The organism is Pseudomonas sp. LP_7_YM (assembly GCF_004364435.1).
Taxonomy (GTDB): domain Bacteria; phylum Pseudomonadota; class Gammaproteobacteria; order Pseudomonadales; family Pseudomonadaceae; genus Aquipseudomonas.
Genome location: NZ_SOCT01000020.1, coordinates 1 through 46,248, shown reverse-complemented (window position 1 = coordinate 46,248; position 46,248 = coordinate 1). Strand labels below are relative to the sequence as shown.

Sequence of the window (46,248 nt, the reverse complement as noted above, 5' to 3'; positions counted from 1 at the left end):
CCTGAAGATAAGGTCGATGGTGTCCACGTATTTTTTAAGTGGAGAACATCGCCCTTATTGCAGGGATCGGGTAGGTGACTTCGCCGGACGGTTACGGCTCATCTTCACCTTGCTCAATAACACTACCGAGAAGGAACCCGTCCACCCGTGTGTGCTGCCTGATGTATCCCTTAGCTTTCAGCTCCTTCACATACTTCCAAACTTGATCCTTTTCACGGGAGCCTAGCGGCAGCTCAGTAGTTTTGAGATCCACGATCACCACGTGCGCTACTCCATTCTCATTGAAGTCGTCATCGTAAGACGACCTGGCGTAGAAACTGACGCTGCAATCTGGAAGGGCCACAAAATCGGGTCGCTTGCGACTGCCTCTGCCCTGACTATCACCGAAGAGTTGGCGAATAACAGTCGTCATACCTTTGTTGGACGTGAACTCAATGGACTCGAATTGCGCACCAAACATCCACAAGCCACGTTCAAATAGCGGCTGCAACTCATGCACCTCGTCGATCCCAGCCACCTGAATCTTGGTACGAAGCTCCGCGATGAGTTTCAGTCGATTTTGAATCTCATCGAGTACAAGCTTGGCCATGCCGACCGTCCACTCGGACAGGATCGTATGGAGGGTGTCGTAATCGTGAGGCTCGCATTTGTGCAAAAGATCAAGAAGCCCATAACGTGACTTTGCCTTTTCCAGCTTGGCCAAGATCGTGGACAGCTGAACAATCTCCTGCTCACCAAAGTTGGGGCAGTTATCCACAACTTCATCTATAAAAGCCTCGACCCTATCCTTGCTGCTTGGCGACAGGGCATTAACAGTCGTGCCTACACGCTCGACAACTGCCGCGCGCTTAGCTTCACGCTCGCTTTCGCCGCTGCTATGAATGATCCGTCGGATGCGGTCTTGGACCGCTTCGTGTGTCGTTTGCCACGCCAAGTTATCGTCCTTAAACGCACTCCAGTCAGGTGCAACGGCGTCATGCTGGTTTAGGAAATCAGCTTGAACGATAAAGGTGAAGCGCTTGGCCTCGGAAGTACGGCCATCGAGTACTCGCTCGTAGTCGCTGCGACTCCATTTACAGTCGCCAACGGCTCGGCTCTGTACCCACCATGCGATGCCATGTTGCTTGGTGGTCCGGTCGGCCTTTTTTGTATCGATATGAAGGATCGTTACTTTCCCTAACCCTGGGACTTCAATCTCCTCTCTGGATAGCAATTCAGGGATATCACTGAAAGTAATCGGATCTCCGTTGATCGACACCGTAAACGCTGGATTTGCCAGGAAGCGACTGCCGATAAGCTCACGGGCTTGCTCTTCAGTAAATCGCAGGGATGGAATACTGCCGTTGCCGATGATCTCGGTCCCGTGTCCTTCGACGCCCTCGGCCTTGAATGATATTTCTTCCAAAACAAGTGGTTCGGTCAAGGTCCGATGAACGCGGCACACGAACTCCTGACCGTTCTTGCGGGACGTAATCAGGTACTCATCGGCAAAACAGAAGCTTGCAAAACGGCCTTTACCGTTCTTGCCAAAGACTGCTCGCGGGAGGCCTTCGACATCGCTAGGAGGCGCAGCGATTGCGCCCTGAATAGAGAGTCGGTTGTATGCAATTGTCCGCCAGATATGCTGGAACTCGTCACGGGTCATCCCGTGGCCGTTGTCCATGATGCGGAATTGCCGGCCGGCCTTGCTCTCAGGCCACATGACGTCGACTTGGGTCGCGTATGCATCCCAGCAATTAGCGACCAATTCGACGATGGCTGTGGCAGGGTCGGTGACGATGGCTCCGGCATAGCTTTCGAGAAAGCGTGCGTCGTAAAGAAGGGATCGTTGCTCCATACCTATCGTCGTCCTTGGGCTGATTCAAATCGGTGAATGCGCTATTGAGCATTAATCCGTGCTGCGCTTACCGAGATAGTATGCGATTCCTCAATTTTGCAGATATAGGCTTAACGGCTAAATCTCTTATAAAAATGATCCAGTACATTAGTGAGATCGTTCAACCGCCTAAATCAAGCCCCGAATATCGCCCTCGCCAGAACTTGATGCTATCGCCGCCAGTCCGGCAAATGGCCAGCTTTCGATGCGCAGCATACCTTCATGCGATTATTTTTCACCGTACAGCACAGCCATGGACGATCAAATAATCCTGCATGTTGGTAGATAAGGTGGTGAGTCGCGCCGCACCCTGAGTGCCAACTGGCCATCGTAAATTGCAGATCTACGTGTAATTGGACGTTATGGTCAATCACCGCCCTCCTGTCTGCCGCTTCTGGTGTGAGCCCTTCTCAGGCTTGATCACCCTCTCCCGATCTCCGGTCAGTAGCCACCCATTTGGTAGACAAATGGTTCGACCACTAGCCTGCTTTCTCTAGGAGCAGGATTTGGGTCTAGAACAACTGAAAAAAGCGGAGGAGCAGGATACGCTGGTCGGGTTGATCGAGAACGGGGCGGGAGTTTAGGGTGACGTGCGGGCAGGGTTGGTTGGAAGGCTTTCATATTCCCTGCGCTCACATCGATAACTACAGCACAAACTCATCGTAATAGAGCTGACATCCATTTAAAATCAACGCTGTATTGTCATGTGGTTCAGACGATTTGATTGCTGAACCGGGAAGGCAAAAGCTAGAAACATTAGTAAAGGGGCACCGTTGCACCGCTTCTTAAAAGTCAAAAATGTAATCAAGAATAATCATGTATTGAAGGGCACGGATAACAATATGCCAGAGTTAGGTGCGGCGCCGGAGCAGGGACAGATTGTGAAGCTGCGCCACAAAATATGGGCGGTCACAGCGGTCAATAAAACAAAAACACTACCCAATCAGACCATCCATAGAGTCGCACTAGAATGTCTGAGCGATGATGCCCTTGGAGAGAGTATCCAGGTTATCTGGGAGCGGGAAATTGCTCCTTCCATAATTGAGTCCACCTCTCTTCCCAGTATCACTGCGCACGATGAACCCGAACTTTTTGATGCTTTCATCAGGTCTATGCAATGGGGAGCCAGTTCGTTGGCCATTGGAGACACACTCCAAGCTCCGTTTCGTGGTGGTGTACAGATGGAGGAGTATCAGCTTGCACCTGTGATCCGGGCCATCAACATGCCTCGGGTACGCCTCTTGCTGGCCGATGATGTAGGTCTGGGTAAAACCATTGAAGCTGGCTTGGTAATGCAAGAACTCATTCATAGCCACAGGGCAAGCCGAGTCTTGATCGTCTGTCCAGCCCACCTGAAGATCAAATGGGTCGATGAGATGGCTGAGAAGTTCGGCCTCGAATTTAAAATGATTGACCGGGACACCGTACTTAGAATGAAAAAGGAATACGGCCCCAGCATTAACCCGTGGGCAAGTTTCCCCAGACTTGTTACCTCAATTGATTACCTAAAAACTGAACACCCACGTCGATTGTTCGATGAGTGTACTAGGCGCAGACTTGAGGAGAGGCCTAACAACCGCCCTTGGGATTTGTTAGTTCTTGACGAAGCCCATAACGCAGCCCCATCAGGTAAGAAGCAATATATTCGTGATTCTGAACGCACATCTCTTCTGCGTTCTATTTCTGAACAGTTCGAGCACAAGATGTTTCTTACTGCCACCCCCCATAATGGCCACCGGGAGAGCTTCACCGGTTTATTGGAGATACTGGATAATCTTCGTTTCTCACGCGGCACTGATCTAGATAAAGCTCAGCTTTCCGCCGTTACCATTCGCCGTTTAAAGCAAGAAATCTCCAATCCAGATGGAACACCGCGTTTCCCCAAAAGGGTCATACTCCCACGTAACGAAACCAGTGATCCTCAACTCTACGTCATGCAGAAAGGGGATGAGCAAAAGCTTTTTAATTTGCTCAAAGCATACACCAATAGCCGTTTAGCCTCGGTCGATAAACGCTCAGAACGGCCTCTTCAATTCATTCTTACACTTTTGAAAAAGCGAGCGTTATCCTCTCCCTTGGCGTTCCGAGAGAGCCTAATTGTCCACACGACAAATGCTGGCATTAAGGGAGCGCTTGGCATCGGCGAGTCTCTGTTCAATAGCTTCGAGCAAAAAGAGTCAGAAGATTGGAGCGATGATGAAGACAAAGAGGACAACTTGGAAGCTGCTACCAATGCCGCATCCAAACTCATCCAAGAGTTAACGGATGATGAAAAAAGCATGCTTCAAAGCATGTTTGAGATCGTCGATCATCAGGTTTCTCACTTTTCGATAGAGGAAGATAGCAAGGCGGCAGCCTTGATCGCTTGGATCAACCTTAATCTGCGCTATGGGGATCAATGGAATGGCGAGCGTGTAATTATTTTTACGGAATACAAACACACGCTCAACTATCTGGAACGCATCCTGGAAAAAAATGGTTTCCTTGAAGCGACAAGAACCATTGTTGGTGGTATGAACGATAGTGGTCGCAAAAAAATCAATGATGAGTTTCAAGCGTCTAATAGTGAAACCACTGTACGTATTTTGCTGGCCACAGATGCTGCATCCGAAGGGGCGGATTTTCAGAAGCATTGTCGCAATCTTATTCACTACGAAATCCCGTGGAATCCCATTCGGTTGGAGCAGCGTAATGGCCGTATTGACCGTCACGGTCAGAAAGCTGATGAAGTGCGCATTCATCATTTCGTTTATAAAAACCAGGAAGACTCCGAGTTTCTGAAGCATATCGTCGATAAAGTTGAAGTTATCAGAAGCGACCTTGGCAGTGTTGGTGCTTTAATCGCAGACAGCGTCAGGAAAAAGGCACTCGGTCAGACTGTCAGTCTTGCTGCGATCGACGATGATACGCGCATACGGCTCGTGCGAGAAGAAATAGCTATCGAGGCTCGCGAAAATGAAAGTGTTGCACAAATAGTTCAGGCCCTGAACAGGGCAAGAAGCGCGCTTGATATATCCGATAGCAACCAGCTTGCGCTATTGAAGCAGGCTTTATACTTGGAAGGATGTAATGAGGCAGTTCGGGAGCTGGATAATGACGAATTCACTTTAACGCGGATTCCAAATTCTTGGACTGAATGCAAAGCCTATGTCAGCTCAGATTATTTGCAAAAGCCCCTTTCCTTTAGTCGTAATAGGGCCAGAGAAAATGATGCCGTGGGCATCGTCCATCTTGATCATCCGTTAATGAGAAGGGCGGTTTCTGCGTTCCGAATCCAGATGTGGGGAACACAATCCTCCCGTAACCGACTGAACAGAGTTTCAATCTCAGAGTCGAGCCTGATTACGGCCCCTGCCGTTATTGCATGGGGTCGACTGGTTTTGCTGGGGCCAGAGCATAATCGCCTGCACGAAGGCTTAATCCGCTGCCAAATGTCGATCCAAAATGGGGTAGTTATAGAAGGGGAGGTTACTCGGCCTGAAGATGCTAAGGTCTTCACCGGTGACATCGCCAGTGTTCAGGAACTAATTTCGCCTTATATTCAGGCGATTACTAAGCAGCTTTCCATTAGTGCCGGGGATCAAGCCAGCTTGTTGATTCTGACCCTTACCGCCCGGGGTGAGGTCGCGCGCAAGCATGCTAAAAGTCTGGCCACCGAGCGTATCGCGGCCATCAGAAATGCTATACATAACTGGCAAAAGCGTTCTGCGGATATGCAGATGCAATTTGCTTTCGATGATGAAGAACAAGCGCAGCGCGAGCAGGATTTTCTTGCTCTTCAGCGTAGGCTCGAACAGCTTCAACAGGAGCGTGAGATCGAGCCAAAACGCCAAAGAGATTTATATAAAGTGACAGACCAAAGAATGTACCCAGTTGCCCTAGAGGTCATCCTTCCTAAGGTGGGTAGCTGATGGCCACGAATAAACGCGTAGCAAGCCGACAGCATCGCTGGCTTTCCAGCGTAGAAATTACGGGAGTGGTATTAAGCGAGCCAGTGTTAGCCGACGCCGGCAACTTCAGATCACTCGATAAGGCAGAGGTCGCAGCTTTCCGAAAGCAGCGTGAGATATGGAGCCTGCCCAAAGGCATGGTGGAGGGCAATGGTCAGCCGGCCTGGATTAGTTTTATTCTCGAAGATTTTCTAGGCCTGAAAGACAAAAACTACTGGCAAGTCGGTGCAGCGATTCCCTTCGACAAAGTAGTAAATTTGCATGAGCAGCAGGAAGTTCTGCGCCCGAGTCGCGTCCTGTTGGATGAAGAAAACGCCATCATGCTAGTGCTTGAAGTGCCGCGTGAGCAGTCGTTAGATAAACCTTGGCAGCAAGAGAAAGGCCGCTGGAAGGCATCGCCCACCACTAAGTTTGAACGATTGTTGCGAGAAGCCGGTGTGGAACTCGGACTGTTAACTAATGGCGAGGCTTGGCGTTTAGTCGTTGCATCACCTTCAGAAACCACTTCCTGGATGACCTGGACAGCGCAAACGTGGAATGACGACCCGTTAACCTTGGCGGCCTTCAAGGATCTGTTGGGTGAATCGCGCTTTTTTGCTGGGCCTCGGAATCAGGTCATTCTCGAACTAATCAAGCAGAGCCGTCAGCGACAATTGGACGTAGCCGACCAATTAGGCAATCAGGTACGCGAGGCATTGCAGATTCTGGTGCACGAGTTCGATAGAGTCGATGCCGAACTCAGCGGCGACTACCTTCACGGGTATAGCGAAGCTGAGATGTTTGAGTCCAGTGTCGCTTTTATCATGCGACTGCTGTTCACCCTCTATGCTGAAGAGAACGGCTTGCTGCCGCACGGCAATGTCACTTACGACAGAGCCTATGGCGTGCTGCACCTGTTAACTGAACTAGAAGAAACCCGCCGGCTAGCCCCAGAAAAACTCAAATACTCCTACGCAGCTTATGCCCGCCTGCTAGCAAGTTCGCGTCTCTTGCATGACGGCAGTGTCGACCCCGACATTCGCATTGCCGCCCATGGAGGGCAGCTGTTCGACCCAAATCGATACCAATTACTTGATGGAAGGAAGAAGGGCGGTACCTGGCCGAGCGATATACCGGAACCGCCAAAGGTTAGGGATGTTGTGATACGTGATATTTTGCGTAGCCTCAAATATGCCAAGGTTGACGGCGTCCGCCAGCTGGTGAGTTACCGGACACTGGCAGTAGAACAGATCGGTCATATGTATGAAGGCCTTCTCGATCGACGCGTAGCCAGAGCGCCTGCTAATCAAACCCTTTTGCTGTTGCAGGGCGGGCACAAAATTGTCGAACCGGAACCTGTAAATGCAAATGAATTTGCAGGTTTGGAACAAGAGGCACTGATCAAGGCCATTGCCCGGCACACCAGTAAAACTGCTGGCACAATCAAAAAAGTGCTGGCACGAAACGAAGATCGACAGACTCTGGTTAACATCGGGACTGATGATACAGAGCTACTGGCGCTAGCCAAACCGGTTGAACGATTTTTGCAACCCTTGGGCATCGTCCGGCCGGGCGGACTGTATGTTACCCACGGGCAGGATCGCCGTTCCAGTGGCGCTCACTACACACCTCCTACTCTCACCGAACCTGTGGTGAGACGTACGTTAGAGCATCAGATCTATACGAGTGTTGAAGGTAAGCCCGGGCTACTTTTAGAGCCCCGGTTAATCAAGACACCGCAGGAAATCCTAAATCTTAAAGTTTGTGACCCTGCAATGGGCTCTGGCGCATTTCTCGTACAGGCTACACGGTATCTGGCGGAGCGATTGGTAGACGCCTGGGAGCGTATGACTGCCGAACAGCCGGACGCCATATTAACCATGCCGTTTGCCACTCAATCGCTAGGTCGCGCCAGCGAAAACCTCATGCCGGATTCCCGCGAGGAACGGTTAGTATTCGCTCGCCGCTATGTGGCCGAGCGCTGTATCTATGGCGTGGATATGAATCGGTTAGCGGTGGAAATGGCCAAGCTATCCCTCTGGCTAACCACGCTCTCTACCGACCGTCCATTTACCTTTGTGGATCATGCACTCAAGCATGGCAACTCCCTAATAGGGCTTTCATCTGAGCAAATCCGCAACTTTACGTGGAAGCCGGTCAGAGATGATTTTGGCCCCTTGTTTGCCAACCAACCTGATCAAGAAGTGGAAGAGGCCGAGCTACACCGGGAGGCGATTCATTCCATTCCGGATCATGACTTCACTTCTAAAGAAAAAGAAAACCGAACTGCCGAAGAAGCACTCGCTAGTATCCGATTAAAGGCGACCCTAGCTATAGCTGCCTTCTTTAACGGTGCTAACACCAAACAGCGGGAAGCCAAACTGTTGGAGTATCGTTATTGGCTTGACCGGTTAGGCATAGATGAGAAGGCCACCGAGGAGATTGATAAGATTGTCAAAGGGATTACTACCGGTGATAAGCCAATTATTCCATTTTGCTGGGAAGTCGAGTTTCCGGAAGTCTTTCACCGAGAGAATGGTGGTTTCGATGCCTTCGTGGGTAACCCGCCATTTGCCGGTAAAAATACCACCATTGAGGGCAATCGGGACTACTTTATCGACTGGTTAAAACTCGTACATGAAGAGTCTCATGGCAACTCTGACCTGGTTGCACACTTTTTCCGCAGTACATTTAATCTGCTCCGAAAGCAGGGTAGCTTCGGATTGATTGCGACCAAAACTATTCGCCAAGGTGATACCCGCAGTACAGGACTTCGATGGATTGTTAATCATGGAGGCGTCATCTTTAATACTCAGCGACGAGTGCCATGGCCTGGCAAAGCAGCGGTTATTGTAAGTTTGATTTTTATCAACAAGGGACAAGCTGAACAAGCCTTTTATCTTGATCAGAAGAAAGTCGAGAAAATCACCGCTTATTTGTTCGATAAAGGAGACAGCGAAGACCCGCACGTGCTTGCCTCTAATTCAAACAAGAGTTTTGTTGGTAGCTATCCTTTGGGTATGGGATTCACCTTTGACGATACCGACACTAAAGGTGTCGCCAGCTCTATTGCTGAAATGAATCGGCTGTTAGAGATAGATCCAAAAAATCAGGAAAGGATATTTCCTTATATCGGAGGGGCTGAGGTTAACGACTCGCCAACCCATCAGCACCATCGATCCATTATCGATTTCTTTGATCTGGATGAGACGCAGGCGCAGCAATGGCCCGACCTTTACGAGATCGTTAAAGCAAAAGTTAAACCTGACAGAGACAAACAAAAGCGACCAGCAGTACGAGATCGTTGGTGGCAATATTGTGAAAAGCGGCCTGGGCTCTATAGAACAATTAAACCACTTGAGCGCATCATGGTAGCCACTCAAACGAGCAAGTACCGGACGTTCACATTCTTGCCCAACGGCATGGTGTACGATCAAAAGCTAATCGTCTTTGCTGTGGAGTCTATGGCTGAGTTCTGTGTAATGCATTCAAGGTTTCACGAGGAGTGGGCATTGTTTTTTGGCTCCTCCCTAGAAGACAGACCAGTTTACGCTCCCTCAGACTGTTTTGAGACATTTCCTTTCCCTGAATTATCGCCCAGACACGACGCGCTCAGAGATGCTGGTCAAAAATACTACGACTATAGAAAGAAACTACTAATAGAGCTGGACAAAGGTCTAACGGATACATACAACCTCTTCAATAACCCGAATGAACAATCCGAAAAGATCACCTTTCTTCGTGATCTTCATTCAGCGCTGGATCAAGAGACCCTTTTGGCCTATGGATGGGATGATTTAGTGTTGGATTACGACTTCATACCCGAGTACGAGGTTGAAGAGGGTAAAAATATACCCTGGAAGTATCGCTGGCCCGATGATGTTCGCGACGAAATACTGGCTCGACTTTTGGCTCTCAACAAAGAACGCCACTTTCAAGAGACGCACTAAACATCATAAGGTACAAGAATTTCCTTATACCTTAAAAGTTCGAAATGTTGGGCAATCCGCTCACTGGGTTGTCCTTGCGCTCTAACACCCATTTCCATATTGCGATCCAGTGCATACATGGTCAGGTTGGCGGAAGTAACCAGTGCATCGTGACGATCCGCCACCAGAACCTTAGCGTGCAGCTTCAGGTGTTTATCGTTGGGGGGTATTTTCCAAGTCAGCAGCTGTGGTGATGCAATACCCTTTGGCCAGAGGGCAATCAAGGTATCGCGGTTATTTTTACCGTAACCTTTTTCGCCCTCGTCCAATACCATTATGACCTTCACTCCCCGCGCAACGGCATTGGCGATTAACTCAATGACGTCGTTGATAATACCTTCGTAATCTTCTTTTCCTGCCAACCAATAGCCAACTACTAAAAGTTCAAATTGAGCTGCGGAAATAATATCCTGCACCACTTGGCGGGTAGCGCGCAGATAAGAGCCCTCCACCTTGGGCCCTGTCCATACCACTTCGGTTTTGGTGGCTTCGCTTTCAGTCAGTAACACTGCTTCTTTCAGTGCTATCAGCTGCAAGGCAAATGCAGCACTGCTGAGCGCAGTGAACTTAAACGTCCAGATAGTTATCAAGCTGGATAGCGCACTTTGAACGGTCCCCCGCCCTGCGGCCAGTTTGGCAATGCTTGCAGAGCCGGATTGTGAGGTTAGCTCCCCCGATTCCAATGCCACGATAGCTTCGGCAAAGGTACCCGCATTGATTAACTGGCGCACGTTCTGTGCCAAAGTATAGGCAGTTTTATTTTTGGTATCTGGCACGGCCTTTCCTTATTTGAAATAAGCCATATCGCTATATGCCATGGTAGGCACCAGGAAGCTGCGATCCAGAAATCGGTTAAAGGCTTCGCAAGAGGTTTCCGGAGCTAAGACACAAGCGTGGCAGGCTGCACCGTTTATGGTGGCATGCACATCCGGTTGGTGATCTGCGCAAAGGGGGTCCGACGAGCAGCGCTTGGCGTTTTCTAAGGCGCTGTGAATCAAATTGGGAAAGCGCTCCTTACTGCCTAGATCCACCAAACCACCCAGACTGCCTTCGGAATCGGCACTAGCGGTGTACAACAAGATACCCGCCATTCTGCGTTCAGGATCGGTGCTGCTGTAAATACGCTCTCGAACTGCGGATTCGGAGTAACCACAATCCAAAGCAAGCTGCCGCATTAATACGTGAGCCAGACTGTGCAGCAGAATATATCGCGCACCGGGGAAATCATCCGCATCAACACCACGTTCGGCCGCCCACTCTCGGTATTTTTGCTCAATGGCGGCCGCCCGTTTTTTTACCGCAGGTATAGCCTCCCAATTTGCCAGGGCATCTTCTTTTAATTCGATAAAAATGCCTTCGCCTCGCACCTCGACGGCAGGAAGCCAATCCTGCCGCTCCTTGTAAATTGGCGCACGAGAGGCGCCCATACCGTCGTCATCCATACCTGAGGCATAGTCGATGCGCGTAAAACTGGTGAGCGCCCGGACTTCTAATAATTTTCTAGCAAGCACTATTCGATCGATTTTATTGCTTTGCAGATCGGGAACCTCTCCCGCCTCTAAGAAAAAATCGGATTGATCGCCTTGGTTGCTGCCTTCGATATCTCTAAACGCATTCCATTCCGGTAGGCGTAAATCGATTTCATCGGTTTCGATTTCGCCCCGCTCTTTCAGTAAGGTCAGCCAAATATCTTCTACCTTGAACTCTGACAAAGTAGGGAACATTTCCATATCGAGAAGCGTTTTCAGCTTTTCTTTGGAGTCGATTTTTTCCACTTGATGTTGTGGGCATTTTTTTAGAGCCTGTCCTATGGGGGTAGCGGCTTCTTTAATGGACAAGGCACTGCGCACCAAGGGGAACCAGCCGTTAGTGGCGCCACGTTGAATGGCACGCAATTGGCCTGCGTGTTTACACTCATGAGGGTCTTTATTTTTGATACCCAACCAAGGACGCTTGCGGCTACATTCGCCCAAGGCGAGGCTGCGATTTTCACCAAAGGCATCACTGACGCTGCGCTTGGCATCGCAGGCACAATAGACCCAGATATCAGACACCGACCCTGTGGTGCCGGAATACACCAAGCGCATGCGCTTCTTACAGTTGTTATCGGCGTCCCGGTGCACATACGCACGCCAAGGAAAGTCATCAATATGACCGCTCGGACAGGCAACTACAAACGGCGCTGGAGTGGTGGGAGCCCGGTACTTACCACGGCCCTTGCAATTCGGTGCCTTGCATTCCATTTCCTGCGTTTTTTCGTTGTATTCAACCAGTTCTTCGCCAGGTTCGGAAAGGCTTGCGCATTCAGGATGAGTGCAAACCTGATAGCGAGGAAACAGAAAGGTTGGTACGGTTCCGCGTTTTGTAAAATAGTTGCCGCTGGTCGGCTCTGCGGAAAAAAAGCGCTTTACTTTCAGGGCTCGCTGCAAGCGCGGCTCGTGAATTACTAGTTCTTCATCCAAATGCCAGCCGTCAATGCCGGCGACGATAACCGACAGAGTTTGCAAGTCCACAATGGCACCAGGACCAAAAGTGGTAATCACCTGACTCGGACGAACGTCTCCGATAGCTCTTTTGCTCGACATTCGTGTTACTCCTCGTCACTAAGATAAAATGCTGCGGTGGGTTCAACTTCGCGCAACGATCCTGGCGTTGTCCATTGGCCTTCGTTATCCGTCCCCGATGTTTTAAGTAATACGCGGGAGTTATTTGGGGGGCGTTCACCACTTTTCAGCCAGGAATAGCGCAAAAGATCATCGGCGTAGTGCGCCCAATCATCGCGGCTCGACATCAGTCGATCATTTACCAGTTTGGCGTTTTTCTTACCCACCAGATCTGCCGCGCGCAGGGTGATATTTGTGATCATCAGATCTGTGCTGGGCAAAGCCGGATCAAAATTTTGGGCTTGAACTTCACGAGCCATGTTTTGCCCACCCAGGCGCTGCATGGCAGCAAAGGCACCAAGTAAGCCTCTATCCAAAGCTCGTGACGAAAAAGGTGTGACGCTGATGGCCTCAACGTATCGATAAAGCGCCGCATGGTAAGCTCGGAAATGTTCGTAGTGAGAAAGATCACGCGTACCAAGCCAGTTGTACATGGTGATCACCAAACCAGGATGCTTTCGGCCCACCCGACTGGTAGCTTGGATATATTCGGAGGTACTTTTAGGTTGGCCCGTAACAACCATCAAGCCCAGTCGATCGATATCCACGCCTACGGAAATCATGTTGGTGGCTAGCAGGACATCGACGGGGTACTGCTTGTCTTTTTCGCGCGGGAATTTGTTATCAAGCCTTTTTAACAAGCCGGGAATTCGCCAGGAATCGAGTCGACTGGTCAACTCGTCTGGGTCATTGATATAACGCTGAGGAAAACCTCTTTGTTGAGCTAAATAACGAAGACGTTTTTTTATGTCGTCTTCAACCAGCCGGCGTGCACCACCTAGTGCGCGAAGGCTATTAAAATAGCCTACAACCGTTGCGTAGGGATCTGCCGCTTCATGGTCACGGGTGATTTCCGCCTCACCGGCCGCCAGCAGCGCTGCATATACGCGAACGAGCAAGGTTTTGGTGCTGGAGCCTGGCGCGTTCAAGCCCACATACAATCGACCGGCAGTCTTATCGTCGTCCTCTTTGATTTCCTGCTCTTTGGCAAAGAAGGAATCTTTGGATGACAAACCACTCGCCGGGAAGATAGCCAGATCGCGGTTATAGAGTTGGCGAATTTGCTCGCGAGCGCGGCGTATTGTGGCAGTGGAAGCAATGATCTTTGCCGGAACTGAGACCCCTGTTTCGGTTTCAATGCGGGTTAAAAAATCAACGGCTGTTTCATATAGGCCGACCATGGTACCGAGTGGGCCAGAAATCAGATGTAGTTCGTCCTGAATGATCAATTCTGGCGGCACTAATCGGCGTGCCGGTTGATCGTCTTTTACCACTCGTTGATTGGGTTTTTCGCCGTGAGCAGGCGTCAGGTGCCCGTAGGTTGGGCTGTATCTATCTCGCAATCCGAACAGTGCCTGCGTTTCACCCTTGAATGGCATGCGGGCAAATTTGTCCACCGTGGCGATAACCAATGATGGACATTCGCGATAAATTTCATCATCGACCACTACTACCGGTAGACCTTGGTCGTTAGAACGGCGGGCACAAAATTCACATTTTGGATTGGGGCAGCGAACGAGCGTTCTTAACCTGGCGTTATCGAAATCGTAAGTTTGGTTTTCTGGCTTGCCTTGTGGGGTTACCAATGAGGTGCCGCAACGGGGGCATGAAACTAACTGTACTGGACTACCGTCCCGTGGTTTCTTGCCTTCTTCCAAATCTTCCAGCGCCTTGCCAGATGCTTTGGCGTCATTGGGCGTGGTAGCTTTCCCGACCCATAGGCCAATTTTGAAGGGTTCGTAGCCCCACTTACCAGGGTCACTTTTGCGTACCAACTCACAGGCGCAGATCAACGCGGTCGCACGTTGAAATTGCTGCACCGTCAGCAGACGCAGTGTGTAACGCATGATAATGGTTACACCGGCGCTAGAATCAAGACCATTTACGTCGCCGCGTAAACGTCGATACGCCAATGTGAACGCTGCTAAGCCGAGATAGGCTTCCGTTTTACCGCCACCTGTTGGGAACCACAGCAAATCAACAAGTTTTCGATCTGATGCAATCTTTTCACCCGTTTTAGGCTTATTCACCATGCTCGCAATATTGAGCAAAATAAAGCCCATTTGAAATGGTCGCCACGTACGGTTGTTTGGCATATCAAAGTCAGTAGGCGCTCCGACAATTTGCCCTTTGTCTCGATTTCTGCCTGCCCAAATGGCGTGAATGCGCTGATCCCACATAACGTAGTTGGCAAACAAAAATGCTTCAAAGGCCTTCGATTCATTTTTGATGAGTTCTAAACCTTCGCGCATTCTTCGAGCAGCGTCTTCGCACGCTTCTATGAGAACTTTTGCTGTATCCCGGTTCTCTGATGTGGAAACAAAGGGCGCGTTTTTTGCGTCTTGTTTTCTATCTTTAATCCATTGGTCATACGCTGAGAGCAGCGGTTCGATAGCGTTGAATACGTCTGTAGGGGAGCTGCACCTGCTCAGTTGCCACATATCCAGATTCAGATCGGGAATATCTCCACTTTGAGCGATTAAGCTTGGCACTTCGGAGTTGGGGATAAAATCGGTAAACAGGACGCTGGCACGATCACGCGTAGCGTTCACCCCGTCCCAGCCAGCGGCTACTCCATGGCCAGTTGCAAATTCTTTCGCATCCCGATAGAGCATGTTGGCCGTAGTAATTTCTGGATCTTGTGAAATTTCCCTATCAAAATCCTTAGCTACAAATATGGGGGTTTTTTCAGCTGAAAACAGTTCTAGTTTAGGCTGCATCAACCATTGCTGATCTTTTGCCCTATCGGAATCGTCACCTTTTGGTCGCCTGTTAACTAGGAACAGACTAATTGCTTTGGCCCCATCGATATGGTGGACGACTCCTTCGAGGAATACATGAGCGTCTCCATCGCCATTCTCCCCAGGCCCTCGGAAACCTTCCGGTGTAATGATTATAGAGGCTGGAGCAATGGACTTAGATAGGGCGATTGGCTTGAGTTTGCCGATTGTGTCAACAGGGATAGTCTCTACTGAAACTGACCTCTGGTAACGCTTCCAATAGGTTCCACCTTTGGACTCATCCTTTTCGCGTCTGTAGTCGCCCCACGAAGCTCTGGCATTCATTGTTTGAGTATCTTGGGATATGAGGAATGAGAGCCCCATGGAGGAAGGGCTAAAGCCCCCAATGAGCGGTGGTTGAGGCTCGTATTCACCGCCTTCATCATCATCGTTCCCGGCAGCAATCTGGTCGTGCTCCAGTTCTGGAATCTCTGACTTCAAAGGTGCCAGCCGTCCAACAACATAACGAGTGGTTGGAAATTCAGTGATTACCTCATCCGTAGAAGAGGGGCCCATTAACTCACGCTCAAGCGCTTTGAGAATTCGTGAGCGTGACTCTCGTTTGCTGCTATCTGGCATGGACGTGTTCCTTCTGTTCGCGTTTTTGTGCTCCAGGACCTTTCCCTGTTCCGGGGTGGGCATCGTGAGCGCCACTTAATGACAAATACTTTTTCGGTACCGATTTTGGCTTTTCCGGTGATGGACAGTCAGTCCTTTTTTCAGGAATGAGCTTTAGCTTTCTACGAACTCGCTCCCCAAGAAGTTGACTCCGTATTTCCAATCCAAAAAGCTCCCCAATCGCCGGAGGGACCGCATTGCCGATCTGGATGTGAGCAGCACGTCGATCTCCTGCAAACATGTAGTCATCTGGGAAGGTTTGGATTCGGGCGAGTTCACGAACCGACAGCAATCTTCCTTGCCAGTGAAAAGGGCCTGTTGCAGGGCCAGGCTGAGCCTGAATCGTCCAGCTTGGCTTATCTTTGGCTAGCTTTAGAAGAAACGACCAAAACCGTGTTCGCCAACCAAACAGCGGTAGTCCCCCCATCTTTTCTGTGTGCCACAGGTAGTTTTGCCCTTCGGGTATTGTTGGCAGTAGATCAGCCCATTTTCCTGAAGGTTTAACATCATCAGTCCAAATATCAACGTCCAGGTCGCCAATCGCATCCCATGATGTTAAATAGGGCAAGCCTTTACCCTGAGATTTTTCAGGATCGAAATGTGTGGGCGCTGGAGTATTGAAGTGCATACCATCCCTACTAGCAAGAATGAATACACGTTCTCTTGATTGAGGTACTCCATAATCAGCGGCATTCACTGTAATTACATGAGGTTTGTAGTTGGTTTTTTTTGCTCTATTGATATTGTTTAGTTCATTTATCAAAAGCTGTAAACCTTCATCCTTCTCTGAGAAGGCTATGCCTTTGACATTTTCAAGCAAAATAACTTTCGGTTGAGCTTCACGGACGATATCTAAATAAGCTTTTAACGTTCTAGCTCGTGGATCCATCAGACGATTTGTATCCCCTGTTGCCCAATATCCGGACTTAGAGAAAGGTTGGCATGGCGGCCCGCCAGCGAGGAGGGTGAGTTCTCTAGGCTTAAGATTTGCTTGTTTTAGCAATTCGCTAGGTGTTAATGCGTGGATATCGCCAGGACAAGCTATTTTCCATTTTGGATGATTTAAGGTAAGCGTCTGTTGAGCAATTTCGTCGATTTCCACACATAATTTGTTGGTAAATCCGGCCGCGCTCAATCCAAGATCCAGCCCACCTGCTCCACTGAAGAGAGAAATCATTGTTTTCGTTGGTTTGCTACTCACACCTTATTCTCACTTTTTTGTATTCGAGCAACTCGCCCCCCACAGAAACTGATAGATATGGGTGCGAGAAAGAGCTACCGATTACGCTGTGCGGTAAACCTAACAAGCCGCGCCTATCAAATTACAGAAGCTACGAGAAGCATCGCTGCAATCCAAGCGAAGGTGTGGCCCGGTGCTTCTAGAGCCCAGCAGCTTCTGGTACTACCCTCGAGTGACTTTGTACATTTTCCGAAGCATTTACCAATGTGTCTGGATCGCGGTATTTCCGAGTCGTCTGTTGCTGAGCCAACCCTTTGAACGAAAGTCCTGACGCATATCTTCCCACTGAGGCTTGGCAACTCACCATCTGCTCGACCTTAAGCATGCTCGCCCTGGGCCGGATGACCCTGGTCTTTCCATTCGAGGGAATGACGATCATTGGGCCATATTTATAGATCAATACATAGAAAAACCCCGGCACGAGGCCGGGGGGGTTTCATTAGAGAGCGACAATAACCCGCCCACTCGCGACACTTAATGTGCCCATCGACAAATGTTTAGAAGTCCAGGTTGGATACCGCCAGCGCGTTGGCCTCAATGAAGTCGCGACGCGGTTCAACGGCATCGCCCATCAACGTATTGAAGATTTGATCGGCAGCAATCGCGTCTTCGATGGTGACCTTCAGCATACGCCGAACGGTAGGGTCCATCGTGGTTTCCCACAGTTGATCCGGGTTCATCTCGCCAAGTCCTTTGTATCGCTGGATGGTATGACGCTTGGTGCTTTCGGCCATCAGCCAGGCGAGGGCGTCCTTGAACGCGGTGACAGGCTTCTTACGCTCGCCACGTTGCACGTAGGCGCCTTCTTCAAGAAGGGTGCTGATCTGCAGACCCAGAGCCGTCACGGTTTTGTAATCGTTACTGCCGAAGAAGTCGCGATTGAAGGTGACATAGTTGGACAGGCCGTGAGAGATCAACTCGACCTCCGGCAGCCAGACATTACGCTCCCGATCCTCGCGCAGGCTGGCTTTGTAAACCAGGCCTGACTTCTCGCCGACACGCAGACGCTCATCAAACTTGGCCAGCCATTCCTGCATGGCGCCGTGATCCGAAAGCTGATCCATGGACACTGGCGGCAGGTACACGAAATGCTCGGTCAACTCCTGTGGATACAGGCGCGACAGACGCTTGAGGGTCTTCATGACCATGCGGAAATCGTTGACCAGTTTTTCCAATGCTGCTCCGGAAATACCCGGGGCCGATTCGTTCAGGTGCAGGCTCGCATCTTCCAGGGCCGACTGCGTCATGTACTCTTCCATGGCGTCGTCGTCTTTGATGTACTGCTCCTGCTTGCCTTTCTTGACCTTGTACAGCGGCGGCTGCGCGATGTAGATGTAGCCACGCTCGACCAGTTCCGGCAGCTGCCGGAAGAAGAAGGTCAACAGCAGGGTGCGGATGTGCGAACCATCGACGTCAGCATCGGTCATGATGATGATGTTGTGGTAGCGCAGCTTATTGATGTTGTACTCATCGCGCCCGATACCGCAACCCAACGCCGTAATCAACGTACCAACTTCCTGCGACGAAATCATCTTGTCGAAGCGGGCTTTTTCTACGTTCAGGATCTTGCCCTTAAGTGGCAGGATGGCTTGAGTCTTACGGTTGCGACCCTGCTTGGCTGAACCGCCAGCAGAGTCACCTTCCACCAGATACAGTTCGGAGAGAGCAGGGTCCTTTTCCTGGCAGTCAGCCAATTTGCCCGGCAATCCGGCGATATCCAGCGCACCTTTACGACGCGTCATTTCGCGCGCTTTTCGAGCAGCTTCACGTGCACGTGCGGCATCGATCATTTTGCCGACAACGGCTTTGGCTTCGTTGGGGTTTTCCAACAGGAAGTCGGAAAAGTGCTTGCCCATCTCTTGTTCGACTGCAGTCTTCACTTCAGACGAAACCAGCTTGTCCTTGGTCTGCGAGCTGAACTTCGGATCTGGTACTTTCACCGAGATGATCGCAGTTAAACCTTCGCGAGCATCGTCACCGGTGGTCGCGACTTTGTGCTTCTTCGCCAGACCTTCCTGCTCGATATAGTTGTTCAGGTTACGCGTCAGCGCGGAACGGAAACCCACCAAGTGAGTACCGCCATCGCGCTGTGGAATGTTGTTGGTAAAGCACAACAGGTTCTCGTTGAAACTGTCATTCCATTGCAGAGCGATCTCCACGCCAACGCCATCATCACGCTGGATGTTGAAGTGGAAAATCTGGTTAACCGGTGTCTTGTTAGTGTTCAGGTACTCAACAAATGCACGCAGGCCGCCTTCGTACTTGAACAACTCTTCCTTGCCACTGCGCTCGTCCTTGAGGACTATCCCAACGCCAGAGTTAAGGAAGGACAGTTCGCGAATCCGTTTGGCCAGGATGTCCCAACTGAAATGGATGTTCTTGAAGGTGTCGGCCGATGGCTTGAAATGGATCTCGGTACCCGTGCTATCGCTGTCGCCAACGATCTTCATCGGCTCTTGGGGTACGCCGTGAATGTATGTTTGTTCCCAGATCTTGCCGCTGCGGCGAACGGTCAGGTTCAGTTCTTCCGAGAGCGCGTTCACAACCGACACACCTACACCGTGCAGACCGCCGGAGACTTTGTAGGAGTTGTCATCGAATTTACCGCCGGCGTGCAGAACGGTCATGATGACTTCGGCTGCAGAGACGCCTTCCTCTTTATGCACGTCCACCGGAATGCCGCGCCCGTTGTCGCGCACGGTGATGGATTCGTCCGGATGGATGATGATGCTGATATCGTCGCAATGGCCAGCCAATGCTTCATCGATAGAGTTATCGACTACCTCAAATACCATGTGGTGAAGACCGCTGCCATCGTCTGTATCGCCGATGTACATACCGGGACGCTTGCGTACGGCATCTAGCCCTTTCAGCACTTTAATGCTGGAAGAGTCGTACGTTTGATTTTCGCTCATGCATTCACTCCCGATGGTCGTGGGTCTGGGTGATACTGCCGTGTTCCACGTGGAACAAAACAACTGGCGTTTCCGTCTGCCAGCCTTCCCGCAACAATTCATGATCTACACAGGTGATAAATACCTGGCAGTGTAATTCTTCCAGCAAGCGACAAAGTGCGCTGCGGTGATGCTCGTCGAGCTCCGACGGGAGATCATCGACGAGATAAATACATTGGCCGCGACGGGCCTGGCTTACAAGATGCCCTTGGGCAATACGCAATGCGCAGACCACAAGCTTTTGCTGTCCGCGTGAAAGGATATCTGCAGCATTGTGACCGCCGAGTCTCAGGCGCAGGTCAGCTCTTTGGGGGCCCGCTTGCGTATGACCCATCTGCTGATCACGGTGAAGAGACGAGGCGAGCACGATGCTCAAGTCTTTCTCTTTATCCCATCCGCGGTAATAACTCAGCGTCAAACCTTCGAGCTGCACCAACTCGCTTAAGGTTTGCTCAAAGACTGGTTTCAACGCCTTTATATAGGTCCGGCGGAACTCATCAATTTCGGCACTGGCGACGCACAGTTCCCTGTCCCAGGCCGCCTGTGACGCGTCGTCAAGTGTACCATGCCGAAGCCACGAGTTCCGCTGCCTCAAGGCCTTCTGCAAGCGCTGCCAAGTAGACATAAAGCGAGGTTCCACGTGGAACACTCCCCAATCCAGAAACTGTCTACGAATCTTCGGCGCACCTTCGAGCAAGCGAAAGCTGTCCGGATTGATCAGTTGTAAGGGTAACGTTTCGGCCAGTTGAGCAGCACTTTTGGCGTTTTGCCCGTCGATGCGAATCTGAAAGTTTCCTTGGCGATCTCTTGAAATTCCGAGATTACTTGAGCCACCTTCAGCAAGTTCGACTTGACCAAACACCGTGCATGCAGGTTGTTCGTATTGAATGACAGGTTGAAGGCGAATGCTACGAAACGATCGCGCAAGACCTAATAAATGTATGGCTTCCAGGACACTGGTTTTCCCACTGCCATTGGCGCCATAGAGAATATTGATACGGGTAGACGGAGAGAGGGTCACCGGGTGAAGATTGCGCACCCCGGTGACCGAGAAGCGACTGAGAGACATTTATTGGCTGCTGATTACAGGCGCATCGGCATGACAACGTAAGCCGAATCGTCGTTACCCGACTCCTGGACCAACGCGCTGCTATTGGAATCGGAAAGGATCAGACGCACCTGTTCAGTGGTCATCACCCCCAAAACGTCGAGCAGGTAGCTTACGTTGAAGCCGATTTCCAGCGAGCCGCCGTTGTAATCGACGCTGATCTCTTCCTCGGCCTCTTCCTGCTCGGGGTTGTTCGCCTGGATTTTCAGCTGTCCACTGGCCAGCTGCAGACGGATGCCACGGTATTTTTCGTTGGACAGAATCGCTGTGCGGCTGAAAGCTTCGCGCAGCGCCTGGCGATCACCCACCACCAACTTGTCGCCGCCCTTGGGCAGAACTCGTTCGTAGTCCGGAAATTTGCCATCGACCAACTTGGAGGTAAACGTGAACTCACCGGTGGTAGCACGAATGTGGTGCTGGCCCAACACGATGCTCACCAATCCATCCTGTTCTGTAAGCAACCGCGCGAGTTCAAGAATGCCCTTGCGTGGAACAATCACCTGATGACGATCAGCTTGTTCGATTTCCGCGGCCATGGAACACATCGCCAACCGGTGCCCATCAGTGGCAACCGCGCGCAATATGCCCGACTGAACTTCAATGAGCATGCCATTGAGGTAGTACCGGACATCCTGCTGAGCCATTGCAAAACTGGTACGTTCAATCAAGCGGCGAAGCTTGCTCTGCACCAAATTGAAGGTGAGCGAGCCCGGACCTTCTTCCACCGTAGGGAAATCATTGGCAGGCAGAGTCGATAGCGTGAAGCGGCTGCGGCCAGCCTTGACAATCAGTTTCTGCTCATCGAGCTTGATATCGATCAGCGTATCGTTCGGCAGACTTTTGCAAATGTCCATAAGCTTTCGCGCAGGTACGGTGATCTCGCCCGGCTCGGCCGGCTCTTCCAACTGCACGCGACCAACCAGCTCAACTTCCAGATCCGTACCGGTCAACGACAGCTGCTGACCCTGGACGACCAGCAAAACGTTAGACAGAACCGGCAAGGTCTGGCGGCGTTCAACAACGCCGGCGACCAGTTGCAGGGGTTTCAACAGGGCTTCGCGTTGAATGGTGAAATGCATGGTCTAGTCCCTTGCCTTGATAAGCTGCGCTGGCATTACGTAGTCAAAGTGCGCAGCAGGTTCTTGTAGTCCTCGCGGATATCCGCATCGGATTCTTTAAGTTCGTTGATCTTGCGGCACGCGTGAAGCACGGTTGTGTGGTCACGTCCGCCAAACACATCGCCAATTTCCGGCAGACTGTGGTTGGTTAACTCCTTGGACAGAGCCATCGCTACCTGTCGCGGACGGGCGACCGATCTCGAACGACGCTTCGACAAAAGGTCGGAGATCTTGATCTTGTAGTACTCGGCGACGGTGCGCTGGATGTTATCCACACTCACCAGCTTGTCCTGTAGCGCAAGCAGATCCTTAAGTGATTCTCGAATCAGCTCAATAGTGATGTCGCGCCCCATGAAGTGCGAGTGAGCAATCACACGCTTGAGCGCACCTTCGAGTTCCCGCACGTTTGAGCGAATACGCTGGGCGATGAAAAAAGCAGCATCATGAGGAAGTTCGACCTTCGCCTGATCTGCTTTCTTCATGAGAATGGCCACGCGAGTTTCCAGCTCTGGCGGCTCGACAGCAACGGTCAAACCCCAACCGAAACGCGACTTCAGCCGCTCTTCAAGTCCTTCAATTTCCTTGGGATAGCGGTCACTGGTCAAGATCACCTGCTGACCGCCTTCGAGCAACGCGTTAAAGGTGTGGAAAAACTCTTCCTGCGACCGCTCCTTGCGAGCGAAAAATTGAATATCGTCGATCAGCAACGCGTCGACCGAGCGATAAAAACGCTTGAACTCGTTGATAGCGTTTAGCTGCAGCGCCTTGACCATATCTGCAACGAATCGCTCGGAATGCAAATACACCACCTTGGCATTCGGATTTTTCTTGAGCAGATGGTTACCCACAGCATGCATCAAGTGAGTTTTACCCAAGCCAACTCCTCCATAGAGAAAGAGCGGGTTGTAACCGTGCTTCGGATTATCCGCGACCTGCCATGCGGCGGCGCGGGCCAACTGGTTGGATTTACCTTCGACGAAATTCTCAAACGTGAAAGTACGGTTCAGGTAACTGGTGTGCTTGAGCGCACCTTCAACCTGAACACTGCGTTGCTCGGCACGCGCTGGAGCCTGCTGGGAGCTCGCACCCGCCATTGGGTCGAAACTCGCACGCGAAGGTTCATTATCGACGTTCAGCGAAGCTTGCACGATGGGAGCCGGGGCCAAGGCAGGCTCTGAAGCGGCAGAAGGCAAAGGCGTATGAGCCGCCACGGCCTGCTGATTCGATTGGGCAGCCGCTGCAGCTGCCAAGGGCGCATTCGGCGCAGCACGGGGGGCCGAACTGCGCTTGCTACCTATTAATAAGGAAAGCGCAGGGGCAATGCCCTGGCCATGCTCTCCCAATAATTCAAGCATCCGGCTCAAGTACTTTTCATTCACCCAATCGAGCACGAACCTGTTCGGCGCATAGACACGCAACTCGTCGCCTTCGGCTTCGACCTGTAGCGGACGGATCCAGGTGTTGAATTGCTGGGCAGGCAGTTCATCGCGCAAAAGCTCTACGCACTGCTGCCAAAGTTCCACTGACACGGATATCCCCTAAGTTTCGAAAGCCGGTGAGGCAAAACATGCGCCCATTGTAACCACCCCTACCGGACTTATCCACATGTGACACACCAACACAGACCCCAAAATCAAGATCTTATCGATATAAAACCCGACAAATGGCATGTGCATAAGCTCTGTGGATAACCGCATGTGAGGTCACTGCATAACTCAGGGTTGAAACCTGTGGGTAAGTACACTGTGGATAAGTAGCGCTTTTACGCACAGGTTTTCCGAGGTTGCAGCACAGGAGCGTCACCGCTTTTCGACAGACTTTTGGTTCTCTGTACAGTACGTAAAATAAGGCTTACAGGATGTTATCCACAGAATATCTGTCCCTAAGCTTTTATAAGCTTTACAGAAAAGCTTTAAATACTTTCCTTCTTTATATTTATGTCTAAGGTCCAGCGCTCCCGAAAAGGTTCGAGCCTTTGCTCGTGAAAACCGCATAAGAAGTAAATGCAGGAAACGTTGGTTGGAAATTGACCTGCGAGCTTGCTTTCTCTAGAATCCCCGCTCTCTTAAAACGGGGTCATTCCGGCCCGTTGTGGACGAACCAGGTAACACACCATGAAACGTACTTTCCAACCGAGCACCATCAAGCGCGCCCGCACCCACGGCTTCCGTGCTCGTATGGCTACCAAAAACGGCCGTGCAGTTCTGTCGCGTCGTCGCGCCAAGGGCCGTAAGCGTCTGGCAGTTTGATTAATCGGCACAGGTGGTGAGTCAGGACTTCAGTCGGGAAAAGCGTTTGCTGACACCCCGACATTTCAAGGCAGTCTTTGACTCCCCCGCCGGCAAGGTTCCGGGGAAAAATCTTCTGCTCCTTGTGCGCAACAACGACCTGGATCACGCCCGCTTGGGACTGGTGATTGGTAAGAAGAGCGTAAAGCTCTCCGTCGAGCGCAATCGCTTGAAACGCCTGATGCGCGAATCGTTTCGTCTCCACCAGGACAACCTGATTGGATGGGATATCGTGGTCGTCGCGCGAAAAGGCTTGGGTGACATTGAAAACCCCGAATTGATTCAGCATTTCGGCAAGCTCTGGAAACGTCTGGCGCGCAGCCGGTCAACTACAGAAGCCAAAACCGAAACTGCGGGGGTAGACAGTCCTGATGCGTAAACTGGCACTCGTTCCGATCCAGTTTTACCGCTATGCCATCAGCCCCTTGATGGCCAGTCATTGTCGTTTCTACCCCAGTTGTTCCTGCTATGCGTACGAAGCCATTGAAATTCATGGCCTGGTACGCGGTGGCTGGTTGACCTTACGCCGCTTAGGTCGCTGTCATCCGTGGAATCCCGGTGGTTTTGACCCGGTTCCACCAGCTCCCACCTCCCGTTCCTCTTCGATGGCCGAGTAATCATGGATATTAAACGCACGATCCTGATCGTCGCCCTGGCAATCGTGACCTATGTCGGTGTCCTGAAATGGAACCAGGACTATGGTCAAGCTGCCCTGCCGACTCAGAATGTTGCCGCCAACACCAATACATCCGCTCTCCCTGACACTCCTCAAGGCACAACTTCCGCCAACGCGGACGTGCCAAGTGCGACGGGTGAAGTTGCTGCACCTGCCGACATGCCGGTAGCGGTCAGCAAAAACCTGATCCAGGTGAAGACCGACGTACTGGATCTGGAGATCGACCCTGTGGGTGGTGATGTCGCGCAGCTTCGCTTGCCACTTTATCCACGCCGTCAGGATCATCCCGAGATCGCGTTCCAGTTATTCGATAACGGTGGCGAGCGTACTTTTCTCGCACAAAGCGGCCTGACCGGTGCAAACGGTCCCGATGCCCGCGCGACGGGTCGGCCGGTGTATGCCTCCGCTCAGAAAAGCTACCAATTGACCGACGGTCAGAACGACCTCGTCGTTGACCTGAAATTCAGCGATGCCGGCGTCAACTACATCAAGCGTTTTACCTTCAAACGCGGGCTGTACGACCTGACTGTCAGCTACCTCATCGACAACCAGAGCATGCAAGCGTGGAACGGCAATCTGTTTGCCCAGCTCAAGCGCGACGCAAGTGCCGATCCTTCGTCGACCACGGCGACCGGTACTGCGACTTACCTGGGCGCAGCAATGTGGACACCTTCGGAGCCTTACAAAAAGGTCTCGATGAAGGACATCGATAAAGGCTCGGTCAAGGATACGGTTCAAGGTGGTTGGGTAGCCTGGCTGCAGCATTATTTCGTGACCGCATGGATCCCGAACAACGCTGACAGCAATACCGTGACTACCCGCAAGGACAGCGCGGGTAACTACATCATCGGTTTCACCGGTCCGGCCCTCACCGTCGCACCGGGCGCCAAGGCTGAAACAACGACCACGCTTTACGCCGGTCCCAAGAGTCAGGCTGTTCTGAAAGAGTTGTCCCCAGGTCTGGAATTGACTGTGGATTACGGCATTCTCTGGTTCATTGCCCAGCCGATATTCTGGTTGCTGCAACATATCCACAGCATTGTGGGTAACTGGGGTTGGTCGATCATCTTCCTGACCATGCTGATCAAAGCACTGTTCTTCCCTCTGTCTGCAGCCAGCTATAAGTCGATGGCGCGTATGCGTGCCGTTGCGCCGCGACTTGCTGCGCTGAAAGAACAACATGGGGACGACCGTCAGAAACTCTCGCAGTCGATGATGGAGTTGTACAAGAAAGAGAAGATCAACCCGCTGGGTGGATGTCTGCCTATTCTTGTCCAGATGCCCGTGTTTCTTTCGCTGTATTGGGTATTGCTGGAAAGCGTAGAGATGCGTCAGGCGCCTTGGCTATTGTGGATAACCGACCTGTCGATCAAGGATCCTTTCTTCATCCTGCCGATCATCATGGGCGCGACCATGTTTATTCAGCAGCGTCTGAACCCGACTCCACCGGATCCGATGCAAGCCAAGGTCATGAAGCTGATGCCAATCATCTTCACCTTCTTCTTCCTGTGGTTCCCGGCAGGTCTGGTGCTGTACTGGGTTGTGAACAACACCCTGTCCATCACTCAGCAGTGGTATATCACGCGTAGCATCGAGGCCAAGGCCAAGAAAGCCGCAGCTTGAACTACCCTGTGAATAAGTAATTCAGAACGCCCCCTCGTGGGGCGTTTTGCTATCCGTCAGTTTATTCAGGAGCCGGACCATGAACGTCCCTCGTGAAACCATCGCCGCCATCGCTACTGCCCAAGGAAGAGGCGGGGTTGGCATTGTGCGAATCTCCGGACCGCTGGCTGCCACCGCTGCCAAAGCGATACTTGGCAAACTGCCGCAACCGCGACACGCTCATTACGGCCCCTTCCGCGATGGCAATGATCAGGTCATTGATCAGGGTGTTGCACTGTACTTCCCAGGTCCTAATTCCTTCACCGGGGAAGACGTCCTGGAGCTTCAGGGTCATGGCGGCCCGGTTGTGCTGGATATGTTGCTGCAGCGCTGTGTACAACTCGGTAGCCGTCTGGCAAGGCCGGGCGAATTCAGTGAACGTGCCTTCCTCAACGACAAACTGGATCTGGCTCAAGCTGAGGCCATTGCTGATTTGATCGAAGCCAGTTCTACCCAAGCGGCGCGTAATGCCTTGCGCTCATTGCAGGGTGCCTTTTCACTACGTGTGCATAACCTGACGGAACAACTGATCAAGCTACGGATTTATGTAGAAGCGGCCATCGACTTTCCCGAGGAGGAAATCGACTTCCTTGCTGATGGCCATGTTCTGCGTATGCTCGATGAGGTCCGTGAACAATTGTCCACAGTTCAGCGTGAAGCCAACCAAGGTGCGCTGCTTCGAGACGGCATGACGGTGGTTATTGCCGGACGGCCCAACGCTGGTAAATCGAGCCTGCTCAACGCTTTGGCGGGAAGAGAAGCAGCGATCGTGACAGAAATTGCGGGTACCACACGCGACGTATTGCGTGAACATATCCACATAGACGGCATGCCGCTTCACGTGGTGGACACTGCAGGACTGCGCGATACCGAGGACCAGGTTGAGAAAATAGGCGTCGAGCGAGCACTCAAGGCCATTGCCGAGGCCGATCGCATTCTGTTGGTGGTCGACGCGACGGCTCCGGAAGCGGTTAACCCGTTTGCCCTGTGGCCAGAGTTTCTGGAAGAGCGACCTGATCCTGCTCACGTCACCTTGATTCGTAATAAAACCGACATCAGCGGCGATCCCGTCGGTTTGCAGGTGAGCGCAGACGGCCACGTCACCATCAACCTAAGTGCCAGGACGGGCGGCGAGGGTCTTGAACTGCTTCGCGAACACCTGAAAGCCTGCATGGGTTATCAACAGACCTCCGAAAGCAGCTTCAGCGCACGTCGTCGCCATCTCGAAGCGCTTGACCGGGCCAGCGCCTCGCTCGATCACGGGCGTTCACAGCTGACTTTGGCTGGCGCTGGCGAGCTCCTTGCTGAGGATCTGCGCCTTGCTCAGCAATTTCTGGGAGAAATCACCGGAGCGTTCAGCTCAGATGATTTGCTTGGACGCATCTTTTCCAGTTTCTGCATCGGCAAATAACCCTTTTGCTCTTCCCTAGGCAGATCGATTCTCATCGATCTGCCTATTCAAACCTCTCACTTAAAATTCGACTGGGCTCAAAAAGGCAGCGGGCGGCTTGCGCACGCATGTTATTTGCTGAGCAATCATCCGAACCGGCCACATAAGCCCTGTGCATAACTGCGCCTTAGCTCGGTTGATAAGTCAGGCTTTGAGCTGAGGATAACTGCGCCTGTGGACAAGTACCTCTTTAATCCACAGGCTTAAAGGGTTTATCCCAAGCCCTCATCCCTACATGATCACAGAGTTTTGAAACTCTATACATCACGCGGATAAAGGCTTTCGAGGATCTATCCACAGAAAGCACGCCCTATAAAAATAAACATAAAAACAAAGATCTTATAAATTTCTTTCTTTTTAATTTCTATAACCGCCCTTTATGCACAGCTGGTTAAATTTTGCGCAAAAGGTTCCTTTCAAGGGGGGGAAGTCCCTATACTTGCCGCCAATTTCCTATACCCCCCCATTAACAGGCACGAGGTGCATGGTGGATTTCCCTTCCCGTTTTGAAGTGATCGTTATCGGCGGCGGTCACGCCGGTACCGAGGCAGCACTGGCGTCTGCACGCATGGGTGCTAAAACCCTGCTGCTCACGCATAACGTGGAAACCCTCGGTCAAATGAGCTGTAACCCTGCGATTGGGGGCATAGGCAAGAGTCATCTGGTCAAAGAGATCGATGCCCTCGGAGGTGCCATGGCCATGGCCAGCGATCTGGGGGGCATCCAATTTCGCGTACTGAACAGCCGTAAAGGCCCGGCAGTACGTGCAACTCGCGCCCAGGCTGACCGCATTTTGTATAAAGCGGCTATTCGCGAAATCATAGAGAACCAGCCGAACCTGTGGATATTTCAGCAGTCCTGCGATGATCTGATCGTCGAGCAGGATCAGGTTCGCGGTGTTGTTACTCAGATGGGTCTGCGTTTCATGGCAGATTCGGTGGTACTGACCACGGGCACCTTCCTGGGTGGACTTATCCACATCGGCCTACAGAACTATTCCGGTGGGCGCGCGGGCGATCCGCCTTCCATTGCGCTGGCTCGTCGCCTGCGTGAGTTGCCTCTGCGGGTTGGCCGCCTGAAAACAGGCACGCCGCCGCGCATCGATGGCCGTTCGGTAGATTTTTCTCTGATGACCGAGCAGCCGGGAGACACGCCGATTCCAGTCATGTCGTTCCTGGGTTCGAAAGAACAGCATCCGCGTCAGGTGAGCTGCTGGATTACTCACACTAACGCGCGCACCCACGAAATCATCGCCGCGAACCTGGACCGATCGCCGATGTATTCCGCTGCCGGCGAGATTGAAGGGGTGGGCCCGCGTTATTGCCCGTCGATCGAAGACAAGATTCATCGTTTTGCGGACAAGGAGAGTCACCAGGTCTTTATCGAGCCGGAAGGGTTGACCACGCACGAGCTGTATCCGAACGGTATTTCGACTTCACTGCCATTCGACGTGCAGTTGCAGATCGTGCGTTCGATTCGTGGAATGGAAAACGCTCATATCGTCCGTCCTGGATACGCCATCGAATATGACTACTTCGATCCTCGCGATCTGAAGTACAGCCTGGAAACCAAGGTCATCGGCGGACTGTTCTTTGCCGGACAAATCAACGGCACCACCGGTTACGAAGAAGCTGGCGCGCAAGGTCTGCTCGCGGGTGCCAATGCTGCACTGCGTGCGCAAGGCAGGGAAAGCTGGTGTCCTCGCCGTGATGAGGCGTACATCGGTGTGCTTGTGGATGACTTGATTACCCTGGGCACCCAGGAGCCGTACCGCATGTTCACTTCCCGCGCCGAATATCGTTTGATCCTGCGCGAGGATAACGCTGACCTGCGCTTGACCGAAAAAGGTCGCGAACTGGGCTTGGTCGACGATGCGCGTTGGGCAGCTTTTAGCGCCAAACGCGAAGGCATCGAGCTGGAAGAACAGCGGCTGAAATCAACCTGGATTCGTCCGGGCACCGAACAGGGCGACGCTGTTTCTGCACATTTCGGTACACCGCTGACTCATGAATATAATCTGCTCAACCTGCTGAGCCGTCCGGAAGTGGACTACGCGAGCCTTGTCGCGTTGACCGGTAACGGGTCGAGTGATCCACAGGTCTCCGAGCAGGTTGAGATCAAAACCAAATACGCCGGTTACATTGACCGCCAGCAGGATGAAATCGCCCGCTTGCGCGCCAGTGAAGACACTAAACTGCCGCCGGATATTGATTACACCGGGATCTGCGGGTTGTCGAAAGAGATCCAGAGCAAGCTGGGGGTCACTCGGCCAGAGACGCTTGGACAGGCTTCGCGGATTCCAGGGGTTACCCCAGCTGCCATTTCGCTGTTGATGATTCACTTGAAAAAACGCGGCGCGGGCCGTCAGTTGGAGCAAAGCGCTTGAGTTCTATGGTCACCCCGCAGCATGCAGAAGAATTGACTCTGGGCGCCCGGGAATTGGGCGTCGATTTGACTGAAGCCCAACACAGCCGGTTGCTGGGCTATCTGGCTTTGCTCATCAAATGGAACAAGGCCTACAACCTGACCGCTGTTCGCGATCCTGATGAAATGGTTTCCCGGCACCTGCTCGATAGCCTTAGCGTTATCTCTTTCATCGAGGGCGATCGCCAGTTGGACGTAGGCAGTGGCGGCGGTATGCCCGGCATTCCGCTGGCGATTCTTTTTCCAGACATGAACGTCACGGTTCTGGACAGCAACGGCAAGAAAACCCGGTTTCTGACCCAAGTAAAACTTGAGCTGAAGCTCGATAATCTGGAAGTTATCCACAGCCGTGCAGAAGCATTCACGCCAGATGTGCCGTTCACCGGGATCATTTCGCGCGCATTCAGCAGTCTTGAAGACTTCACCCAGTGGACTCGCCACATGGGCAACAGCGAAACGCGCTGGCTGGCGATGAAAGGTCTGCATCCTGTGGACGAACTGGTAGCATTGCCTGCAGATTTTCATCTGGAAAGCGCACAAGCCTTGGCCGTACCCGGTTGCCAAGGTCAACGGCATCTGCTGATACTGCGCCGCACGGCATGACAGGGAACACACGCAAGAATGGCTAAGGTATTCGCGATAGCGAACCAAAAAGGGGGGGTGGGCAAAACCACCACCTGCATCAACCTCGCAGCTTCGCTGGTCGCAACCAAGCGTCGGGTGTTGTTGATCGACCTCGATCCTCAAGGCAACGCCACCATGGGCAGCGGTGTGGATAAGCACGCGTTGGAGCACTCGGTCTACGATTTGCTGATTGGTGAATGTGACCTTAACCAGGCCATGCACTTTTCCGAACATGGCGGCTATCAACTTCTGCCTGCCAACCGCGATCTGACCGCCGCTGAGGTCGTGTTGCTGGAAATGGAGATGAAAGAGTCGCGCTTGCGCACCGCGCTGGCGTCGATTCGCGACAACTACGACTACATTCTCATCGACTGCCCACCTTCGCTGTCGATGCTGACGCTCAATGCACTGGTTGCCGCCGATGGCGTGATCATTCCGATGCAGTGCGAGTATTTCGCGCTGGAGGGCTTGAGCGACCTTGTGGATAACATCAAGCGCATCGCCGAGTTGCTCAATCCTCAGCTCAAGATCGAAGGCCTGTTACGGACCATGTATGACCCGCGGTTGAGCCTGATCAATGATGTCTCCGCGCAGCTCAAGGAACACTTTGGCGATCAGCTGTACGACACCGTGATCCCGCGCAACATCCGCCTTGCCGAAGCCCCGAGCTTCGGCATGCCAGCCCTCGCTTATGACAAGTCTTCGCGCGGCGCATTGGCGTACCTGGCTCTGGCTGGCGAGATGGTGCGTCGCCAACGTCGCGGCCCCTCACGCGCAGCCGCCCAGCCCACTTAAGGAAATCCCATGGCCGTCAAGAAACGAGGACTCGGACGTGGGCTGGACGCACTTCTGAGCAGTCCCACCGTCAGTGCGCTGGAAGAGCAGGCCGTCAAGGCTGACCAGCGCGAGCTGCAGCACATACCGCTGGATCTGATCCAGCGTGGCAAGTATCAGCCGCGCAGAGACATGGACCCGCAGGCGCTGGAAGAGCTGGCCAATTCGATCAAGGCGCAAGGCGTCATGCAGCCGATCGTGGTACGCCCGATTGCCGACAACCGGTTCGAAATCATTGCCGGGGAGCGTCGCTGGCGCGCCAGCCAGCAGGCTGGCATCGAAACCATCCCTGCGATGGTGCGCGACGTGCCGGACGAGGCTGCCATCGCGATGGCACTCATTGAGAATATCCAGCGAGAAGACCTTAACCCGATTGAAGAGGCCATCGCGCTGCAACGTTTGCAGCAGGAATTTCAGTTGACCCAGCAACAGGTCGCCGAGGCTGTGGGTAAGTCTCGCGTCAGCGTAGCCAACCTGCTGCGGCTGATCTCTTTGCCTGAAGCCATCAAGACCATGCTTTCGCACGGCGACCTGGAAATGGGTCATGCCCGCGCATTGCTTGGCCTGCCGGAAGAACGACAGGTGGAAGGGGCGCGACATGTTGTCGCACGTGGGCTCACCGTGCGCCAGACCGAGGCACTGGTACGCCAGTGGTTGAGTGGCAAACAGGACCCGGTGGAGCCCGTCAAAGCCGACCCCGATATCAGCCGCCTTGAACAGCGTCTGGCCGAGCGCCTGGGCTCTGCGGTGCAGATTCGCCATGGTCAGAAAGGAAAAGGCCAGCTGGTGATCCGCTATAACTCGCTGGACGAGTTGCAGGGTGTCCTGGCTCACATCCGCTGAAACAAATGATGCGTAGCGCGTAGTCGGAAATCACTACCCGGCAGTTGAATAGGGGCTGAACCGCCCCTATACTCTGCGCGCATTTTGTCGGCACAAATTATGCCAAGTTATTGATTTTGGCGGCTGGCATACGAGGAGCCCATGTGATGGAGACACGCACGCCAAACCGCTTGCCATTCCATCGCCTGGCTGTTTTCCCGGTATTGCTGGCTCAACTGATTGTCCTGCTATTGGCAGCGGTGACGCTTTGGCAGTGGCATGGAGTCGTAGCCGGGTATTCAGGGTTTTGCGGAGGCCTGATAGCGTGGCTGCCCAATGTGTATTTTGCCCATAAGGCTTTCCGGTATTCCGGTGCCCGTGCAGCGCAAGCTATCGTTAGGTCGTTCTACGCCGGCGAGGCAGGCAAACTGATTTTTACGGCAGTGCTGTTTGCACTGACCTTTGCAGGTGTGAAGCCGCTGGCCCCGCTGGCGGTCTTCGGCGTGTTCATGCTGACCCAGTCGGTCAGCTGGTTCGCTCCCCTGCTAATGAGAACAAGACTTTCGAGACCTTAGGGCGTTTGAGGCAACCATGGCAGAGCAAACAGCTTCGGGCTATATCCAGCACCACTTGCAGAACTTGACCTTCGGTCATTTGCCTGACGGCACTTGGGGCTTCGCGCATTCTGCTGCCGAAGCAAAAGAAATGGGCTTTTGGGCTTTCCACCTCGATACTCTCGGCTGGTCGGTGGCTCTGGGTCTGATCTTCGTCCTGATTTTCCGTCTGGCCGCCAAAAAGGCGACCTCCGGTCAACCCGGTGCGCTGCAGAACTTCGTTGAAGTGCTGATCGAATTCGTCGATGGCAGCGTTAAAGACAGTTTCCATGGTCGCAGCGCGGTCATCGCTCCACTGGCTCTGACCATTTTCGTCTGGGTATTCCTAATGAACGCGGTCGACCTGGTGCCCGTCGACTGGATCCCTCAGGTAGCCGTATGGATTTCCGGTGACCACCACATTCCGTTCCGCGCAGTGTCGACTACCGACCCTAACGCGACCATCGGTATGGCGTTGTCGGTCTTCGCTTTGATCATTTTCTACAGCATCAAGGTCAAGGGCATTGGCGGCTTCATTGGTGAACTGACCCTGCATCCGTTCGGCAGCAAGAACGTATTCGTGCAGGCGCTGTTGATTCCTGTGAACTTCCTGCTTGAATTCGTGACTCTGATCGCCAAACCGGTTTCTCTGGCTCTGCGTCTGTTCGGCAACATGTACGCCGGCGAGCTGGTGTTCATCCTGATCGCGGTCATGTTTGGCAGTGGCCTGCTCTGGCTGAGTGGCTTGGGCGTGGTTCTGCAATGGGCGTGGGCTGTATTCCACATCCTGATCATCACCCTGCAAGCGTTCATCTTCATGATGCTGACCATCGTCTATCTGTCGATGGCTCACGAAGATAACCATTAAGACCCGCCTGGCGAGTCTGATGATCCCCTCATTGCGGTGAGGGGGCGCCCGCGAGGGCTTGATGTGAGAAACGATTTTGCTTTACCGCTTTAATCTAAAAAAACCTAACCAATACGACGTAAAAGTCGGGAGGAAAGATGGAAACTGTAGTTGGTCTAACTGCTATCGCTGTTGCACTGCTGATCGGCCTGGGCGCACTGGGTACCGCAATCGGTTTCGGCCTGCTGGGCGGTAAATTCCTGGAAGGCGCTGCGCGTCAACCGGAAATGGTTCCAATGCTGCAAGTCAAAATGTTCATCGTGGCTGGTCTGCTCGACGCCGTAACCATGATCGGTGTTGGTATCGCTCTGTTCTTCACTTTTGCGAACCCCTTCGTTGGTCAACTCGCTGGCTAATCGCTCGAATTTTCGAGTTGATTGGTGTGATGGACAACGAACGAGCGAGGTGTTGGCGTGAACATTAATGCAACCCTGATTGGCCAGTCCGTTGCGTTCTTCATTTTTGTGCTGTTCTGCATGAAGTTCGTGTGGCCTCCGGTCATCGCGGCTTTGCACGAACGTCAGAAGAAGATCGCGGATGGACTTGACGCTGCCACCCGAGCAGCTCGCGACCTGGAGCTGGCCCAAGATAAAGTGGGTCAGCAACTGCGCGAAGCAAAGGCTCAGGCAGCTGAGATCATTGAGCAAGCCAAGAAACGCGGTACTCAGATCGTCGACGAAGCCCGTGAACAGGCTCGTGTCGATGCTGACCGTATCAAGGCTCAGGCTCAGGCCGAGATCGAGCAGGAACTGAACGGTGTCAAAGACGCGCTGCGCGCCCAGTTGGGCAGCCTGGCAGTCAATGGCGCAGAGAAGATCCTGGGTGCCACAATCGATCAAAACGCGCACGCGGAGCTGGTTAACAAACTGGCTGCAGAAATTTAAGCGAGGGCGATCATGGCAGAATTGACCACGTTGGCCCGACCTTACGCTAAGGCAGCCTTCGAGCATGCCCAGGCCCACCAGCAGCTGGCCAATTGGTCAGCCATGCTCGGCCTGGCTGCTGCAGTGTCGCAAGACGACACAGTGCAGCGCATGCTCAAGGCCCCGCGACTGACGAGCGCAGACAAGGCCGCCACTTTTATTGAAGTGTGCGGCGACAAGTTCGATGCCAAGGCACAGAATTTCATCCACGTCGTTGCTGAAAACGACCGTCTCCGGCTTCTACCGGAGATCTCCGAACTGTTTGAGCTGTACAAGGCTGAACAGGAAAAATCGGTAGATGTGGATGTCACCAGTGCTTTTGCATTGAACCAAGAACAGCAAGACAAACTCGCCAAGGTTCTCAGTGCACGGCTCGGTCGGGAAGTGCGCCTGCATGCTGCGGAGGATGCTGCCCTGATAGGTGGTGTCATTATCCGCGCCGGCGACCTGGTTATCGATGGCTCAGTTCGCGGCAAACTCGCGCAACTAGCCGAAGCATTGAAATCTTGAGTTTGAAGGGGCAGCAGAGCAATGCAGCAACTCAATCCTTCCGAAATAAGTGAAATCATCAAGGGCCGCATCGACAAGCTCGATGTAGCCTCCCAAGCCCGCAACGAAGGCACTGTCGTCAGCGTGTCTGACGGTATCGTGCGGATTCACGGTCTGGCCGACGCTATGTACGGCGAAATGATCGAGTTCCCGGGCGGCGTCTATGGTATGGCACTGAACCTGGAGCAAGACTCCGTAGGTGCGGTGGTACTGGGCGCATACACCTCGCTGGCCGAAGGCATGAGTGCCAAGTGCACCGGCCGCATCCTGGAAGTTCCGGTTGGTAAGGAACTGCTGGGTCGCGTTGTCGACGCACTGGGTAACCCGGTCGACGGCAAGGGCCCCCTGAACAACACCGAGACCGACGCGGTCGAGAAAGTTGCTCCGGGTGTTATCTGGCGTAAGTCGGTAGACCAGCCTGTACAGACTGGCTACAAGGCTGTCGATGCCATGATCCCCGTTGGTCGTGGCCAGCGTGAGCTGATCATCGGCGACCGTCAGATAGGTAAGACCGCGCTGGCAATCGACGCGATCATCAACCAGAAAGACAGCGGCATTTTCTGCGTGTACGTAGCCATTGGTCAGAAGCAATCGACCATTGCCAACGTTGTTCGCAAGCTGGAAGAAAATGGTGCCCTGGCCAACACCATCATCGTGGCTGCCAGTGCTTCCGAATCTCCTGCGCTGCAATTCCTGGCGCCGTATGCCGGTTGCACCATGGGCGAATACTTCCGCGACCGTGGTGAAGACGCGCTGATCGTTTATGACGATCTATCCAAGCAGGCTGTGGCTTATCGCCAGATCTCCCTGCTGCTGCGTCGTCCACCAGGACGTGAAGCTTACCCAGGCGACGTGTTCTATCTCCACTCCCGTCTGCTGGAACGTGCATCCCGCGTTTCGGAAGAGTACGTAGAGAAGTTCACCAATGGCGCAGTGACCGGCAAAACCGGCTCGCTGACCGCATTGCCGATCATTGAAACCCAGGCTGGCGACGTTTCCGCGTTCGTTCCGACCAACGTGATTTCCATCACCGACGGTCAGATCTTTCTGGAATCGGCCATGTTCAACTCCGGCATCCGCCCGGCAGTGAACGCCGGTGTTTCGGTATCCCGTGTGGGTGGTGCCGCTCAGACCAAGATCATCAAGAAGCTGTCCGGTGGCATCCGTACCGCTCTGGCTCAGTATCGTGAACTGGCAGCATTCGCCCAGTTTGCTTCTGACCTGGACGAAGCGACCCGTAAGCAACTTGAGCATGGTCAGCGCGTTACCGAGCTGATGAAGCAGAAGCAATATGCGCCAATGTCGATCGCTGACATGTCGCTGTCGCTGTATGCCGCTGAGCGTGGGTTCCTGACCGACGTTGAAATCACCAAAGTCGGCAGCTTCGAACAAGCGCTGATTGCTTACTTCAACCGCGATCATGCCGATTTGATGGCAAGGATCAACGTGAAGGGTGACTTCAATGACGAAATCGATTCTGGCCTTAAAGCCGGTATCGAGAAGTTCAAGGCCACCCAAACCTGGTAAGCCGCAGCGGGAGTCGCGAGGCTCCCGCTTGCTAACCTGATAGGTGTTACATGGCAGGCGCAAAAGAGATTCGCAGCAAGATTGCGAGCATCAAAAGCACGCAAAAGATCACCAGCGCCATGGAAAAAGTGGCGGTCAGCAAAATGCGCAAGGCTCAAATGCGCATGGCTGCTAGCCGTCCCTACGCGGAGCGCATCCGCCAGGTAATTGGTCATCTTGCCAACGCTAACCCGGAATACCGCCACCCGTTCATGATCGACCGCCAAGTCAAGCGCGTCGGTTATATCGTGGTAAGCAGTGACCGTGGTCTGTGCGGTGGCTTGAATACCAACCTGTTCAAGGCTTTGGTCAAGGACATGGCGAAGAACCGTGAAAACGGCGTAGAGATCGATCTGTGTGTGGTCGGCAGCAAAGGTGCGGCGTTTTTCCGCAACTTCGGCGGTAACGTCGTCGCTGCGATCAGCCACTTGGGCGAAGAGCCGTCGATCAACGATTTGATCGGCAGCGTCAAGGTGATGCTGGATGCCTACCTGGAGGGCCGTATTGACCGCCTGTCAGTGGTATCCAACAAGTTCATCAACACCATGACTCAGCAACCAACGGTCGAGCAGTTGATTCCGTTGGTCGCCACCCAGGATCAAGAACTCAAGCACCACTGGGATTACCTGTACGAACCCGACGCCAAGGAGCTGCTGGACGGCTTGATGGTCCGTTACGTGGAGTCGCAGGTCTACCAGGCGGTGGTCGAGAACAACGCAGCTGAACAAGCCGCGCGGATGATCGCGATGAAGAACGCCACTGACAACGCCGGTGACCTGATCAGCGATTTGCAGCTGATCTACAACAAGGCGCGTCAGGCAGCGATCACCCAAGAGATCTCGGAAATCGTTGGCGGCGCTGCCGCGGTTTAACGGTTCAAATATTCAGAGGATCCAGCTAATGAGTAGCGGACGTATCGTTCAAATCATCGGCGCCGTGATCGACGTGGAATTTCCACGCGACAGCGTACCGAGCATCTACAACGCGCTAAAAGTACAAGGCGCGGAAACTACCCTGGAAGTCCAGCAACAGCTGGGTGACGGCGTAGTTCGTACCATTGCGATGGGCTCTACCGAAGGCTTGAAGCGCGGTCTGGACGTCATCGACAGCGGCGCGGCCATTTCCGTACCGGTCGGTAAAGCGACTCTGGGCCGGATCATGGACGTCCTAGGCAACCCGATCGATGAAGCGGGTCCGATCGAAACCGAAGAGCGCTGGGGCATTCACCGTGCTGCGCCTTCGTTTGCTGACCAGGCAGGCGGCAACGACCTGCTGGAAACTGGCATCAAGGTCATCGACCTGGTTTGCCCGTTTGCCAAAGGCGGCAAAGTCGGTCTGTTCGGTGGTGCCGGTGTCGGCAAGACCGTAAACATGATGGAGCTGATCCGGAACATCGCCATCGAACACAGCGGTTATTCCGTGTTTGCCGGTGTGGGTGAGCGTACTCGTGAGGGTAACGACTTCTACCACGAGATGAAGGACTCCAACGTTCTGGACAAAGTGGCACTGGTATACGGCCAGATGAACGAGCCGCCGGGAAACCGGCTGCGCGTTGCTCTGACCGGCCTGACCATGGCCGAGAAGTTCCGTGACGAAGGTAACGACGTTCTGCTGTTCGTCGACAACATCTACCGTTACACCCTGGCCGGTACCGAAGTATCTGCACTGCTTGGCCGTATGCCTTCTGCAGTAGGTTACCAGCCGACTCTGGCCGAAGAGATGGGCGTGCTGCAAGAGCGCATCACATCGACCAAAGAAGGTTCGATCACCTCGATCCAGGCGGTCTACGTACCAGCGGACGACTTGACCGACCCGTCGCCAGCGACCACCTTCGCCCACTTGGATGCCACCGTCGTTCTGTCCCGTGACATCGCATCCCTGGGTATCTACCCTGCGGTTGACCCACTTGACTCGACTTCGCGCCAGCTGGACCCGAACGTTATCGGTCAGGACCACTACGACACCGCTCGCGGCGTTCAGTACGTCCTGCAGCGCTACAAAGAGCTGAAAGACATCATCGCGATCCTGGGTATGGACGAGCTGTCGGAAACCGACAAGCAGTTGGTATCCCGCGCTCGTAAGATTCAGCGCTTCCTGTCGCAGCCGTTCTTCGTAGCTGAAGTCTTCACCGGTGCTTCGGGTAAATACGTTTCCCTGAAAGACACCATTGCTGGCTTCAAAGGCATCCTCGCCGGTGACTACGACCACCTGCCAGAACAAGCGTTCTACATGGTCGGCGGCATCGAAGAAGCAATCGAGAAAGCCAAGAAACTGTAATCCAGGCGCCCGGTAACGGGCGCTAATCAGGTTGAGGCAAGCAAATGGCTATGACAGTCCATTGCGATATCGTCAGCGCGGAAGGAGAGATTTTCTCCGGTCTGGTCGAGATGGTGATTGCACACGGTAACCTGGGTGATATCGGTATTGCTCCAGGTCACGCGCCGCTGATCACTGATTTGAAGCCGGGTCCGATCCGTCTGATCAAGCAGGGTGGAGACGCTGAGGTGTATTACATCTCCGGCGGTTTCCTTGAGGTTCAACCGAACATGGTCAAAGTGCTTGCCGATACTGTGCAACGCGCTGCTGACCTGGATGAAGCCTCTGCTCAGGAAGCCGTCAAGGCTGCCGAGCGCGCTCTGAATGAGAAAGGCGCAGACTTCGATTACGGATCTGCGGCTGCACGTCTGGCGGAGGCTACAGCTCAGCTGCGCACCGTTCAGCAAATTCGCAAGAAGTTCGGCGGCTAAGGTCGACGACTCCCATGCGCAATTGAGTAAAAGGGTAGCCTCGGCTACCCTTTTTCTTTTTTGCCCATTCCTGAACCTTCAGCCCGGCCTTGGCTGCGGCTAGCTTGCCTGGAATCCTTCATGTCCCTTGATATCGTCATCCTTGCCGCCGGCCAGGGCACTCGTATGCGTTCTGCCTTGCCCAAGGTCCTGCACCCGGTTGCGGGCAACTCCATGCTTGGCCATGTTATCCACCGCGCACGTGAACTCTCGCCGCAGAGCATTCAAGTGGTGATCGGTCACGGGGCTGATATGGTCCGTGAGCGCCTGGCCGCGGATGACCTCAACTTTGTGCTGCAAGACAAACAGCTGGGCACGGGGCACGCAGTTGCCCAAGCGGTGCCAGAGTTGAGCGCAGACACGGTACTGATCCTTTATGGGGACGTGCCACTGATTGAAGTCCAGACATTGCAGCGCCTGCTGACCCTGGTCAACGATCAACAGCTGGGCTTGCTGACAGTCGACCTTGACGACCCGACCGGCTATGGCCGTATCGTGCGAGACGCCAACAACCGCGTCAGCGCGATTGTTGAGCACAAGGACGCCAATGAGGCACAGAAAGCTATTAAGGAAGGTAACACCGGCATTCTGGCAGTGCCCGGAAAGCGCTTGGGTGACTGGCTGAGTCGACTCTCGAACAACAACGCCCAAGGCGAGTATTACCTGACCGACGTGATTGCGATGGCGGTGAGCGACGGCCTGACCGTGGCCACCGCGCAACCCCTGGACGCCATGGAAGTGCAGGGCGCCAACGATCGTAAACAACTCGCCGAGCTGGAACGTCACTATCAGCTACGCGAAGCTCACCGCCTGATGGCCCTCGGCGTGACGTTGCGCGACCCGGCACGTTTTGACGTACGCGGTGAGGTAACCGTCGGCCGGGACGTCATGATCGATATCAACGTGATTCTCGAAGGCCGCGTGGTCATTGAGGACGATGTTTCCATCGGTCCGAATTGCGTGATCAAAAATACGACCCTGCGCAAAGGGTCGATCATCAAGGCCAACAGTCATCTGGAAGGCGCAATTGTAGGGGAGGGCGCTGATGCAGGCCCGTTTGCTCGCTTGCGTCCCGGCAGTGTGTTGGGGCCCAAGGCCCATGTAGGTAACTTTGTCGAGCTGAAAAACGCAGAACTGGGTGAGGGCGCCAAGGCTGGTCACCTCAGCTATTTGGGGGATGCGGTGATCGGCGCTCGTACCAATATCGGTGCAGGCACGATTACCTGTAATTACGACGGAGCCAATAAGCACAAAACGGTGATGGGAGAAGATGTGTTCATTGGCTCCAACAACTCGCTGGTAGCGCCTGTGGATATCTCCTCTGGCGCAACGACCGCTGCGGGCTCCACCATCAACCAAAATGTAGCTGCTGAGCAACTTGCTGTTGCTCGTGCGCGTCAGCGAAACATCGATGGCTGGAAGCGTCCCGTCAAAATCGAGAAATACTGAAGTTATCCACAGTCCAAACACACCGGTGCGCTGCCTGTGAAGGGCAGGCACTATTATGATGAGCGACACCGCCTGCGGTCACCCATCATGCGCAAGATCAGTCCGCAGAGGCTCAGACCCTTGTGGATAACGATTATTGCCTTGCATTAAGCAACCTGCGCTTGACGAATATCTTTCGATAGGTTTCTATTGCGACCGTTATCTTTCGAATCGAAACATAAGGTCGCCATGTCGAAACGAAACACCCCACAGCGTCGCCATAACATCCTCGCGTTGCTTAATGAGCAGGGCGAGGTGAGCGTCGACGCGTTGGCCAAGCGTTTTGCAACGTCCGAAGTTACGGTTCGTAAGGATTTGGCCGCATTGGAGAGCAACGGTCTGTTACTTCGCCGCTATGGCGGTGCCGTGCCCATGCCCCAAGAGCTGATCGGCGAGCCTGGTCAGCCGGTGTCTCGCGTTAAGCAGGCTATTGCCCGAGCAGCGGTTTCCCGAATTCGTGAACACGCGCGAATCATCATCGACAGCGGCAGCACAACAGCGGCAATGATTCCGGAGCTTGGCCAGCAACCCGGTCTGGTGGTCATGACCAACTCACTGCACGTCGCCAACGCCTTGGGTGCACTGGAGCACGAACCGGTGCTGTTGATGACCGGTGGCACCTGGGACCCGCATTCAGAGTCCTTTCAAGGCCAGGTCGCCGAGCAGGTGTTGCGCTCCTACGATTTCGATCAACTGTTCATCGGTGCCGATGGCATCGATTTGCAGCGTGGTACCACGACTTTCAACGAGCTGCTGGGGTTGAGCCGGGTAATGGCTGAAGTCGCCCGGGAAGTAATCGTGATGGTCGAAGCCGACAAGGTCGGTCGCAAGATCCCCAATCTGGAGCTGCCGTGGAGCAGCATTCATACCCTTATCACCGATGATCGCTTGCCCCAAGAGGCTCGCGAACAAATTCAGGCTCGCGGCGTCACGTTGATCTGCGCCGCAGTTTCCTAGGAGAAGACCATGTGTGGAATCGTCGGCGCCGTCGCTGAACGCAATGTCACTGCCATCCTGCTGGAGGGTCTCAAGCGCCTGGAATACCGCGGCTACGATAGCGCAGGTGTCGCACTGTTCAGCAATGCCGGTGTGCTTGAGCGCCGCCGCCGCGTCGGCAAGGTCAATGAACTTGAGCAATCGTTGGCTGGCGAGCCGCTCGCAGGCCGCCTAGGCATTGCCCATACCCGCTGGGCCACCCACGGTGCGCCCGTCGAACAGAATGCCCACCCGCACTTCTCCAGTGACGAACTGGCTGTGGTGCACAACGGCATCATCGAAAACCATGAGCCACTACGTGCGCGCCTGAAAGACCTGGGCTATGTGTTCACCTCGGACACGGACACCGAAGTCATCGTCCATCTGCTCCACCACAAGCTGCAAGACACCCCTGACCTCGCAGCAGCCCTGAAAGCCACAGTCAAGGAACTGCACGGTGCTTATGGTCTTGCGGTGATCAGCGCCAAACAACCCGATCGTCTGGTTGCGGCTCGCAGCGGCAGCCCGCTGGTGGTGGGACTAGGGCTGGGTGAAAACTTTCTCGCGTCCGACCAGTTGGCGCTGCGCCAGGTAACTGATCGCTTCATGTACCTGGAAGAAGGCGATATCGCCGAAATCCGTCGTGACAGCGTGCAGATCTGGAACGCCGCCGGCTTGCCGGTCGAGCGCGAGGTGGTTCAACACCGAGAAGGCGCTGAGGCAGCCGATAAGGGCGAGTACCGCCACTTCATGCTCAAGGAAATTCATGAGCAACCAAAGGTCGTGCAACGCACGCTGGAAGGTCGTCTCGGTCAGGAGCAGGTGTTGGTGCAGGCGTTCGGTCCTCAGGCTGCAGAACTGTTCGCCAACGTTCGCAATGTGCAGATCGTCGCCTGTGGCACCAGTTATCACGCAGGTATGGTCGCGCGTTACTGGCTCGAAGGGCTGGCGGGCATTCCGTGTCAGGTCGAAGTCGCCAGCGAGTTCCGCTACCGCAAGGTCGTTGTCCAGCCGGACACTCTGTTTGTTTCGATCTCTCAATCCGGTGAAACCGCCGATACGCTGGCTGCGTTGCGCAATGCCAAGGAACTGGGCTTTCTTGCCAGTCTGGCGATCTGCAACGTCGGCATCAGCTCGCTGGTCCGTGAGTCCGATCTAACGCTGCTGACCCAGGCCGGTCCGGAAATCGGCGTCGCTTCGACCAAGGCATTTACCACTCAGCTAGTGGCACTGATGCTGCTGACCCTCTCACTGGGGCAGGTCAAAGGTACGCTGGAGGCCGGCGTCGAGGCTGAACTGGTCGAAGAACTGCGTCGCCTGCCAACCCGTCTGGGCGAAGCGCTGGCCATGGACAGCACGGTGGAAAAAGTCGCGGAGCTGTTCGCCGAAAAGAACCACACGTTATTCCTCGGCCGTGGCGCGCAATTCCCTGTAGCCATGGAAGGTGCGCTCAAGCTTAAGGAAATCTCCTATATCCACGCCGAAGCCTACCCGGCCGGAGAGTTGAAACACGGCCCGCTGGCATTGGTAGACAGCGACATGCCTGTGGTGACTGTGGCGCCGAACAACGAGTTGCTGGAAAAACTGAAATCCAACCTTCAGGAAGTCCGTGCCCGCGGTGGAGAACTGATCGTCTTCGCCGACGAGCAGGCAGGTCTGAACAACGGAGTCGGCACCCACGTCATCTCCATGCCGCACATCGTCGATGCATTGGCGCCAATCCTGTACACCATTCCGCTGCAGTTGCTTTCGTACTACGTGGCCGTGCTCAAAGGAACCGATGTGGACCAGCCGCGCAACTTAGCGAAGTCTGTGACTGTGGAATAAGTTGCCCACTGAAATTGAGCTATGTGTCGGCTTGGAATAAAGTTTGTACGTGGTCTGACGTCCAGGTGTGGACGTCAAACCACTTCAGGACACGGCATCCTTTGAGGGCGAGTGATGGCGCGTCGCAGATACGAGATCGACGAATCGAAAATCGATAGGTTCCTCAAAGAGGGGAGAGGTCGCGGCGAAGGTCCTGACTATTCGCCTTGGTTGACGATTCAAGATGTACCCAGCTCAGGTCGATCGACACGAGCTTTTGGCAGTACTACCGGTAAGATTCACTATCTATTATCTGATATTGAGACAGGGCTATTCCTTGTTCTAGGGTTTGTCTGAAAAGTCAGCCCGCAAGCACCTTTCAATGCAGGCCCGTGTGACCATGGCTTTAAAGTTGCTGGCCAGTTTGTCGTAACGCGTACAGATCCGACGTTTTTCCTTAAGCCAACTGAACACCCGCTCAATAACGTTGCGTTTTTTATACTGAGGCCTATCAAACAGCCGAGGCAGGCCGCGTCGAGGCTTGCGATGCATCTTGCGCAGCGGAATCACCGGCTACATGCCGTAGCGGTCGCAGTACAGACGTATAACCTGGCTGTCATAACACTTGTCGGCAAGCACATAACGGCAACCCTTGCGCGGGCGACCCCTGCTGCCAGGAAAGCTGATCTGATCCAGCAACGGCATGAAGTAGCGCGAATCAGCCTGCTCGACGGGCGACAGCATGATGGTCAGCGGGAAGCCATGACTGTCGCAGGCGAGGTGTATTTTGGTGGTCAGTCCGCCCCTGCTTCGGCCGAGACAGTGGTGTTGCGGTTCCTGCGGGCCCCTTTTTTTCCAGCACCGCTGGCAGCCCGGGTGGCCCGGATTGACGTGGAATCGACCATCCAGGTATCCAGATCGATGAACCCGTCTTCTCGCAAACGAAGATGAAGGTGGCGCAGAACCTGCTCGAACGTGCCGTTGTCACGCCATTGCCTGAAGCGCTGGTAAACGGTCTTCCAAGGCCCAAAACGTTCTGGAAGATCCCGCCATTTGGCGCCAGAACACAAAATCCAAAAGATTCCATCAAGCATCTGACGATCATCGCGCCTTGGCCGCCCCATGTGTTGAGGAGGGGAAACGATGGCTTCAATGATCGCCCAACGCTCAGATGAAATTTCATAACGGCCTGTCATAACGGCCTGTCATGACGGCTCTCCTGGCAACCAGAGGGCATCATTCTAGCGAAAGCGACTTTTCAGACAAACCCTAGTGCCGTCCCTGGAAAAGACCAGCAGCGCGATGCGCCAGCCATACGAAACAGACATTATCCCGGTGCCCTTCATGCAAGTCGCGTATTTACGCGTTGAGGGAAACCTGGACGACTTCCTGCTCACGATCATGGGCAGAAAGCCGTACAAGGAAATGGTCCGCCTGACCCGAAGGGCCGAAGACCTTTGCCATACCCAGGTGTATCGCCTCAGCGAATTGCCTGAAGACAGTGAGGTGAGTCGGCCACAGGAACTGCCCCCGTAGCCGCTCGTAGAACCGTACGTGACACTCTCGCGTCATACGGCTCCCGTTATCCAACCTGTTGCTC

General features: G+C 53.6%; 33 protein-coding genes and 1 pseudogene. 24 read left to right on the top strand and 10 right to left on the bottom strand.

Going from position 1 to position 46,248, the window contains the following annotated elements; translation table 11 throughout:
• Window positions 1–91: 91 nt before the first annotated feature.
• Window positions 92–1,837, bottom strand: a complete 1,746-nt coding sequence (locus EC915_RS24030; protein ID WP_256658824.1) for an ATP-binding protein — start codon at window positions 1,835–1,837, stop codon at window positions 92–94.
• Window positions 1,838–2,649: 812 nt separating this feature from the next.
• Here EC915_RS24030 and drmD point away from each other — a divergent pair.
• Both drmD and EC915_RS24020 read left to right on the top strand, forming a co-directional pair.
• A complete protein-coding gene (gene drmD, locus EC915_RS24025; protein ID WP_133752966.1) occupies window positions 2,650–5,787 on the top strand; it encodes a DISARM system SNF2-like helicase DrmD in 3,138 nt (1,045 codons plus the stop codon).
• Window positions 5,787–9,755 (top strand): Eco57I restriction-modification methylase domain-containing protein, encoded by a 3,969-nt coding sequence (locus tag EC915_RS24020; RefSeq protein WP_133752965.1) that lies wholly within the window; start codon window positions 5,787–5,789, stop codon window positions 9,753–9,755. Before drmD ends, EC915_RS24020 begins: the two co-directional genes overlap by 1 nt.
• On the opposite strand, the gene drmC is transcribed toward EC915_RS24020, so the two are convergent.
• The 8 genes from drmC to dnaA form a co-directional block, all read right to left on the bottom strand.
• Window positions 9,752–10,570, bottom strand: a complete 819-nt coding sequence (gene drmC, locus EC915_RS24015) for a DISARM system phospholipase D-like protein DrmC (RefSeq protein WP_133752964.1) — start codon at window positions 10,568–10,570, stop codon at window positions 9,752–9,754. The two genes, EC915_RS24020 and drmC, sit on opposite strands and share 4 nt — an antisense overlap.
• A 9-nt stretch (window positions 10,571–10,579) precedes the next feature.
• Window positions 10,580–12,379 (bottom strand): DUF1998 domain-containing protein, encoded by a 1,800-nt coding sequence (gene drmB / locus EC915_RS24010; protein WP_133752963.1) that lies wholly within the window; start codon window positions 12,377–12,379, stop codon window positions 10,580–10,582.
• Window positions 12,380–12,384: 5 nt separating this feature from the next.
• Window positions 12,385–15,816 (bottom strand): DISARM system helicase DrmA, encoded by a 3,432-nt coding sequence (gene drmA, locus EC915_RS24005; protein WP_218568098.1) that lies wholly within the window; start codon window positions 15,814–15,816, stop codon window positions 12,385–12,387.
• Complete coding sequence (locus EC915_RS24000) at window positions 15,806–17,056, bottom strand: DNA cytosine methyltransferase (RefSeq protein ID WP_256658823.1); 1,251 nt, start codon at window positions 17,054–17,056, stop codon at window positions 15,806–15,808. The genes drmA and EC915_RS24000 overlap by 11 nt, the downstream gene beginning before the upstream one ends.
• Window positions 17,057–17,592: 536 nt before the next feature.
• On the bottom strand, window positions 17,593–20,010 hold the full coding sequence (gene gyrB / locus EC915_RS23995) for a DNA topoisomerase (ATP-hydrolyzing) subunit B (RefSeq protein WP_133752962.1): 2,418 nt from the start codon (window positions 20,008–20,010) through the stop codon (window positions 17,593–17,595).
• Window positions 20,011–20,014: 4 nt separating this feature from the next.
• Window positions 20,015–21,118 carry a DNA replication/repair protein RecF gene (gene recF / locus EC915_RS23990; RefSeq protein WP_133752961.1) on the bottom strand — a complete coding sequence of 368 codons (1,104 nt, stop codon included), beginning with the start codon at window positions 21,116–21,118 and terminating at the stop codon, window positions 20,015–20,017.
• Window positions 21,119–21,132: 14 nt separating this feature from the next.
• Window positions 21,133–22,236: a DNA polymerase III subunit beta gene (gene dnaN, locus EC915_RS23985; protein ID WP_133752960.1), complete on the bottom strand. Its 1,104-nt coding sequence runs from the start codon at window positions 22,234–22,236 to the stop codon at window positions 21,133–21,135.
• Window positions 22,237–22,271: 35 nt separating this feature from the next.
• The gene (gene dnaA / locus EC915_RS23980) at window positions 22,272–23,804 is read right to left on the bottom strand and encodes a chromosomal replication initiator protein DnaA (protein WP_133752959.1); all 1,533 of its coding nucleotides are present in this window, start codon (window positions 23,802–23,804) and stop codon (window positions 22,272–22,274) included.
• A gap of 585 nt (window positions 23,805–24,389) precedes the next feature.
• On the opposite strand from dnaA, the gene rpmH reads away from it, so the two are divergent.
• The 21 genes from rpmH (at window position 24,390) to glmS (ending at window position 44,669) form a co-directional block, all read left to right on the top strand.
• Window positions 24,390–24,524 carry a 50S ribosomal protein L34 gene (gene rpmH / locus EC915_RS23975; RefSeq protein WP_002551315.1) on the top strand — a complete coding sequence of 45 codons (135 nt, stop codon included), beginning with the start codon at window positions 24,390–24,392 and terminating at the stop codon, window positions 24,522–24,524.
• Window positions 24,525–24,540: 16 nt separating this feature from the next.
• Window positions 24,541–24,942 carry a ribonuclease P protein component gene (gene rnpA, locus EC915_RS23970; protein ID WP_133752958.1) on the top strand — a complete coding sequence of 134 codons (402 nt, stop codon included), beginning with the start codon at window positions 24,541–24,543 and terminating at the stop codon, window positions 24,940–24,942.
• On the top strand, window positions 24,935–25,180 hold the full coding sequence (gene yidD, locus EC915_RS23965) for a membrane protein insertion efficiency factor YidD (protein ID WP_133752957.1): 246 nt from the start codon (window positions 24,935–24,937) through the stop codon (window positions 25,178–25,180). The genes rnpA and yidD overlap by 8 nt, the downstream gene beginning before the upstream one ends.
• Window positions 25,181–25,182: 2 nt before the next feature.
• Window positions 25,183–26,862 (top strand): membrane protein insertase YidC, encoded by a 1,680-nt coding sequence (yidC, locus tag EC915_RS23960; protein WP_133752956.1) that lies wholly within the window; start codon window positions 25,183–25,185, stop codon window positions 26,860–26,862.
• Between the two features lie 79 nt (window positions 26,863–26,941).
• The gene (gene mnmE / locus EC915_RS23955; protein ID WP_133752955.1) at window positions 26,942–28,312 is read left to right on the top strand and encodes a tRNA uridine-5-carboxymethylaminomethyl(34) synthesis GTPase MnmE; all 1,371 of its coding nucleotides are present in this window, start codon (window positions 26,942–26,944) and stop codon (window positions 28,310–28,312) included.
• A gap of 526 nt (window positions 28,313–28,838) precedes the next feature.
• Window positions 28,839–30,737 carry a tRNA uridine-5-carboxymethylaminomethyl(34) synthesis enzyme MnmG gene (gene mnmG / locus EC915_RS23950; protein ID WP_133752967.1) on the top strand — a complete coding sequence of 633 codons (1,899 nt, stop codon included), beginning with the start codon at window positions 28,839–28,841 and terminating at the stop codon, window positions 30,735–30,737.
• A gap of 5 nt (window positions 30,738–30,742) precedes the next feature.
• Window positions 30,743–31,378, top strand: a complete 636-nt coding sequence (gene rsmG, locus EC915_RS23945; RefSeq protein WP_177413433.1) for a 16S rRNA (guanine(527)-N(7))-methyltransferase RsmG — start codon at window positions 30,743–30,745, stop codon at window positions 31,376–31,378.
• 18 nt (window positions 31,379–31,396) lie between these two features.
• Window positions 31,397–32,194 (top strand): ParA family protein, encoded by a 798-nt coding sequence (locus EC915_RS23940; protein ID WP_133752953.1) that lies wholly within the window; start codon window positions 31,397–31,399, stop codon window positions 32,192–32,194.
• A gap of 9 nt (window positions 32,195–32,203) precedes the next feature.
• The gene (locus tag EC915_RS23935) at window positions 32,204–33,076 is read left to right on the top strand and encodes a ParB/RepB/Spo0J family partition protein (protein ID WP_133752952.1); all 873 of its coding nucleotides are present in this window, start codon (window positions 32,204–32,206) and stop codon (window positions 33,074–33,076) included.
• Between the two features lie 146 nt (window positions 33,077–33,222).
• Window positions 33,223–33,630 carry a F0F1 ATP synthase subunit I gene (locus tag EC915_RS23930; protein ID WP_133752951.1) on the top strand — a complete coding sequence of 136 codons (408 nt, stop codon included), beginning with the start codon at window positions 33,223–33,225 and terminating at the stop codon, window positions 33,628–33,630.
• 16 nt (window positions 33,631–33,646) lie between these two features.
• Window positions 33,647–34,516, top strand: a complete 870-nt coding sequence (atpB, locus tag EC915_RS23925; RefSeq protein WP_133752950.1) for a F0F1 ATP synthase subunit A — start codon at window positions 33,647–33,649, stop codon at window positions 34,514–34,516.
• A 137-nt stretch (window positions 34,517–34,653) separates the two neighbouring features.
• Window positions 34,654–34,911, top strand: coding sequence for a F0F1 ATP synthase subunit C (gene atpE / locus EC915_RS23920; protein WP_002555987.1), 258 nt, complete (start codon window positions 34,654–34,656; stop codon window positions 34,909–34,911).
• Between the two features lie 57 nt (window positions 34,912–34,968).
• The gene (locus tag EC915_RS23915) at window positions 34,969–35,439 is read left to right on the top strand and encodes a F0F1 ATP synthase subunit B (protein ID WP_133752949.1); all 471 of its coding nucleotides are present in this window, start codon (window positions 34,969–34,971) and stop codon (window positions 35,437–35,439) included.
• 12 nt (window positions 35,440–35,451) lie between these two features.
• Entirely contained in the window at window positions 35,452–35,988 is a 537-nt protein-coding gene (locus EC915_RS23910; protein WP_133752948.1) for a F0F1 ATP synthase subunit delta, read from the top strand.
• 21 nt (window positions 35,989–36,009) lie between these two features.
• Window positions 36,010–37,554, top strand: coding sequence for a F0F1 ATP synthase subunit alpha (gene atpA, locus EC915_RS23905; protein ID WP_133752947.1), 1,545 nt, complete (start codon window positions 36,010–36,012; stop codon window positions 37,552–37,554).
• A gap of 50 nt (window positions 37,555–37,604) precedes the next feature.
• Complete coding sequence (atpG, locus tag EC915_RS23900) at window positions 37,605–38,465, top strand: F0F1 ATP synthase subunit gamma (RefSeq protein WP_133752946.1); 861 nt, start codon at window positions 37,605–37,607, stop codon at window positions 38,463–38,465.
• Between the two features lie 28 nt (window positions 38,466–38,493).
• Complete coding sequence (gene atpD, locus EC915_RS23895) at window positions 38,494–39,870, top strand: F0F1 ATP synthase subunit beta (protein WP_133752945.1); 1,377 nt, start codon at window positions 38,494–38,496, stop codon at window positions 39,868–39,870.
• Between the two features lie 44 nt (window positions 39,871–39,914).
• Window positions 39,915–40,340, top strand: a complete 426-nt coding sequence (locus EC915_RS23890) for a F0F1 ATP synthase subunit epsilon (protein ID WP_133752944.1) — start codon at window positions 39,915–39,917, stop codon at window positions 40,338–40,340.
• Between the two features lie 120 nt (window positions 40,341–40,460).
• On the top strand, window positions 40,461–41,828 hold the full coding sequence (gene glmU, locus EC915_RS23885) for a bifunctional UDP-N-acetylglucosamine diphosphorylase/glucosamine-1-phosphate N-acetyltransferase GlmU (protein WP_133752943.1): 1,368 nt from the start codon (window positions 40,461–40,463) through the stop codon (window positions 41,826–41,828).
• Window positions 41,829–42,056: 228 nt separating this feature from the next.
• Entirely contained in the window at window positions 42,057–42,824 is a 768-nt protein-coding gene (locus EC915_RS23880; RefSeq protein WP_133752942.1) for a DeoR/GlpR family DNA-binding transcription regulator, read from the top strand.
• Between the two features lie 9 nt (window positions 42,825–42,833).
• A complete protein-coding gene (gene glmS, locus EC915_RS23875; protein ID WP_133752941.1) occupies window positions 42,834–44,669 on the top strand; it encodes a glutamine--fructose-6-phosphate transaminase (isomerizing) in 1,836 nt (611 codons plus the stop codon).
• Between the two features lie 321 nt (window positions 44,670–44,990).
• Here glmS and EC915_RS23870 read toward each other — a convergent pair.
• A pseudogene (locus EC915_RS23870) lies at window positions 44,991–45,844 on the bottom strand (IS5 family transposase).
• Window positions 45,845–45,992: 148 nt separating this feature from the next.
• Here EC915_RS23870 and EC915_RS23865 point away from each other — a divergent pair.
• Entirely contained in the window at window positions 45,993–46,184 is a 192-nt protein-coding gene (locus EC915_RS23865) for a hypothetical protein (protein ID WP_256658822.1), read from the top strand.
• Window positions 46,185–46,248: the final 64 nt, after the last annotated feature.

Coding starts and splice junctions, on each gene's coding strand:
- atpE (WP_002555987.1), top strand. CDS start 34,654: ATGGAAACTGTAGTTGGTCTAACTGCTATCGCTGTTGCACTGCTGATC.
- glmU (WP_133752943.1), top strand. CDS start 40,461: ATGTCCCTTGATATCGTCATCCTTGCCGCCGGCCAGGGCACTCGTATG.
- atpG (WP_133752946.1), top strand. CDS start 37,605: ATGGCAGGCGCAAAAGAGATTCGCAGCAAGATTGCGAGCATCAAAAGC.
- glmS (WP_133752941.1), top strand. CDS start 42,834: ATGTGTGGAATCGTCGGCGCCGTCGCTGAACGCAATGTCACTGCCATC.
- EC915_RS23890 (WP_133752944.1), top strand. CDS start 39,915: ATGGCTATGACAGTCCATTGCGATATCGTCAGCGCGGAAGGAGAGATT.
- gyrB (WP_133752962.1), bottom strand. CDS start 20,010: ATGAGCGAAAATCAAACGTACGACTCTTCCAGCATTAAAGTGCTGAAA.
- atpA (WP_133752947.1), top strand. CDS start 36,010: ATGCAGCAACTCAATCCTTCCGAAATAAGTGAAATCATCAAGGGCCGC.
- dnaN (WP_133752960.1), bottom strand. CDS start 22,236: ATGCATTTCACCATTCAACGCGAAGCCCTGTTGAAACCCCTGCAACTG.
- rpmH (WP_002551315.1), top strand. CDS start 24,390: ATGAAACGTACTTTCCAACCGAGCACCATCAAGCGCGCCCGCACCCAC.
- atpD (WP_133752945.1), top strand. CDS start 38,494: ATGAGTAGCGGACGTATCGTTCAAATCATCGGCGCCGTGATCGACGTG.
- drmA (WP_218568098.1), bottom strand. CDS start 15,816: ATGCCAGATAGCAGCAAACGAGAGTCACGCTCACGAATTCTCAAAGCG.
- EC915_RS24020 (WP_133752965.1), top strand. CDS start 5,787: ATGGCCACGAATAAACGCGTAGCAAGCCGACAGCATCGCTGGCTTTCC.
- EC915_RS24030 (WP_256658824.1), bottom strand. CDS start 1,837: ATGGAGCAACGATCCCTTCTTTACGACGCACGCTTTCTCGAAAGCTAT.
- mnmE (WP_133752955.1), top strand. CDS start 26,942: ATGAACGTCCCTCGTGAAACCATCGCCGCCATCGCTACTGCCCAAGGA.
- EC915_RS23935 (WP_133752952.1), top strand. CDS start 32,204: ATGGCCGTCAAGAAACGAGGACTCGGACGTGGGCTGGACGCACTTCTG.
- EC915_RS23930 (WP_133752951.1), top strand. CDS start 33,223: ATGGAGACACGCACGCCAAACCGCTTGCCATTCCATCGCCTGGCTGTT.
- drmB (WP_133752963.1), bottom strand. CDS start 12,379: ATGTCGAGCAAAAGAGCTATCGGAGACGTTCGTCCGAGTCAGGTGATT.
- EC915_RS23940 (WP_133752953.1), top strand. CDS start 31,397: ATGGCTAAGGTATTCGCGATAGCGAACCAAAAAGGGGGGGTGGGCAAA.
- EC915_RS23910 (WP_133752948.1), top strand. CDS start 35,452: ATGGCAGAATTGACCACGTTGGCCCGACCTTACGCTAAGGCAGCCTTC.
- recF (WP_133752961.1), bottom strand. CDS start 21,118: ATGTCTCTCAGTCGCTTCTCGGTCACCGGGGTGCGCAATCTTCACCCG.
- yidD (WP_133752957.1), top strand. CDS start 24,935: ATGCGTAAACTGGCACTCGTTCCGATCCAGTTTTACCGCTATGCCATC.
- rsmG (WP_177413433.1), top strand. CDS start 30,743: ATGGTCACCCCGCAGCATGCAGAAGAATTGACTCTGGGCGCCCGGGAA.
- EC915_RS23880 (WP_133752942.1), top strand. CDS start 42,057: ATGTCGAAACGAAACACCCCACAGCGTCGCCATAACATCCTCGCGTTG.
- EC915_RS23865 (WP_256658822.1), top strand. CDS start 45,993: ATGCAAGTCGCGTATTTACGCGTTGAGGGAAACCTGGACGACTTCCTG.
- yidC (WP_133752956.1), top strand. CDS start 25,183: ATGGATATTAAACGCACGATCCTGATCGTCGCCCTGGCAATCGTGACC.
- atpB (WP_133752950.1), top strand. CDS start 33,647: ATGGCAGAGCAAACAGCTTCGGGCTATATCCAGCACCACTTGCAGAAC.